General features: G+C 70.5%; 54 protein-coding genes and 1 tRNA gene (2 of these 55 cut by a window edge). 39 read left to right on the plus strand and 16 right to left on the minus strand.

What is annotated here, in order from left to right:
• The 15 genes in view from PSESU_RS05810 to PSESU_RS05880 are tightly spaced (at most 48 nt apart) and all read left to right on the plus strand, a layout consistent with a single transcriptional unit that may run on beyond the window.
• A protein-coding gene (locus PSESU_RS05810) for a hypothetical protein (protein WP_013534840.1) crosses the window boundary here: on the plus strand, positions 1-25 show its 3' end. Its footprint begins 356 nt before the window's first position; 25 of the gene's 381 nt are visible here — the last part of the coding sequence; the start codon falls outside the window, past its left edge; it ends in the stop codon at positions 23-25.
• The gene (locus PSESU_RS05815; protein WP_013534841.1) at positions 22-480 is read left to right on the plus strand and encodes a hypothetical protein; all 459 of its coding nucleotides are present in this window, start codon (positions 22-24) and stop codon (positions 478-480) included. Before PSESU_RS05810 ends, PSESU_RS05815 begins: the two co-directional genes overlap by 4 nt.
• Positions 477-1796 (plus strand): PBSX family phage terminase large subunit, encoded by a 1320-nt coding sequence (locus PSESU_RS05820; protein ID WP_013534842.1) that lies wholly within the window; start codon positions 477-479, stop codon positions 1794-1796. Before PSESU_RS05815 ends, PSESU_RS05820 begins: the two co-directional genes overlap by 4 nt.
• The gene (locus tag PSESU_RS05825) at positions 1796-3850 is read left to right on the plus strand and encodes a portal protein (protein ID WP_155942727.1); all 2055 of its coding nucleotides are present in this window, start codon (positions 1796-1798) and stop codon (positions 3848-3850) included. The genes PSESU_RS05820 and PSESU_RS05825 overlap by 1 nt, the downstream gene beginning before the upstream one ends.
• Positions 3851-3877: 27 nt before the next feature.
• Positions 3878-4834 (plus strand): hypothetical protein, encoded by a 957-nt coding sequence (locus tag PSESU_RS05830; RefSeq protein ID WP_013534844.1) that lies wholly within the window; start codon positions 3878-3880, stop codon positions 4832-4834.
• Between the two features lie 24 nt (positions 4835-4858).
• Complete coding sequence (locus PSESU_RS05835; RefSeq protein ID WP_013534845.1) at positions 4859-6076, plus strand: P22 phage major capsid protein family protein; 1218 nt, start codon at positions 4859-4861, stop codon at positions 6074-6076.
• Positions 6077-6088: 12 nt separating this feature from the next.
• The gene (locus PSESU_RS05840) at positions 6089-6289 is read left to right on the plus strand and encodes a hypothetical protein (protein ID WP_013534846.1); all 201 of its coding nucleotides are present in this window, start codon (positions 6089-6091) and stop codon (positions 6287-6289) included.
• A 9-nt stretch (positions 6290-6298) separates the two neighbouring features.
• Positions 6299-6568 (plus strand): hypothetical protein, encoded by a 270-nt coding sequence (locus PSESU_RS05845; protein ID WP_013534847.1) that lies wholly within the window; start codon positions 6299-6301, stop codon positions 6566-6568.
• Positions 6569-6616: 48 nt separating this feature from the next.
• Positions 6617-7015, plus strand: coding sequence for a packaged DNA stabilization gp4 family protein (locus PSESU_RS05850; RefSeq protein ID WP_013534848.1), 399 nt, complete (start codon positions 6617-6619; stop codon positions 7013-7015).
• Positions 7015-9420 carry a hypothetical protein gene (locus PSESU_RS15655; protein WP_013534849.1) on the plus strand — a complete coding sequence of 802 codons (2406 nt, stop codon included), beginning with the start codon at positions 7015-7017 and terminating at the stop codon, positions 9418-9420. Before PSESU_RS05850 ends, PSESU_RS15655 begins: the two co-directional genes overlap by 1 nt.
• Entirely contained in the window at positions 9413-9634 is a 222-nt protein-coding gene (locus tag PSESU_RS05860; protein ID WP_155942728.1) for a hypothetical protein, read from the plus strand. Before PSESU_RS15655 ends, PSESU_RS05860 begins: the two co-directional genes overlap by 8 nt.
• Positions 9631-10074 (plus strand): phage protein, encoded by a 444-nt coding sequence (locus tag PSESU_RS05865; RefSeq protein WP_013534850.1) that lies wholly within the window; start codon positions 9631-9633, stop codon positions 10072-10074. Before PSESU_RS05860 ends, PSESU_RS05865 begins: the two co-directional genes overlap by 4 nt.
• Positions 10071-10655 carry a hypothetical protein gene (locus tag PSESU_RS05870; RefSeq protein ID WP_013534851.1) on the plus strand — a complete coding sequence of 195 codons (585 nt, stop codon included), beginning with the start codon at positions 10071-10073 and terminating at the stop codon, positions 10653-10655. The genes PSESU_RS05865 and PSESU_RS05870 overlap by 4 nt, the downstream gene beginning before the upstream one ends.
• Positions 10655-12400, plus strand: a complete 1746-nt coding sequence (locus PSESU_RS05875; RefSeq protein WP_013534852.1) for a hypothetical protein — start codon at positions 10655-10657, stop codon at positions 12398-12400. Before PSESU_RS05870 ends, PSESU_RS05875 begins: the two co-directional genes overlap by 1 nt.
• On the plus strand, positions 12400-14460 hold the full coding sequence (locus PSESU_RS05880; RefSeq protein WP_013534853.1) for a hypothetical protein: 2061 nt from the start codon (positions 12400-12402) through the stop codon (positions 14458-14460). Before PSESU_RS05875 ends, PSESU_RS05880 begins: the two co-directional genes overlap by 1 nt.
• On the opposite strand, the gene PSESU_RS16115 is transcribed toward PSESU_RS05880, so the two are convergent.
• Positions 14401-14595, minus strand: a complete 195-nt coding sequence (locus PSESU_RS16115; protein WP_013534854.1) for a hypothetical protein — start codon at positions 14593-14595, stop codon at positions 14401-14403. The genes PSESU_RS05880 and PSESU_RS16115 overlap by 60 nt on opposite strands.
• A 56-nt stretch (positions 14596-14651) precedes the next feature.
• Between PSESU_RS16115 and PSESU_RS05885 the strand changes: the two genes are divergently transcribed.
• The 4 genes from PSESU_RS05885 to PSESU_RS05900 are packed head-to-tail and all read left to right on the plus strand — an operon-like array spanning position 14652 to position 17635.
• The gene (locus tag PSESU_RS05885; RefSeq protein ID WP_013534855.1) at positions 14652-15458 is read left to right on the plus strand and encodes a gp53-like domain-containing protein; all 807 of its coding nucleotides are present in this window, start codon (positions 14652-14654) and stop codon (positions 15456-15458) included.
• A complete protein-coding gene (locus PSESU_RS05890) occupies positions 15451-16266 on the plus strand; it encodes a hypothetical protein (protein ID WP_013534856.1) in 816 nt (271 codons plus the stop codon). The genes PSESU_RS05885 and PSESU_RS05890 overlap by 8 nt, the downstream gene beginning before the upstream one ends.
• A 2-nt stretch (positions 16267-16268) precedes the next feature.
• Complete coding sequence (locus PSESU_RS05895) at positions 16269-16871, plus strand: hypothetical protein (protein WP_013534857.1); 603 nt, start codon at positions 16269-16271, stop codon at positions 16869-16871.
• On the plus strand, positions 16868-17635 hold the full coding sequence (locus PSESU_RS05900; RefSeq protein WP_013534858.1) for a hypothetical protein: 768 nt from the start codon (positions 16868-16870) through the stop codon (positions 17633-17635). The genes PSESU_RS05895 and PSESU_RS05900 overlap by 4 nt, the downstream gene beginning before the upstream one ends.
• A gap of 758 nt (positions 17636-18393) precedes the next feature.
• Here the strand turns inward: PSESU_RS05900 and PSESU_RS05905 are convergent.
• On the minus strand, positions 18394-19128 hold the full coding sequence (locus PSESU_RS05905; protein WP_203415180.1) for a hypothetical protein: 735 nt from the start codon (positions 19126-19128) through the stop codon (positions 18394-18396).
• A gap of 176 nt (positions 19129-19304) precedes the next feature.
• Between PSESU_RS05905 and PSESU_RS05910 the strand changes: the two genes are divergently transcribed.
• Positions 19305-20399: a TraB/GumN family protein gene (locus PSESU_RS05910; RefSeq protein ID WP_013534859.1), complete on the plus strand. Its 1095-nt coding sequence runs from the start codon at positions 19305-19307 to the stop codon at positions 20397-20399.
• Positions 20400-20458: 59 nt separating this feature from the next.
• Here the strand turns inward: PSESU_RS05910 and dxs are convergent, their stop codons facing one another.
• From dxs to PSESU_RS05940, 6 genes are all read right to left on the minus strand, one after another.
• Complete coding sequence (dxs, locus tag PSESU_RS05915) at positions 20459-22372, minus strand: 1-deoxy-D-xylulose-5-phosphate synthase (protein WP_013534860.1); 1914 nt, start codon at positions 22370-22372, stop codon at positions 20459-20461.
• 186 nt (positions 22373-22558) lie between these two features.
• On the minus strand, positions 22559-23074 hold the full coding sequence (locus PSESU_RS05920; RefSeq protein WP_155942834.1) for an HNH endonuclease: 516 nt from the start codon (positions 23072-23074) through the stop codon (positions 22559-22561).
• A gap of 174 nt (positions 23075-23248) precedes the next feature.
• A complete protein-coding gene (locus PSESU_RS05925; RefSeq protein WP_013534862.1) occupies positions 23249-23731 on the minus strand; it encodes an LEA type 2 family protein in 483 nt (160 codons plus the stop codon).
• A gap of 29 nt (positions 23732-23760) precedes the next feature.
• Positions 23761-24363 (minus strand): lipocalin family protein, encoded by a 603-nt coding sequence (locus PSESU_RS05930; RefSeq protein WP_013534863.1) that lies wholly within the window; start codon positions 24361-24363, stop codon positions 23761-23763.
• A gap of 163 nt (positions 24364-24526) precedes the next feature.
• On the minus strand, positions 24527-24736 hold the full coding sequence (locus PSESU_RS05935; protein WP_013534864.1) for a hypothetical protein: 210 nt from the start codon (positions 24734-24736) through the stop codon (positions 24527-24529).
• Positions 24737-24856: 120 nt separating this feature from the next.
• Positions 24857-25318: a DUF6491 family protein gene (locus tag PSESU_RS05940; RefSeq protein ID WP_013534865.1), complete on the minus strand. Its 462-nt coding sequence runs from the start codon at positions 25316-25318 to the stop codon at positions 24857-24859.
• 156 nt (positions 25319-25474) lie between these two features.
• Here PSESU_RS05940 and PSESU_RS05945 point away from each other — a divergent pair.
• A tRNA-Phe gene (locus PSESU_RS05945) sits at positions 25475-25550 on the plus strand.
• Positions 25551-26504: 954 nt separating this feature from the next.
• Here the strand turns inward: PSESU_RS05945 and PSESU_RS05950 are convergent.
• The 3 genes from PSESU_RS05950 to ftsY all read right to left on the minus strand — a co-directional run bounded on the left by PSESU_RS05950 (position 26505) and on the right by ftsY (position 29285).
• The gene (locus PSESU_RS05950; RefSeq protein ID WP_013534866.1) at positions 26505-26783 is read right to left on the minus strand and encodes an oxidative damage protection protein; all 279 of its coding nucleotides are present in this window, start codon (positions 26781-26783) and stop codon (positions 26505-26507) included.
• 12 nt (positions 26784-26795) lie between these two features.
• Positions 26796-27857 carry an A/G-specific adenine glycosylase gene (gene mutY, locus PSESU_RS05955; protein ID WP_013534867.1) on the minus strand — a complete coding sequence of 354 codons (1062 nt, stop codon included), beginning with the start codon at positions 27855-27857 and terminating at the stop codon, positions 26796-26798.
• 84 nt (positions 27858-27941) lie between these two features.
• A complete protein-coding gene (gene ftsY, locus PSESU_RS05960; protein ID WP_013534868.1) occupies positions 27942-29285 on the minus strand; it encodes a signal recognition particle-docking protein FtsY in 1344 nt (447 codons plus the stop codon).
• 84 nt (positions 29286-29369) lie between these two features.
• Here ftsY and rsmD point away from each other — a divergent pair, with 84 nt between their 5' ends.
• The 7 genes from rsmD (at position 29370) to PSESU_RS05995 (ending at position 36078) form a co-directional block, all read left to right on the plus strand.
• Positions 29370-30020, plus strand: coding sequence for a 16S rRNA (guanine(966)-N(2))-methyltransferase RsmD (gene rsmD, locus PSESU_RS05965; protein ID WP_013534869.1), 651 nt, complete (start codon positions 29370-29372; stop codon positions 30018-30020).
• The gene (coaD, locus tag PSESU_RS05970) at positions 30017-30535 is read left to right on the plus strand and encodes a pantetheine-phosphate adenylyltransferase (RefSeq protein ID WP_041763920.1); all 519 of its coding nucleotides are present in this window, start codon (positions 30017-30019) and stop codon (positions 30533-30535) included. Before rsmD ends, coaD begins: the two co-directional genes overlap by 4 nt.
• A 26-nt stretch (positions 30536-30561) precedes the next feature.
• Positions 30562-31068 (plus strand): hypothetical protein, encoded by a 507-nt coding sequence (locus tag PSESU_RS05975; protein WP_013534871.1) that lies wholly within the window; start codon positions 30562-30564, stop codon positions 31066-31068.
• A gap of 108 nt (positions 31069-31176) precedes the next feature.
• Positions 31177-31458, plus strand: coding sequence for a YfhL family 4Fe-4S dicluster ferredoxin (locus tag PSESU_RS05980; RefSeq protein WP_013534872.1), 282 nt, complete (start codon positions 31177-31179; stop codon positions 31456-31458).
• Positions 31455-33227 carry a gamma-glutamyltransferase gene (gene ggt, locus PSESU_RS05985; protein ID WP_013534873.1) on the plus strand — a complete coding sequence of 591 codons (1773 nt, stop codon included), beginning with the start codon at positions 31455-31457 and terminating at the stop codon, positions 33225-33227. The genes PSESU_RS05980 and ggt overlap by 4 nt, the downstream gene beginning before the upstream one ends.
• Before the next feature lie 53 nt (positions 33228-33280).
• Positions 33281-34186 carry an MBL fold metallo-hydrolase gene (locus PSESU_RS05990; protein WP_013534874.1) on the plus strand — a complete coding sequence of 302 codons (906 nt, stop codon included), beginning with the start codon at positions 33281-33283 and terminating at the stop codon, positions 34184-34186.
• Positions 34187-34314: 128 nt separating this feature from the next.
• The gene (locus PSESU_RS05995) at positions 34315-36078 is read left to right on the plus strand and encodes a glycoside hydrolase family 9 protein (protein ID WP_013534875.1); all 1764 of its coding nucleotides are present in this window, start codon (positions 34315-34317) and stop codon (positions 36076-36078) included.
• Between the two features lie 96 nt (positions 36079-36174).
• Here the strand turns inward: PSESU_RS05995 and upp are convergent, their stop codons facing one another.
• Both upp and PSESU_RS06005 read right to left on the minus strand, forming a co-directional pair.
• On the minus strand, positions 36175-36807 hold the full coding sequence (upp, locus tag PSESU_RS06000; RefSeq protein WP_013534876.1) for a uracil phosphoribosyltransferase: 633 nt from the start codon (positions 36805-36807) through the stop codon (positions 36175-36177).
• A gap of 98 nt (positions 36808-36905) precedes the next feature.
• The gene (locus PSESU_RS06005) at positions 36906-39305 is read right to left on the minus strand and encodes a TonB-dependent receptor plug domain-containing protein (RefSeq protein WP_013534877.1); all 2400 of its coding nucleotides are present in this window, start codon (positions 39303-39305) and stop codon (positions 36906-36908) included.
• Positions 39306-39469: 164 nt separating this feature from the next.
• Between PSESU_RS06005 and PSESU_RS06010 the strand changes: the two genes are divergently transcribed.
• Genes PSESU_RS06010 through PSESU_RS06020 form a run of 3 tightly spaced genes read left to right on the plus strand, consistent with a single transcriptional unit; the run spans position 39470 to position 42640 of the window.
• Positions 39470-40606, plus strand: coding sequence for a phytase (locus tag PSESU_RS06010; RefSeq protein WP_013534878.1), 1137 nt, complete (start codon positions 39470-39472; stop codon positions 40604-40606).
• Complete coding sequence (locus tag PSESU_RS06015) at positions 40594-41967, plus strand: purple acid phosphatase family protein (RefSeq protein ID WP_013534879.1); 1374 nt, start codon at positions 40594-40596, stop codon at positions 41965-41967. The genes PSESU_RS06010 and PSESU_RS06015 overlap by 13 nt, the downstream gene beginning before the upstream one ends.
• 55 nt (positions 41968-42022) lie before the next feature.
• A complete protein-coding gene (locus tag PSESU_RS06020; protein WP_013534880.1) occupies positions 42023-42640 on the plus strand; it encodes an inorganic diphosphatase in 618 nt (205 codons plus the stop codon).
• 143 nt (positions 42641-42783) lie between these two features.
• Here the strand turns inward: PSESU_RS06020 and PSESU_RS06025 are convergent, their stop codons facing one another.
• Positions 42784-44280: an aminotransferase class III-fold pyridoxal phosphate-dependent enzyme gene (locus PSESU_RS06025; RefSeq protein WP_013534881.1), complete on the minus strand. Its 1497-nt coding sequence runs from the start codon at positions 44278-44280 to the stop codon at positions 42784-42786.
• Positions 44281-44474: 194 nt separating this feature from the next.
• Between PSESU_RS06025 and PSESU_RS06030 the strand changes: the two genes are divergently transcribed.
• Together PSESU_RS06030 and queA are read left to right on the plus strand one after the other, a co-directional pair.
• On the plus strand, positions 44475-44906 hold the full coding sequence (locus PSESU_RS06030) for an Lrp/AsnC family transcriptional regulator (RefSeq protein WP_013534882.1): 432 nt from the start codon (positions 44475-44477) through the stop codon (positions 44904-44906).
• Positions 44907-44976: 70 nt separating this feature from the next.
• Positions 44977-46008, plus strand: a complete 1032-nt coding sequence (gene queA / locus PSESU_RS06035; RefSeq protein ID WP_013534883.1) for a tRNA preQ1(34) S-adenosylmethionine ribosyltransferase-isomerase QueA — start codon at positions 44977-44979, stop codon at positions 46006-46008.
• Between the two features lie 11 nt (positions 46009-46019).
• Here queA and epmB read toward each other — a convergent pair whose 3' ends face one another.
• The gene (gene epmB / locus PSESU_RS06040; RefSeq protein WP_041763925.1) at positions 46020-47060 is read right to left on the minus strand and encodes an EF-P beta-lysylation protein EpmB; all 1041 of its coding nucleotides are present in this window, start codon (positions 47058-47060) and stop codon (positions 46020-46022) included.
• 113 nt (positions 47061-47173) lie between these two features.
• Here epmB and efp point away from each other — a divergent pair, with 113 nt between their 5' ends.
• From efp to folE2, 6 genes are all read left to right on the plus strand, one after another.
• Entirely contained in the window at positions 47174-47740 is a 567-nt protein-coding gene (gene efp / locus PSESU_RS06045) for an elongation factor P (RefSeq protein ID WP_013534885.1), read from the plus strand.
• 351 nt (positions 47741-48091) lie between these two features.
• Positions 48092-49429, plus strand: a complete 1338-nt coding sequence (locus PSESU_RS06050) for a TRZ/ATZ family hydrolase (RefSeq protein ID WP_013534886.1) — start codon at positions 48092-48094, stop codon at positions 49427-49429.
• Positions 49430-49502: 73 nt separating this feature from the next.
• Entirely contained in the window at positions 49503-50231 is a 729-nt protein-coding gene (gene ubiG, locus PSESU_RS06055) for a bifunctional 2-polyprenyl-6-hydroxyphenol methylase/3-demethylubiquinol 3-O-methyltransferase UbiG (protein WP_428992106.1), read from the plus strand.
• Positions 50228-50917 carry a phosphoglycolate phosphatase gene (gene gph / locus PSESU_RS06060; RefSeq protein WP_013534888.1) on the plus strand — a complete coding sequence of 230 codons (690 nt, stop codon included), beginning with the start codon at positions 50228-50230 and terminating at the stop codon, positions 50915-50917. The genes ubiG and gph overlap by 4 nt, the downstream gene beginning before the upstream one ends.
• Before the next feature lie 58 nt (positions 50918-50975).
• Complete coding sequence (locus PSESU_RS06065) at positions 50976-51692, plus strand: squalene/phytoene synthase family protein (RefSeq protein ID WP_013534889.1); 717 nt, start codon at positions 50976-50978, stop codon at positions 51690-51692.
• 161 nt (positions 51693-51853) lie between these two features.
• Positions 51854-52798 carry a GTP cyclohydrolase FolE2 gene (gene folE2, locus PSESU_RS06070; protein ID WP_013534890.1) on the plus strand — a complete coding sequence of 315 codons (945 nt, stop codon included), beginning with the start codon at positions 51854-51856 and terminating at the stop codon, positions 52796-52798.
• A gap of 97 nt (positions 52799-52895) precedes the next feature.
• On the opposite strand, the gene PSESU_RS06075 is transcribed toward folE2, so the two are convergent.
• A protein-coding gene (locus tag PSESU_RS06075) for an autotransporter domain-containing protein (protein ID WP_013534891.1) crosses the window boundary here: on the minus strand, positions 52896-55411 show its 3' portion. It continues 838 nt past the right edge of the window; the window shows 2516 of its 3354 coding nt (coding positions 839-3354); its start codon lies beyond the right edge, outside the window; the stop codon is at positions 52896-52898.

Consider the following 55411-nt stretch of genomic DNA (forward strand, 5'->3'; position numbering starts at 1 on the left):
GCAAGATCTGACGGTGACGGCATGAGCACCGGCCGTACGCCCGAGATCGCGGACGAGGTGCTGGCCCGGCTGTCCGAGGGCGAGCCGCTGCGCGCGATCCTGCGCAGTGACCCGGAGCGATTCCCAGGCAAGAGCCAGTGGTATGCGTGGATGGCCGAGGACGAGGACCTGGCCGCCCGCTTCCGCCAGGCACGGGAGGAGGGTGCTGACGCCATCGCCGAGGAATGCCTGGAGATCGCAGACGACGCCCGAAACGACTGGATGGAGCGTCAGGGCGAGGACGGGCAGGGCGAGGGCTTCCAGCTCAACGGAGAGCACGTCCAGCGTTCCAAGCTGCGCATCCACACGCGCATGCAGCTCCTGGCCAAGTGGTTCCCGCAGCGCTACGGCGACAAGGTGGCAATGGAGCACACCGGCCCCGGCGGCGGACCCGTCCAGACTGTGACCCGCATCGAGCGGCGCATCGTCAAGGCCGAATGAGCGCGCTGCAGATCGACACGGCGGCCGTATTCGAGCCGCTGCTGGCGCCTGCGCGCTACAAGGGCGCCCACGGCGGCCGCGGCTCCGGCAAGTCGCATTTCTTCGCCGGCCTGGCCGTCGAGGACGCGATCGCCTTCCCCGGCGACGCCGGCGAGGGCCTGCGGATGGTCTGCATCCGCGAGGTCCAGAAGTCGCTGAAGCACTCGGCCAAGTCGCTGATCGAGGCCAAGCTGGCCGAGTTCGGGATGCGCGAGGCCGACGGCTTCAAGGTGTTCAACGAGGTGATCAAGACCCCCGGCGACGGGGTGATCATCTTCCAGGGCATGCAGGACCACACGGCCGACTCGATCAAGTCGCTGGAGGGCTTCCACCGCGCCTGGGTCGAGGAGGCGCAGAGCCTGTCGAGCACCTCGCTCGGCCTGCTGCGCCCGACCATCCGCTGGGAGGACGCCGGCCGCGGGCTGACCTCGGAGATGTGGTTCGGCTGGAACCCGCGGCGCAAGACGGACCCCGTCGACGTGCTGCTGCGGGGGCCTGAGCCGCCGACCGGCGCCGCGGTGGTCCGGGCCAACTGGTCGGACAACCCGTGGTTCCCGTCGGTGCTCGAGCAGGAGCGGCTGGACTGCCTGCGCAGCATGCCGGACCAGTACGAGCACATCTGGGAGGGCGGGTACGCCACCGCGGCCACCGGCGCGTACTTCGCGCAGGCCCTGGTGACGGCCAAGAGCGAGGGGCGCATCGGTCGGGTCGCTGCCGATCCGCTGATGACCACCCGGGCGTACTGGGACATCGGCGGCACCGGCGCGAAGGCCGACGCCTGCGCTATCTGGATCGTGCAGTTCGTGGGCCGCGAGGTCCGGGTGCTGGACTACTACGAGGCACAGGGTCAGCCGCTGGCAACCCACGTGGCCTGGCTGCGGTCCCGGGGCTACGAGCGCGCCCAGTGCGTGCTGCCGCACGACGGCGCTGCGAACGACAAGGTTCACCAGGTCAGCTACCAGAGCGCGCTGCAGCAGGCCGGCTTCGATGTGCGGGTGATCCCGAACATGGGTGCCGGCGCCGCCAGCAAGCGCATTGAGGCGGTGCGCCGGCTGTTCCCGGCCATCTACTTCCACGAGACCACCACCGAGCCCGGGCGCGATGCGCTGGGCTTCTACCACGAGCGCAAGGACGACAAGCGCGGCATCGGGCTCGGCCCGGAGCACGACTGGTCTAGCCATGCGGCTGACGCCTTCGGCCTGATGGCCGTGGACCACGAACAGAACGGCCCGGACCGCAAGCCGGTCCGCCTCAACTTCACTTCCGAGTTCGCATGATGGCCGAGACCAAGCCCGACAGCCCCGGCTTCGCAACCGAGCGCCAGGGCGTGAGCAAGGAGGATCTGCACAAGGAGATGCTGCAGCGGCACAAGGAGTGCTGGGACTTCTGGAAGCCGCAGTACGACGCCGCGCGCGAGGACGTGGAGTTCGCGTTCACCCCGGACAGCCAGTGGGATAGCTGGATGACCGAAAGCCGCCGCGGCCGGCCGATGTACACGGTCAACCGCGTGCGCCAGGCGCTCAAGCAGATCACCAACGACCAGCGCCAGAACCGGCCGCAGGCGAAGGTGCGCGCGGCCGAAGGTGGCGATTCCGACCTGGCCGAGGTGCGGCAAGGCATCATCCGCGGCATCGACAGCCAGATCGACGCGCAGCGCGCCGTGGACACCGCGTTCCTGTTCGCGGTCGGCGGCGGCTACGGCGTGTGGCGGATCAGCACCCGGTACGCCGACGACGGCGGCTTCGATCAGGTCATCGAGCGCGAGGAGATCGCCGACCCGTTCACCGTGGTGTTCGACCCGGCGGCCAAGAAGAAGGACCGCCGCGACGCGCGCTACGCCTTCGTCGACACCAAGTTCGCCCGCTCCGAGTTCAAGGCCCGCTGGCCAAACGCCAAGGTGGTTCCGATCGACACGGTCACCGAGTCGAATCTGGACTGGTGGGGCGAGCACGAGGTCACCGTCGCCGAGTACTGGTACAAGAAGGCCGAGCAGGTCGAGATCGTGCTGCTGACCGATGGCAGCGTGCACGAGGCGGCCGACCTGGCGCTGATCGAGGACGAGCTCGCCAAGGCGGGCATCACCATCCAGCGGCGCCGGGTGATCGAGCGCGACAAGGTGTACCAGTGCATCGTATCCGGAGCCGAGATCCTCGAGGGCCCCAACGAGTGGGCCGGCAAGTACATCCCGCTGGTGCCGTGCTGGGGTGAGCTGATCAGCGTCAAGGGGAAGGACAAGTTCTTCGGCGCCACGCGCTTCGCCAAAGACGCGCAGCGCATGTACAACTACGAGCGCAGCACGTTCATCGAGACGCTGGCGGACCAGCCGTACAGCCCGTTCATGGCCGACGCGGCGTCGATCGAAGGCTACGAGTCCCAGTACCAGTCGCTGCGCACCAGGCGCCCGCCGGTGCTGCTGTACAAGGCCAACCCTGGTCTGCCGAACGGGGGCAAGCCGTCCCGCGAGGCGCCGCCGGCATTCCCGGCCGCACTGGCGCAGGCGGCGGCGATCAGCGGCGACGACATCAAGGCCGCCACCGGCATCCACGACGCCAGCCTGGGCGCACGCTCCAACGAGACCAGCGGCCGGGCGATCCTGGCGCGCCAGCGCGAGGGCGACGTCGCCAACTTCGACTACATCGACAACCTCAGCTACGCGCTCAAGTACGACTTCGAGATCCTCAACGACCTGATCAGCGCGGTCTACGACACCGAGCGGCAGATCCGGATCGTGGGTGACGACGGCGCCGAGAAGGTGGTCGCGGTGAATCGCACCGTGGTCGACGAGCAGACCGGCCAGGCCGTGACGCTCAACGATCTCACGCAAGGCCGCTACGACGTGTCGGTGACCGTGGGCCCGAGCTACACCACCCAGCGCATGGAGGCCGCCGAGGCCATGATGCAGCTGGCCAACGACCCATCGCCCATCGGCATGGTCGCCAAGTACGGCTTCATCAAGAACCTGGACGCGCCGATGCTCGAGGACGTGCGCGAGGCTGCCCGCAAGCTGCTGGTCAACCAGGGCCTGCTGGAGCCGGCCGAGGGCGAGCAGCCACCGCCGCCGCCGCAGCCCAACCCGAGGGACGTGGCCGCCGCGGAGAAGGACGGGGCCACCGCCCGCAAGGCCCTGGCCGAAGCCGAGGGCCAGGAGATCGAGAACCAAGTCGCCGCGTTCCAACTCGGCGCACAGATGGGCGCGCTCGGCATCGCCGCGCCGTCACAGCCACTTCCGCCGGCAATGGCACCGAATCAGCCCCCGCAAGGGGGCTTTTTTGTGGCCGACGCCGGCGCACCCGCAGGACCCGCACCGGGCGGTTTCCCGGGCCAGCCCTGAGCAGGGCCTTTCGCCGTGGAGGCGCACGTGACCGACAGCACCAATACCAGCAACACCGAGATCAAGCCGCGCGAGCCGGTGGACAACAGCCACCTGGACGCAGGCATCGCCGCGCGTGAGGCCCGCAAGGCCGCCGCCGAGCCGCAGAAGCAGGAGGCCGCGCAGCCGGCCGCTGCCGACGAAGGCGACGACGGGCAGGACCAGCGACCCAACACGCAGAACCAGCCCGAGGAATCGGCGGACTCGGATTCGGGCGATGCGCCCGCAAAGCCCCGGAAGAAGCCCGGTGTGCACCAACGCATCGATGAGCTGACCAAGGCGAGGTACGACGCAGAACGCGAGGCCCAGTACTGGCGTGAGCAGGCGATGCGGCAGCAACAGCAGCCGCCACAGCCCGCCCAGGCCGGCACCGAGCCCGCGCCCGCGGCGGCACATGCGGAGACCGACGAGCCCACGCTGGAGTCCTGCGACTTCGACGTGGCCGAGTTCAACCGCCGCCACTACCAGTGGCTGCGGGAGCAGGAGAGGAAGCAGGAGCAGGCGCAGCAGCGGCAGCGCACCCTGGCGGAGCGGGTGGAGGCCTTCCGGACCGAACACCCCGACTACGACCAGGTGGCGCTCAACCCGCAGGTCCCGATCACCAAAGCCATGGCCGAGGAGATCATCGAGACCGACAACCCGCCTGCGATCGCCTACTACCTGGGCCAGAACCCGCAGGAAGCCGCCGAGATCGCGCAGATGTCCGAGCGTGCGATGAGCCGAGCGATCGGCCGCATCGAGGCGAAGCTCAGCGCGCAGGCCGCGCCGCCACCGCCGCCCACGGCTCAGCCCAACCCCAAGACCGTGACCCGCGCCCCTGCGCCCGTCACGACGCTCTCCGGCGGCGCGCCGGCCGTCACCAAGTCCCCGGACCAGATGACCCAGCGCGAGTACGAGCAGTGGCGCCGGGAGCAGCGTGCGGCCAAGGGCCTCCCGAACCGTTAATCCCATTCCGAAGGAACCAGGCACATGGCCAACCAGTACCTCACCACCAGCCTGATCACGCGCGAGATCCTCAGCGCGCTGCGTCAGAAGTTCACCTTCCTCAACCGCATCAACATGGAGTACAGCGACGAGTTCGCTGTCACCGGCGCCAAGATCGGCAGCACCGTCAACATCCGCGTGCCGACCAACGCCAAGGTCCGCAAGGGCCGGATCATGGATGCCAGCAACATGGTCGACAAGACCGTGCCGCTGACCATCACCGACCAGGACGGCATCGACCTGGTGTACAGCTCGGCGGACTTGGCGCTGGACATCGACGACTTCCGCGCTCGCTACCTGGAGCAGCCGCTGGCCAACCTGGCCTCCAGCATCGAGTCGCAGGTGATCCAGCGGTCCCTGCCGTACGCGGCCAACTTCGTCGCCAACGCCGACGGCAAGCTGGACCTGCGTGAGGCCCTGCTGGCCAACAAGCTGCTGACCGATAACCTGGCCCCGTCCGAGCGATTCATGCTCACCAACACCAGCGGCACGGTGCAGGTGATCGACCAGCTCAAGGGCCTGTTCAACAGCCAGAGCCAGCTCAAGCGCCAGTACGAAGAGGGCCTGATGGGTCGCGCCGCCGGCTTCGACTGGTACGAGACCGCGATCATGCCGGCGCAGAGCCTGGGCACCGCCGCCGCGGGGACCGCTGCCGGCTACCTGATCAACGGCGTGCCGACCGACGGCTCCGCCACCATCGCCATCGACGGCGGCACTGGCACCCTCAAGGCCGGCCAGCACGTCACCTTCGCCAACGTGTACGCGGTCAACCCGGCGACCAAGGAGAGCACCGGAGCGCTGCGCACCTTCGTGGTCACCGACGACTACGCCGGCGGTTCCGGCGGCCTCAAGGTGTCCCCGGCGATGGTCCTGACGGGCCCGGAGAAGAATGTCACCGCGCTGCCGGCCGACAACTCCGCCGTGACCGTCCTGGGCGCCACCGGCCAGACCGGCATCAACCTGGGCTTCGCGCGCGACTTCGTCACCTTCGCCTCCGTCGACATGCCCCTGCCGGAGAACAAGGAGGCCAGTCGCGCCGCCATCGGTGGCCCCGGCGGCCTGAGCGTCCGGCTTATCCGCGACTACGACACCGCCAACGACCAGTTCCTGAACCGCGTGGACATCCTGTGGGGTTCGGCCGTGCTGCGTCCGGAGTTCGGCGTGGTCATCCCGAACGATCCCACCAACTTCACCAGCGAATAAGGAGGAACCCCCATGGCCCTTTCCAACGACACCCAGGCCGCCGCCGCGCAGGAAACCGCCGACGGCACCCTTGTCGGCCGCAACTCCACCAGCAAGGTCGGCTTCTACGGCACCACGCCGACGGTCCGTCCGCAGGTGGCCGCCTCCCCGAACGCGCAGGGCATCGTCGATGCCCTCAAGGCGCTGGGCCTGATCACCCAGGCCGCCAGCTAAGGAGCCGCCATGACCGCCGAGAAGAAGCACGCGCTGTACCTGGTCAAGGACGGCGAGAACGGCGGCACGCCGCGCCTGTTCGCCGCCGAGGACGTCGACGCGGCCAAGGCCAACGGCTGGGCCGAGCCGGACTTCCCGAAGTCCAACGGCGAGCCGTGGAACGCCGAGGGTGACCTCGACGCCCAGGACGCCGCGGCGGAGCTGGCCCAGGCCAAGCGCGACGGCGAGGAGAAGGCCGCGGCGAAGGAAGCCGCCAAGGCCGAGTCCAAGAAGAAGTAACCACCCAGGGGCCGGCGCAAGTCGGCCCCTTCTCTTTCTGAGGTCCGCATGGCCAAGGTGCAGGAAATCGTTGCCCGGGCGCTCCGCCTGATCCAGGTGCAGGACGCCCGGCAGCCGGTGAAGGCCGTGGACATGCAGACCGGCATCGCGGTGCTCAACGCGATGTGCGCGCGCTGGGAGGCCAACGGCCTGGCCATCGGCTGGCGGCCGGTCAGCAACCCGTCTGAGGACATGCCGTGCCCGCCGGAGGCCGAGGAAGCCATCGCGTTCAACCTCGCCCTGACCCTGGCGCCCGAGTACGGCACCGAGGCTCCGGGAATCGTGGTCGGTGCTGCTGCGCGCGGACTCTCCGACCTGCGGGCCGACGTGAAGGCGTCCAACCCCCTGCGCCCTGACCGCGGCGTGCTGCCGCACGGCTACGACACCCGCACGGATCGCTTCTACTGATGCGCAACCAGCCCGTCCCCCTGGTCACTGGCTTCTACGCTGACCAGGACCGTCCGTTCTCGCAGCAGGACGTGTGGAACTACCTGCCGTGCCGCGCGGAGAAGCAGAGCACGCGCTCGCCCCTGATGCTCAAGACGCCGCCGGGCCTGTTCCCCTGGCTCGAGCTGGAGGGCGCGCCGCCGGTGCGCGGGATCCACGACTGCGAGGGCCGGCTGTTCGCGGTGATCGGCTCGACGCTGTATCGGCTGTCGCCCAAGGGCGTGGCCATTCCGATTGGCTCGATCCCGGGCACCGGCCGCGTGTCGATGGACCACAACCAGCGCGCCAACGGGCAGCAGCTGACGGTGGTCAATGGCAGCGCCGGCTACGTCTTCGACACCCACACCGAGGTGTTCGAACGCATCACCGACAGCGGCTTCCCTGGCTCGCCCATCGTCCGGTTCATGGACGGCTACATGCTGGGACTGGATCCGGCGGGGCGGTTCGCGTTCAGCAGCGGAGCCGCCAACGCGCTGGACTACAACACCCTGGACCGCTGGACCTCCGAATATCGCCCGGACCGCCTGGTCAGCATGGCCCGGCTGGGCGGCGAGCTCCTGCTGCTGTCGGCAAACTCGGGCGAGTTCTTCGGCAACACCGGCGCCGCGCAGCAGCCGTTCCGCTCAAAGCGCATCTTCCTGGACAAGGGCTGCGCCGGCCCGCACACGGCGGTCGAGGCCGACAACACCGTCTTCTGGCTCGGCTCCGACGGCTACTTCTACCAGCTCGACGGCTACAACAGCCGTCGCATCTCCACGCGCCCGATCGAGCAGGCGATCCGCGGCCAGGACTGGTGGAACGCGTTCGGCTTCGTGTGGGAGTCCGAGGGACACACCGTCGTCTACTGGACCTTCCTCAACGGGCAGACCTGGGGCTGGGACACCTCGCAGCAGGAGTGGCACCGCCGCGAGTCCTACGGCCTGGACCGCTGGCGCCCCAGCTGCACCGCGCGCAGCGGCAGCGCCTGGTACGCCGGCGACTTCCAGAAGGGCCGAATCTGGCGCCTTGACTGGGGCTATCCGTGGGAGGGCGATACGGAGTTCGTGTCCGGCTTCACCCTGCCGGTCATCCACGACAACCAGAACGAGCTCGTGCACAGCCGGCTCGAGCTGGTCATGGACGTGGGGCAGGTCGCGGTGGCTCCGTCTCAGTTCCCGGAGCAGCCCGACCCGCCTTCCATCGAAGGGCACCCACCCGATGGCGTTGTCTCCATCCCTTACGCGGGCTTCCAGCCGACCGTAACGCAGGGAAGCGCTGGCATCGCCAAGGTCGCCATCGTCTCCGGGAGCCTTCCCCCCGGCATCGAAGTGAGCAATGGGGTACTCGGAACCGAGCCGCCGCAGAAGAGCGGCACGTACACGGCCACCTGGCGTGTTACCGACAGCAACGGACTCTGGGCCGAGATGGAGCGCACCTTCTCGGTCGCATGCTTCGTGGAGGAGCCGACGCAGTTCATGGTGCACGCCTACGGCCAGGTCCGATTTTCCGCCGATGGACTGGACTGGGGCGACTGGGAAGACGCAACCATTACCGGGAGCCTGATCACGGGGCTTAGCGACGGGTTCGTCATCTACGGAACCAATACGCCGTTTGTAAAGACCGTTGATGGCTCTGAGTTCACCCCTGCGACTGGCTCCAACTCGTCCCCTTCGTCAGGTGTCAGACAGTCGCAAGCGTCTATTGATGGCGAGAAGTTCGTAGCGGCAGGCGGCGTCCATGCCGTCAGGTACACCACGGATATTGCGGCGTCGTTCGATTCGGGAGAGGCGCCTAGTACCGCCATCTATTCCGTTGTCCCGCTCGGGGCTGGTTGGCTTGGCGTACAAACCCATCGACTTTACATGGCGCCCACTCCGGATGGCTCGTGGACAGAAACACTTGGCGCAGCTATTGGGCGTGACTTCTTATGCGCGTGGTCAGATGGAGGTCGTGCGCTCATTGGGGGGCTGACACCATCCGGGCCGGCCGCATGGTTTACGAGTAACGGAGCGTCGATTGGCGCACAGGCGCTGCCGTTCGTCTCAGCAACGAAGGTCACGGCCGTCTGCAAGGAGGCAGGTGGCGCGCGCTGGCTTCTCGGCACCGACAGCGGAGAGCTGGCCTATCTGGATGACGACGGGGAGGAGTGGGTGCTGTCCAGTACGGTCCTCCCGCATCCGGTCACCTGCATCGCGCATAACGGCATGCGTTTCGTGGCGACGTGCCAAGAGGAGGGCATCGTCGATCACCAGACCGAGGCCTGGTACAGCAACGACGGAGATAGCTTCACGCACGCGTGGACCGAGGTGGCAGCCAACGCAGGCGTAACCGTGGCTGCCACCACCTACCAAGGCGCAGCTCCCGTCTGCGATATCACAAATGGCTGACCACACCATCCGCATGAGCTACTCCGACGACGGCCAGCCGAACTGGTCCGAGTGGGATGAGGCCAGCATCGGCGAGACCGGCCAGTACGGTCTGCGCATCGAGTGGACGCGGCTCGGCCGCTCCCGCCAGCGCGTCTACCGGTTCGAGTGCAGCAGCCCGCGCCGCCGCGACGTCCTGGCCGTGGTCGGCGTCTTCCAAGGAGTGAACCGGTGAGCGATAGCGAGCTGGCCCAGGTCGATGGCGCGCTCGAAGCGCTGCCGCCCCGTCCGACATACGAACAGGTGCGCCGCCTGGAGGCCTGCATGGCGCAGATGCCGCAGGTGGAATGCCCGCTCGAGCACCACTTCGCGCATGGCGTCTACGGCCGGCTGATGCACGCCAAGGCCGGCACGGTGATCGTCGGCAAGATGCACCGCTTCTCGACCCTCAACGTGTTGCTGGCGGGCGTGATCCGGGTGACGGGCCCGGACGGGGCGGTGCGCGACCTGCGTGCGCCCTGCATGTTCGTCTCCCCGCCCGGCTGCAAGAAGGTGGGCGCGGTGATCGAGGACGTCCAGTGGTTGAACGTGTTCCCCACCAAGCTCACCGACGTGGCTGCCATCGAGACGCAGTTCACCATCCCCGAAACCCCATTGATTGAGGACCAGCCATGAGCATGGTTGCAGTAGCCGTCGTCGGCAGTGCCGCCGTCGGCGCCTATGCCGCAGACAAGTCGGCCGACGCGGCCAAGAGCGCTGGCCGCAATGCCACCGCCGAGTCGGCGCGGCAGTACAACCAGACCCGTGAGGACATGCTGCCGTGGCTGGACGCCGGCGGCTGGGCCCTGGACCGGCAGAAGCAGGTCCTGATGGGCGACTACTCCGGCTTCCTCAACAGTCCGGACTACCAGGCTGCGCTGCAGCTGGGCACCGAGGCGCTGGACGCCGGGGCCACGGCGCAGGGCAACCTGTGGGGCGGCGGTGCCGACGCCGACCGGATCCAGTTCGGCCAGCAGCTGGCCACCCAGAACCTGGGCAACTACTGGAGCAAGCTGGCGGGCCTGTCGCAGACCGGGCAGGGCACCGCAAACCAGCTCGGCGGCTTCGGCCAGGCCCACGCCAACAACGTGGCGCAGAACCAGTGGGGCGTGGCCAACGCACGCGCGTCCGCCTACGGACAGATGGCCGACTCGGTCAACAGCGGCATCAACGCCGGCATGGGTTACTACGGCTACAAGAAGGGGTATGGAACCTGATGGCCACCAACGCATTCGCTGCATTCGTCCAGGGGCAGCAGGCCGGCCAGCAGGCCCGCGCCTACCAGCAGCAGCAGGAAGACCGCAACGCTCTGCGCACGCTGGCGCCGCAGATCCTTGCCGGGGATGTGGGCGCGTTCACCCAGGCCGCGGCCATCGATCCGAAGGCGGCGACCGCGGTCCAGGATGCGGGCGACGGCCAGCTGCGGCGCCTTCGCGGCGCGCTGGACTACTTCGGCCAGGCGCTGGAGTCTGGCGACGACCGCGTGATCCAGGCGCGCTTCAAGGAGATCAGCCCGTTCCTGAGCCGCGTCACCGGCAACCCGGCGCCGCCGGCGTGGACCGAGGAGATGCGCCCGGCCTTCGAACAGGCGCGCCAGCGCGTGTCGATGGCACCGGCCGGCGCGGGCGAGGCAGAGCCCACCCAGTTCCGCGCGCTGCACATGCAGGCCCTGGCCGCTGGCCACAAGCCCGGCACGGACGGCTACCGCGACTTCTTCCGCCGCGCCAACGGCGAGATCGCGCGCCAGTCCAGTGCCGCCATCCAGTACAAGGAGATCACCGGCCCGGACGGCCGCACTTACCTGGTGGCCACGGACCCGCGCGAGATCGGCGCCACCACCATCGGCGGCGGGCCGTCGTTCGGCTCCTTCGCTGGGCCGGTGCAGGGCCAGCCGTCGGCGCCGGCCCCGGCTGCGGGCACCCCGGCCCAACCGTCCGGCGGCGATCCGTTCGCCACGCTGCACGCCGCGGTGCCCGGCCTGCGCGTCACCAGCCAGACGCGCACCCCGGAGGAGAACGCGCGTCTGCCCAACGCCGCGCCGAACAGCCACCACCTCACCGGGAACGCGCTGGACATCGGCACGCCAACGCCCGAGCAGCAGGCCGGCATCCGCCAGTGGGCCGCGCAGAACGGCTACGAGGTGATCAACAACTACCAGGACGGCCACTGGCACCTGGAGCCGGCGAGGCAGGGTCGCGCGCCGGCGCCGGCAGCCCCGGACCGCCTGCTGGTCTCCGACCCGGTCAACGGCGGGCTGGTGGGCGGCGGCAACCCCTTCGCCAGCCGCAGGCCGGAGGACCAGGCTGCAGCGACCGAGGCAGCCAAGCTGGGTGTGCAGCTGGAGTACGCCCCGCAGGTGGCCGCGGCCGAGGCCGAAGCCGCCCGCGCCAAGAAGCTGGCCGAGGCGGGTGCCGAGCGCGAGGCCCAGGCGCCCAAGCGCATCGCCAGCTACCGCCAGGCGCTGCAGGCCGCGGGCAACGTCGAAACCTCACTGAAACGGGCTCTGGAGATGATCGGCCCGACCAGCACCGGCTTCGTCGGCGCCCGCCTGCGCGGCGTGGAGGGCTCGCCGTCCTACAACCTGGCCGCCGAGATCGAGACGGTGAAGGCCAATCTCGGCTTCGACCGCCTGCAGCAGATGCGCGACAACTCGCCCACCGGCGGCGCCCTTGGTGCCATCGCCATCCAGGAGCTGATCGCTCTCCAGTCCACTATCGCCAACCTGGACCCGAACCAGAGCGCCGAGCAGCTCCGGACGAACCTGGGCCGCGTGCAGCAGCACTACGCCAACTGGCGGTCTGCGGTGGAACAGGCGCTGGCCGAGGAGGAGCGGGGGGGCGCCGGCCAGCAGCAGGCGTCGGCCGCCAACCTCACCCGCGTGCAGAGCGCGGCCGACTACCAGGCCCTGGCCCCGGGCGCCGAGTACATCGCCCCTGATGGCAGCCTGCGGAGGAAGCGCTGATGGCCGAGAACTTCTGGGAGCAGGACGAGGTGATCCAGCCCGCGCCTGCCCAGGCGATGGCCGGCAGTGCGCCCGGCGGCAACCCTTGGGACGACGACCCGATCATCGACGAAGGCCCGGGCCTGGAGATCGACATCATCGGCGGAACGCCGGTGAGCACGGCCGCGGCCACGAGCGCTAACGACCCGGTCGCGGGCGGCTTCGTGCGGGATCTCGGTATGGGCCTGCGCTCGACGATCCAGGGCACTGGCGCCCTGATCGGGGCCATTGGTGGCGACGCCTTCAACCACTATCTGGTTCCCGGCGACCAACCCAGCTACCGTGACGCCGCGGCGGGCTTGGCTGACCGGCTGGGCCTTCCGACGCCAGAGACGGGCCGCGAGCGCGTCATGGGCGACATCGGTGAGGCGCTGACCGGCACGGCGCTGACCATGGGCCTCGGCGGCGCGCTGAACGCCGGGCGGTCCGCTGTGGCTGCGCCGTCCGTGCGCACCGCCGCCGCCGACCTGCTGACCGCCCAGCCGAAGCTGCAAGCCGTCAGCACCGCCACCGGCGCCGGCGCGGCGGGTGTGGCGCGCGAGACTGGCGCAGGCGAGGGCGCGCAGCTGGCTGCCGGCCTGGTCGGCGGGTTGGCTCCGGGCGTGGGCTCCGCTGGCAGCGCGGCGGCCCTGCGCGGCGCCGTGCGCGGTCGCAGTGGCGAGCAGATGCGCCGCACCATCGACGACTTCGCCCAGGTCGGAGCCACGCCGTCCGTCGGGCAGGCCTCGGGCAACTGGTTCGCGCAGGGCATGGAAAACCTGCTGGCCGGCGGACCGACCTCGGCGGGGGTGATGAACCGGTTCGCCGAGCGGCAGGCGGATGACATCGGCGCCGGCCTCGGCGAGATGGCCGAGAGCCTCACCCGCAACGCCAGCGGCGAGCGGGCCGGCCGGGCGATCGAGCGCGGCGTGGAGACGTTCAGCCGCAACGCCAACGCTGTGAAGCGCGCGCTGTACTGGGACGCCGACCGCAAGATCCCGCAGACGACCCCGGTGCCGCTGGCGAACACCTGGCAGACTGTCGTGGACCTGACCACGCCGACGCAGGGCGCCGCGGCCACCACCGCCGCGCTGGTGAACCCGCGCATCGCGCAGCTTCGGCAGACGCTGGAGCAGGACTTGGCCGCCGGCGGCGGGGCGATCAGCTACGAGGCGCTCAAGCGCATCCGGACAGACATCGGCGAGGCCATCTCCGACTATTCGCTGTCGCCGGACACCCCGACGCGTGAGCTCAAGCGCATCTACGCCTCGCTGTCGCGGGACATGGAGGCCGCCGCCCAGGCCCAGGGGCCGGAGGCTGTGGCTGCTGCGCGCCGGGCCAACAACTACACCCGCGCCGTCGCCGACAGGCTCGAGCAGGTGCAGCGCGTCATCGATCGCAATGGCGGCCCGGAGAGGGTGTTCCAAGCGGCCATGTCCGGCACGAAGGACGGCGGCACCACGCTGCGCGCGGTCATGCAGTCGCTGCCGAAGGACGGCCAGCGCGCCGTCACCGCCGCGGTGATCAAGCGCATGGGTATGCCGACGCCCGGCCAGGCCGGTGCCGATGCCGCGGAGGAGTTCAGCGCCAGCACCTTCCTGACGAACTGGAACCGCGTCAGCCCGGAGGCGCGGCGTGCGCTGTTCGACCGGCACGGGCCGGGCTTCACGAAGCAGATGGATCGGATCGCGCGGGTGGCCCAGAACCTGCGGGAGGGCTCGCGTGTCTACGCAAACCCTTCCGGCACTGCGAACCGAGCCGCGGCGATGACCTATGGGGCGTCGCTGGTCGGCAGCCTGTTCACCGGCGGCACTACGGGGCTGGTGGCTGCTGGCGTCGGCGCCAACGCCCTGGCCCGCTGGATGACCAATCCCACGGTGGTGAAGCGACTCGCGGACACGACCGTCCTGCCGAAGGGCGCGATCCCGGGGATGATCCAGTCGATGCGAGTGGCCGCCGAGCGTGACGGCGACCAGGACCTGTCAGAGGTGGCCGCTGTACTGCAGCAGCTTGAACAGGAAGAATCCGGCGCCGCCCAGTAGAAGTAGGCCCGCGCCAACGATCTTCACGACCATGCCGGCGTCGCCCAGCCAGCCCTCGTCCGAGCCGTCTTGATCCAGCCACGTCTTCGGCCGGCCACCGGGGTTCGACAGATCGAAGTCGGGCTTCTTGGTCATGCCGCGAACCCTATCACAGCCCCGCCTAGCGGGGCTTCTTCATTTCCGGAGCCCGAATGTCCACCTTCCGCATCCTTGACCAAGCGCCCCAGTACCTGCTGCCCGACGGCAGGGTCAACGCCGGCGGCAGCCTGACCTTCTACGAGACCGACCTGACGACGCCGAAGCTCACCTGGTCCGATCCGGACCAGACCACGCCCAACCCCAACCCGATGCCGCTGGATGCGGCGGGGCGCACGCTCTACGACGTGTGGGGCGAGGGGGAGTACGGAGCGGTCATGCGCGACGCCGCCGGCGTGGCCATCTGGACCCGCAACAACGTGCGCCTGGGCGGTGACGCCGGGCAGGAGATCCCGGCGCTGGTGGCGGGGCAGTTCCTGACCAACGACGGCTCGAACCTGCAGTGGGCGCCGATCCGCGAGGTTCCGGACCCGACGGGCTCCAACGGCCAGGTTCTGTCCACGGACGGCACCAACTTCAACTGGATTCCGCTGCCCGAACCGCCGGAGAGCGACATCGGCGTGCAGGTCGGCGCCGCCGGCTACCAGTGGACGAACGGCCTGCTGATCCAGTGGGGCGCCGGCCAGGCCCCGGCGAGCGGCGACAAGTCGACCTCCGAGGCGGTCGAGTTCCCGATCCTGTTCGACGACACCCCTTACTTCGTGGGCCTGACCCCGCGTCTTGGCACCATCACCAGCAACGGCTCGTTGGTCTGCGCCACCTACACCAACCCCGGCAGCAGCGGGTTCAACGCCAACTTCAGCCTCGCCGACGACGACAACAAGTCGTGGAAGGCGATCAACGTGGCTGTGCCGTTCACCTGGATGGCGATCGGCAAGAAGGCGACCCGCCCCGATGCCTGACCTCGGCATGCTGAGGGCGCAGGCGCCCATCGTCCTGCAGGACGGCCGGCCGACGCCGGAGTTCTACGGCTACCTCCTGGGCCTGGACGCTGCACGCGGCACCGACTACGCCGCGCAGTTCCAGGCGCTGGCCGCGCGCGTCGCGGCCCTGGAGGAGGGCGGGACGCTCGCCCTGCGCGGCATCGGCTCGGTCAGCGTGCGCAACGGCGTGGTGCAGCTGCTGGCCGACGAGGACAACCTGGCCGGCAACAGCTACTACGGCGCCAACGCCGCCGGGGAGCGCGGGTTCTGGCCGGTGGTGGACGCACTGGCCGCCGGCATCGGCCTGACGAAGGTCGCGCAGGTGCCGTGGAACGTGCTGGGCGAGCTGGACGACACCAGCCAGCTGCCGGCCTCGGCCGCCGCCGGCGACGCCTACCTGATCGACGGCGACTACTGGGTCTGGGGCAGCGGCGAGTGGAGCAACGAAGGCCCGCCACCCAACGCCGCAACTCTGGGCCTGTACCCCGGCACCGCCGAGGACGACGCCCTGCTGTGGGACCCGGTCGCAGGCGACTACGTGCCCGCGCCGGCGCTGCGCAACCCGCTGGAGGCCCCGGGCGATCTGGTGCGCGCGGACGGCAGCGCCAAGCCTGAGCGATTGCCGGTGGGCACGGACGGCCAGGTGCTGACCGTGGTGGCGGGGATGCCGGCGTGGGCGCCGCCCCCGGCCGCTCCTGCCGGCGGCGAAATCCTCGTGGCTGACGGCGTCTCGCCTCCCGTCATGCTCACCGACGACGGCGAGACCGACTTCCTCTACCAGGGGTAACGATGAAGGCCTCCGACAACGAATTTCCCAAGCTGATCCTCACCGAGGGCGCGCCCCCGGCCACGCCGGACGCTGGCACGGTGAAGGTGTATGCGAAGACCGATGGCGCCGTGTACGCGATGGACGACACGGGTGCGGAAACGCCGCTGGGCGGTGGGGGCGGGGGCTCCGGCGACGTGGTCGGGCCTTCCAGCGCCGTCGACGCGCGGGTGGCCGTATTCGACGGCACCAGCGGCAAGCTGATCAAGGACGGCGGCGTGACCGTCGACGAGCTGGTGGCACAGGCGCGCACCTCGCCAGAGAACGTGCAAACGGGCACGGCCTACACGCTGGTCCTGGCGGACGCCTTCAAGCTGGTGGCGATGAACAACGCCAGCCCCAACACCCTGACCGTGCCGCCCAACAGCGCCGTCGCGTTCCCGGTTGGGACCCGCATCGACCTGAGCCAGGACGGCGCCGGCCAGACCACCATCGCGGCCGGCGCAGGGGTGACCATCCGCACGCCGGAGACGCTCAAGATCCGCAAGCAATACGGCAAGGCCACGCTCATCAAGCGGGCGACCGACACCTGGGACCTGGAGGGCAACCTGGAGGCGACGCCGTGATTCCGCTTGGCATCCTCGCCGCGGCGTCGCCGCGAATCGCGCCGGCGCCTGTCCCCGAGGTGCCGGCGGATATATTCGCCGTCCCGGATACGCCGGGCTTTTGGTTTGACCCCTACGACCTAAGCACGCTGTTCCAGGATGCCGATTGCGAGGTCCCCGTAGAAAACGATGGCGATTGGCTGTGGGTGGCGCGAGACAAGTCTGGCAATGGCCTGGATGCTGTCGCGGAGTCCTCGGGAACGCGCATCAAGTGGCGCACCGATGGGTCGCGGTGCTGGTTTGAGGGCAACCCGTCCGGCGGCGGGCGGCTGCGAATCGGCGGCTCCTACGCGGACACCAACTTTAGCGCCCTGCATCTAATCGCGCGTGCGCGCTCGGCCGCGGACACCAAGGGCCTGGTGGGCAAGCCGAACGCATCCCCTGCGGCCAGCCCATGGCTTCGCTGGGCGCTTGTCCACCAAACAGGTGCCCGCCTGCAGACGTGGTTCCAGGGGGCGCAGTACGCGACGGCGAACGGCTCCTGGAATATTGGGAGCGACGTGACGGCGAGCCTTGATTCCGTGGTTGGCCAGCTCCGAGTCGGAAGCACCACCGCCTCCTTCACCCCTGCCACAATCACCTACCCCAACAACCTGCCGGCGTACTTCTTCGACGACGGCAATGGCAACTATTTCAACGGCAGGTGCTATGGCCTTGTCGGCGTGGGTCGCGCGATGGTGGGCAGCGAGGCATCGGACCTGCGCGACTACATGGACACCCGATAGCCGCGGCCCCGTTCCAGGGATGGGCGGGGCGGCTGGTCTCGGCTCCTGCGACGCATGCCGCAGAGAATCGACCTCACGGCGCGCCACTCCCCCCGGTCGCGTCGTGCCGGCCGCGCTACTCACCATGGCGCGCGAGACGCCCGCGAGGCTCGTCGTGATCCGGCTTTCCCTTCGTGCGCGGCGGGCTGGGTGATCGCCGCGAACGTCGAGCCGGGGCTGGTGGCTGCGGGGCGGTGCTGTAGGAGTTCCCCGACACGCCCCTCAGGCGCCGGCCGACTGCCGGCGGCTCGCGGTCGCGGCATGATCGCCACCGGCCGGCCCGCGCGGTGCCGCCCCTCCGGGGTCTGCCGTTCCCACGCGCGGGCCGGTCTCACTCGACTTGTGGCGCCGCCGTCGCGGCCGGCGAGACGGCCGGGCGGTGCGCGGCGGGCGAGGCCGCCAGAAGGGGCAGGCTGCAACCCTATCGCCCTGTAACTCATTGATCGCATTAGCCCGCATGGGCCTGTTTTTCTCGGGTTGATTCCGGGCATTTCTCCTGTCCCAGCGGGCACTTGCGCCGCTGACGCCCCAAGTCTGGGGGACAAGTGGTCGTCGGTTCGAATCCGGCTACCCCGACCAAATCAGTACGAGAGCGGCTGCCGGAAACGGCAGCCGCTTTTCGTTTGGGCCCGCGCGGGCGATCCGGTCGACAGGGATCCGCCTGCACTGCGCGGGCAGCTTCCGCGCAGTGCGCGCCGCAATGGCGCCCCGGGGGTGGTTCAGCCCTTGGCGGGAAGCCCTGCAGGACCTCGCACCGTCCTCGCCCAGGAACTGCAGCGAGGCGTGCCGTCGGGTTCGACCGGCATCATGATCCGCGGCCGGCCCTGCTTGTCGGCCATGACCACGGCCGGGCGGATTGGCGCGGGTGCGGCCGACGAACAGGCGCTGGGTCTGCGCGCCACCGGTCCCGCGCCACCTCGCCGCCAGGGCGTCGCGCTCCGGGCCCGCCGGCAACTTGCTGAAGGCCTCGTACAGCGGACGTATTCCTTCTCCTGGCCGCGGTCGTAGATCGACAGGCCGGTCTCCATGCGGCCGCTGCTCTCGTAGTGGTGCAGGGCCAGCTGCTGGTCGCCGCCGTAGCGGTCCATGGACAGGTGCACGCCGCCGCTGCCCTTGCCCTCCTTGCCCGCCTTGCCGGCGTAGATCAGGCCGCCGGCCTCGTTGCCCTCCTCGTTGAAGAACGGCATGCCCGGCTTACCCTTGCGGTCGCTGTCCAGCTCGCGGCCGTTGACCACCGGGCCGGCAGGAGCTTGCCGTTGGCGAGGGCCAGGGCGCGCGAGCCATCGGCGTTGACCACGTTGATCCGTTCGACGGTGATCCCGCTGAACTCGGTCTTGTCGTTGTGGTCTGAGGCACCGGTAAGCACGGACGCCGGCGAACACGCCGGTGGCGAGCAGGCAGAGCTTGAGCAGGCGGTGCTCGGCGCGCAGCCGCGCGACGGCATCCTGTTGCATCGATGCCCCATGTCGCTGGTCGGGAGCTGGCCGCGGCGGTCGCCGCGAGCACCCACCGGGCACGAGGGCGCCGGTGCGTGGCTGAAGTGCCGCGGGTGGGCGTTGCGGACGGCACATCGGCATGGCGCATGGCCGCCGCCGGCGGATTTTCGAAGTTCAACCATGGAGGGATTCGGATGCGACGCATGCTGGGCTGGTGGATGACATTCCTGCTGGGCGCGGCGCCCATCGCGGCGATGGCGCAGGCGGATGCACCCGTGCCGGTGGATGGCGACGGGGATGTGGTGGACATGGCTCCGGTGCTGGTCGCCGGTGTCCAGCCCGGACCAGGGCTGTGGCGGGTCAGCAAGGACGACCATGTGCTCTACATCCTCGGTACCCAGTCGCCGCTGCCGCGCGACATCGACTGGGACGCGCGCGAGGTGCGCGAGGTGCTGGACGAGGCGGGCGCGGTGCTCGGCTCGCCGGGCCTGTCGGTCGACGCCGACGTCGGATTCTTCCGCGGCCTCACCCTGGTGCCATCGGCGATGAAGGCGATGCGCAATCCCGGCGGAGCGACGCTCGCCGAGGTGCTGCCGCCGGAGCTGTACGCACGCTGGTCGCCACTGAAGCAGCAGTACATGGGCCGCGACCGCGGGGTGGAGAAGAAGCGCCCGCTGATCGCCGTGTATGAGCTCTACAAGGCCGCGCTGGACCACAGCCGGCTGCGCCAGGGGGGAGTGGTCGGGCCGGTACTGGCAAAGGAATTGAAGGCGCGTGGCCTGGAGTCCACCTCGACCGTACTCAAGCTGAAAATCGAGGACCCGCGCCAGGCCCTGGCCGATTTCCGCGGCGAGGCGCTCAAGCCGCAGGACCTGGAGTGCTTCGTCGCCACGCTCGACGTGATCGAGCAGGACCTGCCGCGGATCGCCGCACGCGCCAACGCCTGGGCGGTAGGCGACGTGGCCGCGATGCGGTCGATGCCGCGCAACCGCCGGCAGCTGGCCGACTGCATGGATGCCTGGGTGCAGACCGAAGCCGCGCGCAAGCGCGGCTTCACCGACATCGAAGCGCGGATCCGCGACCGCTGGGTGGCCGCGGTGGAGAAGGCGCTGGCCGCGCACAGTGTCTCGTTCGCGACGATGAGCATCGACACCCTGCTGTACGACCGCGAGGGTTATCTGGCCGCGCTTTCCGCGAAGGGCTACCGCATCCAGGCGCCGGACGAGCTGGAGGAGGCGGACGAAGAGTTGCCGGCGGAAGATGCGCCGGACGCTGCAGCCACCGGCTGATACGGCAACGGCCGCTTTCGCGGCCGGGAAGGCAGGAGGCCCAAGGCCCCCTTCCAGGATCAGCCGCCCGCTGCCAGCGGCAGGGCGCCTTCGCCGGAGGCCAGCTGCGGCCAGCGGCGCAGCAGCGAGGCGCGGATGCCCGCGGCGTCGATGCCGGCCTCGGCCAGCAGGTCCTCGCGGCTGGCGTGGTGCTGGAAGGCGTCCGGCAGGCCCAGCTGCAGCACGGCCATGGCGATGCCTTCGGCGTTGAGCAGCTCGGACACCGCCGAGCCGGCGCCACCGGCGACGACGTTGTCCTCGATCGTGACCAGGCCGTCGTGCGTGCGCGCCAGCTCGAGAACCAGTGCGCGGTCCAGCGGCTTGATGAAGCGCATGTTGACCACGGTCAGGCCCAGCTCCGCGCCGACCTGCTCGGCGGCCGTCACGGTCGCGCCAAAGGCCAGCAGGGCCACGCGCGAACCGTTGCGGCGCAGCTGTGCCTTGCCGATCGGCAGGGTGTCCAGGGCCGGCTCGATCGCTACCCCGGGGCCGGTGCCGCGCGGGTAGCGCACCGCGGCCGGGCCCGCATGCTGGAGGCCGGTGGTCAGCATCTGCCGGCACTCGTTCTCGTCGGCCGGCGCCATGACGACCATGTTCGGCACGCAGCGCAGGAAGCTCAGGTCGAGGTTGCCGGCATGGGTGGCGCCGTCGGGACCTACCACGCCGCCGCGGTCGATCGCGAACAGCACGTCCAGGTTCTGGGTGGCCACGTCGTGGACCAGCTGGTCGTAGCCGCGCTGCAGGAAGGTCGAGTAGATCGCGACCACCGGCTTGGCGCCCTGGGTGGCCATGCCGGCGGCCAGGGTCACTGCGTGCTGCTCGGCGATGGCCACGTCGAAATAGCGCTGCGGGTACTCCTTCGAGAACCGCACCAGCCCCGAGCCCTCGCGCATGGCCGGGGTGATGCCCAGCAGGCGCGGCTCGGCGGCAGCCATGTCGCACAGCCAGTCGCCGAAGACGTCGGTGTAGGTCGGCTTCTTCGGCCCCGTCTTGGGGGCCAGGCCCTTGGCCGGGTCGAACGGACCCACGGCGTGGTAGCCGATCTGGTCGCCCTCGGCCAGCTCGTAGCCCTTGCCCTTGGTGGTCATCACGTGCAGCAGCTGCGGGCCCTTGAGCGACTTGGCGGTGCGCAGCGCGGCGACCAGCGCGGGCAGGTCGTGGCCGTCGATCGGGCCGGTGTAGTGGAAGCCCATCTGTTCGAACAGGGTGGAGGGCACGAACATGCCCTTCCAGTGGCCTTCCCAGCGCTTGACGAAGCGCGCCGGCGGGCTGTGCTTGTCGCCCAGCAGCTTCTTGCCGCCCTCGCGGATCCTGTTGAGGGTGGCGCTGCCGGTGAGCCGGCCCAGCATCTTGGTCAGGCCGCCGACCGCCTCGGAGATCGACATCCGGTTGTCGTTGAGGATGACCAGGACGTTGGGCTCCTCGTCCATGCCGCCGGCATGGTTGAGCGCCTCGTAGGCCATGCCCGCGGTCATCGCGCCGTCGCCGATCACCGCCACCACCTGGCGCTCGTCGCCGGCCTGCTTGCGGGCGATGGCCATGCCCAGCGCGGCGGAGATCGAGGTGGAGGAGTGGCCGACGCCGAAGGTGTCGTACTCGCTTTCCTCGCGCTTGGGGAAGGGGGCCACGCCGTCCTTCTGCTTGACGGTGTGGATGCGGTCTCGGCGTCCGGTGAGGATCTTGTGCGGGTAGGTCTGGTGGCCGACGTCCCAGACCAGCAGTTCCCCGGGCGTGTCGTAGAGGTAATGCAGGGCGACGGTCAGCTCGACTACGCCCAGGCCGGCGCCGAAGTGGCCACCGCTGCGACCGACCGACTCGATCAGGTAGCCACGCAGCTCCTGCGCGACCGCGGGCAGCTCGGCCTCGTCGAAGCGGCGCAGGTCCACGGGCGAATCGATGCTGGCAAGGCGCGGATAGCGTTGGGAGTCGATCATCGGGGCCGGAAAACCATACGGTGGCCCATTTTCCTCCCCCGGCAGGTGACGGGGCAAGCAAGGCTTCCCTGGACGCCCAGGGACTGGTGCTCCTGTGCGCCCGCGTCGGCGGGGATCCGTTGCAGCGCAAGGGATGCGCGTGTTGCTGCGTGGTCGGGGGAGGCGGCTTGCGCCGCGCCGGAAGTTTCAGATCCTGGAGCGGCGCGGCAGCTGTGCGCGCAGGAATGCCATCTGGTCGGCCAGGATGTTGCGGTTGGACAGGATCAGGTGCTCGATCCAGCTTGGCCGGTAGGGCACCGCCAGCAGCGGCATGTTGGCCTGGTGCGGGGTGCGGTTGCTCTTGCGCGAGTTGCAGTGGAAGCAGGCGCTGACCACGTTCTCCCAGATGTCCAGGCCGCCGCGCGAGAGCGGGATGACGTGGTCGCGGGTCAGCTGTGGGCGCGGGAACTGCTGGCCGCAGTAGAGGCACAGGTAGGAGTCGCGCGCGAACAGCGCGGGGTTGGACAGGGCAGGGGTCGGGTCCAGCGCGCGGGCGCGGGCATGGCCGCGGGTGGCGATGATCGGATGCAGCTCGATGATGCTGCGGCTGCCGGTATCGCGGTTCACGCCGCCATGCACGCGCATGCAGGGCGTGCCCAGGGTCCAGGCGACGGCGTCGCGGGCGTAGAGGCAGGTCGCGTCCTGCCAGTGGATCCAGTCCATCGCCCGGCCATGGGCGTCGAGCGACAGCACCCGCGGGGCATTGGCCAGGCCGCGGAGCGAAGGCGGGTCGTCCGCCGGTACCTGGGTACCGGCGAAGATCGGATCAAGCGTCGCCGTATCCGTCTCCATCGGGATCCAAGCTTATACCCGATGGATGACGTTTTGCGGAACCCTTCAGCGCAGCACGCCTTCCAGGCCCGGCGCCGGGCTCAGGGTGCCGTTGGCATCCAGCGTGAAGCTGCGCCTCTTGGCTTCCTCCGGAGTGGCGGCGACTTCGCCCTCGAGCTTGTAGGAAAGCTCGCGGCGGCCGGCCAGGGCATCGGCCACGGCGAGGCGGGCCATCGGCTGCGGGCGCAGGGTGGCGCGCACCGTATCGGCCGCCGAGGGGCCGATGGAGATCGCCGGGCTGGCCTCCAGGGTGCCGGCCGGGTGCTCGTCCACGGTCACCGCCAGCGAGACCTGTTCGAAGCGCATCGACATGCTGCTGTAGTTGTGCAGCCGCAGCTCCACGGTCCAGCTGCCGTCGCGTTCGACCGACAACTGCTGGATCGATGCCGCCGGCGGCGACACGCGCTTGACCTTGCCGCTGCAGGCGGCGAGCAACACCAGGCCCATGCCCAGGGCGATGAGCGGGAGAATCCGTCGCGGAAGTGCCATGCCGCCTCCTTCGTGTGCGCGGCAGGATACTACGGCGTGGCTTCGTGGCCGCCAGCCTCGGCCGCCGGTTCCGATTCGGAATCGGGTTCGCCGAGCAGCTGCGCATCCACCACCAGGTCGGACAGGTCGTAGCCCATCTCCTCGGCGCGCTGCTTCAGGCTGGCGAACAGGGCAGCGTCCATCGAGGGCGAGCGGGCGAGGATCCACAGGTACTTGCGGTCGGGCTCGCCGACCAGCGACCACTGGTAGTCCGGATCCAGCGCCAATACCCAGTAGTCGGCCCATACCAGCGGCAGCCAGCCCAGCCAGTCGGGTGCGAAGCGTACCTGCAGGCGGGCGGGGTGGCCTTCGACCTGGCGGGCCACGCCATCGACCGCGGCCGTTTCGCCATCCTTCGTCCGGCAGGCGTTGCGCACGCCGATCGTGCCGTCGCTGCGCAGGGTGTAGTGGGCGGTGATGTCGCTGGCGCAGCGGCGCTGGTAGGACACGGGCAGGCGGGCGATCTCGTGCCAGTGTCCCGCATAGCGGCTCAGGTCCAGCTGCTCGACCGAGGTCACCGGCTGTGCCGCCCGTGCGCCCGCGGCCACCAGGCCGGCACAGCAGAGCAGCAGGGTCAGGATCGTCGTGCGCATGCGGTCTCCTCTGGGGCGCGGCGAGCCGGATGCTAGCACCGGCCCGTGCAGGGACCGTTCGGGGGCGGCATGCGGGCGAGGACAGGAGCGCGCGCCGTGCGGCCGTCTGCCACAACGGGCCATGCGGGGGTGCCGGGCCGGAGGAGCCCGGCACCCGGCTGCGCTAGTCGATGCGGACCGGCCGCGGGCGTTGGCCGTAATGGCGCAGTTCCACCATCACCGGTGGTCCCCGGCGCAGCGAATGGACCGCGGCCAGGGTGCGCGCCAGCTCCAGCGCCTTGCTGACCGAGCGGCAGGAGGCGAGGTAACGCTCGCCATCCAGCAGCACGCAACCGCGGTGATCCTTGTGGACGGTAAGACGTCGGCAGTCCATGGGCCAACCCCCGCTATCCAGTGTCCTCCCTGCGTTCACGGCAAATCTGCCGCGTCCGCCCGGGACATGCAATCGGGAATCTGCCGTGATGGCTATAGGATTAAGCCGAGGGGGGCGCCCTCAGTCCTGCGGGGTGCCGGGCCGCTCTTCGACCTCGGCCTGCCGCAGTTCCTGCTCCGCCTGGCGGAGGGCGGTCGTGTCCAGCGGGCGGATCTCGTGGATCCGGCAGGGCATGCGACCGACGGGGGAAACCATCGGGCCCACCGGCTGCACCGAATCGAACTTCGACTGCACCCGCGATCCGGTGCTGGTGATCATGATCGACAGCGCATAGGGCAGGTCCTGGCAGGAGCCGGACAGGTCCAGCAGCCAGGCTTGGCGGGGGCGGGTCCAGACCACCAGGGCGTCATCGCCCAGCGCGGTCCAGCCGTGCGGCTTGCCGAAGAGGCTGAAGCTGGATACCGGCTCGCCGGCATGTGCGCGGTACAGCGCGCGCTCTTCGGCGTCGCTGAGCCGCGGCGAGCTGGCGCAGGCGGCGAGGAGGGCCACGGTGAGCATGGCGGGAATGGGTAGCCACTTCATGGCGTTGATCTCCAGCTAGGTTTGCAGCCATCTTCGCGCACGCCTCCGGAGTGGCATAGACGCGTCGCCGCCAACATTCATGCATCAGACGCTTGTCGGATCGTCAAAGGCTCGTTATGATGCCGCCCCTCGCAACGGCCAAGCCGAAGCGAAGATGGCCGGGTAGCTCAGTTGGTAGAGCAGGGGATTGAAAATCCCCGTGTCGGGGGTTCGATTCCCTCCCCGGCCACCATCTTTGGAAGCCTGCTTGCAGTGCTTCGCGGAAACGGACCTTCGGGTCCGTTTTTCGTTTCCGGCTTCCGGATCCGCCACGGACCTGCTGCGTGTGACACGGGCGTGGCGCTGGCCGCGACGGTGCCAGGTCCGCAGCGATCGCTGGGCCAGCGTGTGTGCGCCCGACCCCATCTAACCGCTTGTCGGGTACGGCTGGCGGGCCGGGCCTGGCTGGGTAGTATCGGGACGAACCCGCCGGTCGGCGCCGCTCCCTCTAGCGGCCCGCATGTCCAGCAGCACAGCCAGCGCGCGGTGACGCGGCCTTCATGGCCCAGCGGCGAGGATGGCCCGGCCGCATGTCATTGGAAGACCTTCAGCTTCCCGGAGGGGTAGGGCGGCTTGTAGGGTTTTTCCTACAAAAGAAACCTGTCTTTCCTGACATACAAGTTATGCAGGATTGGGCATTCTGGCTTCGCCCCGGCAGGACGGCATGCACTGGAAAAGGACACCGCTCTGCCAAGGACCAAGCCGCCGGAAGGATTCCGGGCCGGGGCAAATTGAATACCCGAATCCGCGCCCAAGTGGCGCGGATTTTCTTTGTTAGTCAGTAACTTGACTGTCTGCGCCATTGGCGAGGGGCGAGCGGAGCCGGGCGGTCGGCTAGGCTGGCTCATGGCCGCGCCCTGAGCGAAAGGCCAAGTCAGTGTCGTGCCGGGATGGGCTCCCCGCGCACTCGCAACCAGCTAATACGCAGCAGCCGGCCGGGCAGGAGTTTTTCCCGGTCGCCGCCCGATGGTGTCAACGCCGGGTATCAAATCCACGGATGTATACGCCCGGCGATTCGGGTGTCTGCGCTCGCCGGGAGGCGCAGAGCGCCGCTCGGCGGCTTGCCGGACCCGGTGCTTTCGCCGGCCGTGTCCGGCGAAGTCCGCCTTGCGCCAGGTGCAGTGCAGCCCCCGATGGCCGCGTGGGCTCAGCCCTGGTCCGCGGGCGGGACGTAGCCGGCCGGCTGCTCGGCGTCGCCGCCGAACAGGAACTTCTCCATTTGCTCCTCGAGAAAGGCGCGGTGCTGCGGGTCGCGGGGCGACAGCCGGTTCTCGTTGATCAGCATGGTCTGGTGCGCCAGCCAGGCGGCCCATGCGGGCTTGCCGATGTTGGCGTGGATGCGCTTGCCCAGTTCGCCGGGCCAGGGAATGAAATCCAGGCCCTCGGCCTCGCGCTTTTCGTACTGGCAGAAGATGGTGCGGGTCATGGGCGGGTCGCTTCAGAGTGAGTCGAGCAGCTTGCGGATGGGCGCGGGCAGGCCCAGCGAGGCCAGTTCGGCGCGCGACACCCAGCGCTGGGCCTCATTGTCGCCCACGCGGGCGCGGGGGGCGACCTTGCGCAGGCGCAGCGGCTGCAGGTGCAGGCGGTAGTGGCTGAAGGTGTGGACGATGGTTGGCAGCGCCTCGGCGGCGTCGAGGTCGCCATCGACCTCCCGCTCGAACCATGTACGCAGGCCGGATTCGGTCTCGTCCTGCGGCAGGGTCCACAGCGAGGCCCAGATCCCGGTCGGCGGGCGCCGCTGCAGCAGCAGGCGGCCCCCGGCGTCCTCCAGCAACAGGGCGATCGCTTCGCGCTCGGGCAGGGTCTTGCCCGGGCGCGGCGTGGGCAGGGCATCGACCAGGCCTTCGCGCAGGGCGACGCAGCCATCGGCCAGGGGGCAGGTCAGGCAGGCCGGCGCGGCGCGGGTGCACTGGGTGGCGCCGAAATCCATCTGCGCCTGGGTGTAGTCCGCCAGGCGGCCGGCCGGGACGTGCCGGACGTGTTGGTTGGCCAGCCCCCACATCTGCTTCTCCACCGCGGGCGTGCCCGGCCAGCCGTGGATGCCATGCCAGCGGGCGAACACGCGCTTCACGTTGCCATCCAGGATCGGGAACGGATCGCCCCAGGCCTGGGACAGGATGGCTCCGGCGGTGCTGCGGCCGATCCCGGGCAGCGCCAGCAATGCATCGAGATCGCGCGGCAGGTCGCCACCATGCTGCTCGACGCAGCGCCTGGCCGCAGCGTGCAGGTTGCGGGCGCGGGCGTAGTAGCCGAGGCCGGCCCAGTGCGCCATCACCTGGTCGGTGCTGGCGGCGGCCAGGTCGGGCAAGGTGGGGAAGCTTTCGACGAAACGCAGGAAGTACGGGATGACCGTGGCGACCTGGGTCTGCTGCAGCATGATTTCCGACAGCCAGACCCGGTACGGGGTGCGCGGATGCTGCCAGGGCAGGTCGTGGCGGCCGTGGCGGTCGAACCAGTCCAGCAGCGGTGCGACGAAGCGATCGGCGGTATCAGCGGCCACGGCACGGCTCCGGCGCGACGTCGCGCGGGACGGGGCAGGCAGGCGCCAGCCCCGCGCTCGCGGTCAGGGGATGCATGGCGGGGCTCAGGCGCCCAGCGCCTCGGGCAGCAGCGCGTCGACGAAGGCTTCCGGATCGAACACGCGCAGGTCCTCCGGGCGCTCGCCGATGCCGGCGAAGCGGATCGGGATGCCGAACTCGCGCGCCAGCGCGAACACCACGCCACCCTTGGCGGTGCCATCGAGCTTGGTCACCACCAGGCCGGTCACGCCGACGGCGGCATTGAACTGGCGCAGCTGGTTGAGCGCGTTCTGGCCGGTGGTGCCGTCGATCACCATCAGCACCTCGTGCGGCGCGGCCGGGTCGAGCTTTTGCAGTACGCGCTTGATCTTGCCCAGCTCGTTCATCAGCCCGACCTGGGTGTGCAGGCGGCCGGCGGTGTCGGCGATCAGCACCTCGGTGCCGCGGGCCTTGGCGGCCTGCAGCGCGTCGAAGGCGACTGAAGCGGCATCGGCGTTCTGGCCCTGGGCGATCACGGTCACGCCGTTGCGCTCGCCCCAGGCCTGCAGCTGCGCCACCGCCGCGGCACGGAAGGTGTCGCCGGCGGCCAGCATCAGGCTGCGGCCCTCGTCCTTGAACCGACGCGCGAGCTTGCCGATGGTCGTGGTCTTGCCCACGCCGTTGACGCCGACGGTCAGCAGCACGAAGGGGCGGGTGGCCGGATCGATCTGCAGCGGCCTGGCGACCGGCTGCAGCATGGCGATCAGTTCCGCACGCAGGGCGGTGAGCAGGGCGCGGGCGTCGGCGAACTCGCGCGCCTTCATGCGCTTGCGCAGGCCTTCGACCAGGGCGGTGGTGGCGGTGACCCCGACGTCGGCGGTCAGCAGCGCGGTCTCGATCTCGTCCAGCAGGTCGTCGTCGAGCTTGGGATTGCGCGAGAACAGGCCGCCGAAGCTGCGGGCGAAGGCGCTGTTGCGCAGGCGTTCGCGCCAGCCCGTGCGGCCGGGCGCGGCGGCGGGGGCTTCGGTTGGCGCCGGGACGTCGGCAACAGCCGGGGCCGCCACGGGCTCGATGGCCGGGGCCGGTTCCAGCGCCGCCGGCGCGATCGGCTCGACCGGGGCGGATTCGGCGACCGGTGTGGCGACCGGCTCGCTGGCAGGCGCCGGCGGTGCTTCGGCCACTTCTGGAGCGGCGGGCAGGGAAGCGGCGGGCAGGGGAGCGGGGGGCAGGGGAGCGGGGGGCAGGGGAGCGGGGGGCAGGGGAGCCGGCGCGGCCGGGACTTCGGCCGCCGGCGCGTCAGCTGCAGGCGCGGGCGTGGCGGCGTTCGGGGCCTGCGGGAACGCGGCGGCGAGCTCTTCGGCGCTGAAGCGGCTTCCGGATGACGAGGAGGGGGCGCTTTCGGGCTTCTTGCGGCGGAAGAAACTGACCATTTCGCAGGGATATCGGAGAATGGTGCACATGCTAGCACCGCGCCCATCCACGACTTCTGAAGCCGGCCGCCCCTGGAGTGCCCGGTGAGCCGCCGCCTGCCACCGGCTCCATCCGGCCGTGCGCCGGTCCGCGGCGCTGCGCCAGGCGTGGTGCGGATCATCGGTGGGCGCTGGCGTGGCACCCGCCTGCCGGTAGCCGATGTGGCCGGGCTGCGGCCAACCTCGGACCGCGTACGCGAGACCCTGTTCAACTGGCTGATGCCGGCATTGCCGGGCGCGCGGGTGCTGGACCTGTTCGCAGGCAGCGGCGCGCTGGGCCTGGAGGCGCTGTCGCGCGGCGCGGCCGAGGCGGTGCTGGTCGAGCGCGACCCCGGGGCGGCGACGGCCCTGCGCGGGAACGTGGCCAGGCTCGGCGCACCGGCCCGGGTGGTCGAGGCCGACGCGCTGCGCTGGCTGGGCTCGGCCGAGTCCGCGTCCATGCCCGCCGCCGATATCGTGTTCATCGACCCGCCGTTCGCGGCCGGCCTGTGGGACGGCGTGTTGCAGGCGCTGCCGGCGCGGATGGCCGCCGACGCCTGGCTCTACGTCGAAAGCCCCGCCGGCAGCGAGCCCGCGCCGCCGCCGGGCTGGCAGCTGCATCGCGAGCTGCGCACCGCGCAGGCGCGCGCGGCCCTGTATCGTGGCCGGGGCACCGGGGGCGCTGATACACTCGGCGCGGCCAATCCGGCCCCCTGACAACGACCCCGACCGTGGCCCATCGCCGCATTGCCGTCTATCCCGGCACCTTCGATCCGATCACCAACGGCCACATCGACCTGGTCGACCGTGCCGCGCCGCTGTTCGAGAAGGTGATCGTCGGCGTGGCCGCGAGCCAGGCCAAGGGCCCGACGCTGTCGCTGGAGCTGCGCGTGAAGCTGGCGCGCGAGGCGCTGGCCGGGCATCCGAACGTGGAGGTGCGCGGCTTCGACTCGCTGCTGGCGCACTTCGTGCGCGATGTCGGCGCCGGCGTCCTGCTGCGCGGCCTGCGCGCGGTGTCGGATTTCGAATACGAGTTCCAGATGGCGAGCATGAACCGCCACCTTATTCCCGAGGTCGAGACCCTGTTCCTGACCCCGGCCGAGCAGTACAGCTTCATCTCCTCGTCGCTGGTGCGCGAGATCGCACGCCTCGGTGGCGACGTCTCGGGCTTCGTCACCCCGGCGGTTGCCGCGGCGCTGAAGGCGGCACGGCGGGGCGATGGTTCCGAGTGACTTCTAGAGAGAGGGAGGATCCAACAATGAACAAGACGATGCGCGTGCTCCTGCTCGCCGGCCTGGCGGCCTCGCCGCTGCTGCTGGCAGCCTGCGGTGGCAAGGAACAGCCGGTGGCCAACGAGGCCGCCGAGGCGAAGAGGCTGGCCGCCCCGGCCCGCGACGACGACGCCGGCTGGAAGGCCTACCTGCCGCAGGTCGTGCAGCAGAACATGGGCAACATCACCAACAACCCGTTCCTGTACTACCTCCCGCCGGAGACCGACCCGGAGTTCGAGGCCAAGTACGAGCGCCAGGTCGAGGCCGCCAGCACCGCGATGAAGCGCGGCGTGCAGAAGGGCAACCTGCTGGCCTTCGGCTCTCCGGCGTCCTCGCGCATGGCCGGCCTGATCGAGACCGCCTTCGAGACCGTCCCGGACGGCTCGCTGAAGGACGTCCGCATCGTCTTCATCGGCGACGCCTCGGACAACGCCCGCGTGATGACCGTGGTCAAGCCGACCGGCGCCGACTACGTCTTCGTCGAAGCCAAGTGACCTTCCCGGGCCCGGTCGCGGTGACGCGGCCGGGCGCCGGCGGGAGGGTCCCCCCGCCCCCGCGGGGCCGGTGCCGGCTGGCACCCCCATGACCCGGACCGCTGTGCGATGTCACTGAAGATCAACGAACTCTGCGTCAATTGCGATGTCTGCGAGCCGGCCTGCCCCAACCAGGCCATCTCGATGGGCGAGACGATCTACGTGATCGATCCCGCGCGCTGCACCGAATGCGTCGGCCACTTCGACGAACCGCAGTGCGTGGTGGTATGCCCGGTCGAATGCATCGACCCCGATCCCGAACATCCGGAAAGCCAGGAGGCGCTGCTGGACAAGCTGCGGCGCCTGCAGCACGAGCATCCGGAACTCTACGTCCCGGAGGCCGCCCCATGAGGCTCACCACGCGCCTGTTCGCGCTCGTATTCCTGTTCCTGCCGGTCGTCCCGCTCACGGCCTTCGCCGCCGATGGCGGCGAGCCCCCGCGCCAGTCGCTCGTCGCCGCGCAGCCGCCGGGTGCGGCCATCGCCAGCGCCCACGACCTGGCCACCGCGGCCGGTTTCGAGGTGCTGGAGCAGGGCGGCAATGCCTTCGATGCCGCGGTCGCGGTGTCCGCCGCGCTGTCGGTGGTCGAGCCGATCAGCTCCGGCCTCGGCGGCGGCGGCTTCTTCCTGCTGCACGACGCGGCCAGCGGCCGCGATGTGTTCATCGACGCGCGCGAGACCGCGCCGGCGGCGGCCACGCCGGACCGCTACCGCGATGCCGACGGCAAGCTCGACCGCGACCGTGCCCAGAACGGGCCGTGGTCGGCGGCCATCCCCGGCCTGCCCGCGGGCCTGGTCCACGTGGCGGAGAAGTACGGCCGCCTGCCGCTTGGCAGGAGCCTGGCCCCGGCGATCCGCCTGGCGCGCGACGGCTTCCCGGTCTATGAGCGGCTGGAGCGTGGCTATGCGGCGCGGCGCGAGGTGATGGAGCGCTACCGCGGCACCCGCGGCGTGTTCCTGGCCGGGGGCAAGCCGCCGGTCACGGGCCAGCTGCTGCGCCAGCCCGACCTGGCCCGGACCCTCGAGGCGCTTGCCGCGCGCGGCTTCGACGGTTTCTACCGCGGGCCGGTGGCGAAGAAGCTGCTGGATGGCGTGCGCGCCGAAGGCGGCCGCTGGACCGCCGGAGAACTGGCCGGCTACCAGGTCCACGAGCGCGAACCGCTGCGCTTCGACTACCGCGGCTGGGAGATCGTCACCGCGCCGCCTCCGTCCTCCGGTGGCGTGGCGCTGGCGCAGATGCTGCAGGTGCTGGGCGGCTGGAACCTGTCGAAGCTGGATCCGGCGCAGCGTGCGCACCTGACCATCGAGTCCATGCGCCGCGCCTTCCGCGACCGCACCTTCTACCTCGGCGATCCCGGTTTCGTGCACGTGCCGGTGGAGATGCTTGCCAGCCGCGAATACGCGGCCGGCCTGCGCGCCACGATCAATCCGGAGAAGGCGACGCCTTCGGACATGTTCTCCGGCCTGCCGACCCCGCTGGAGGACGAGGAGACCACCCACTTCTCGATCATCGACGGCGAGGGCAACCGCGCCGCGGTGACCCAGACGGTGAACCTGCTGTTCGGCTCCGGCCTGGTGCCGCCGGGCACCGGCGTCCTGCTCAACAACGAGATGGACGATTTCGCCCTGCTGCCGGGCCAGCCCAATGCCTTCGGGGTGATGGGCTACGAGGCCAACGCGCCGGAACCGGGCAAGCGCCCGCTCAGCTCGATGACCCCGACCTTCATGGTCTCGCCGGATCGCGTGGCGGTGCTGGGCACGCCGGGCGGCAGCCGCATCATCACCATGGTCCTGCTGGGCGTGCTGGGCTATGCCGACGGCCTGGATGCGCAGGACGTGGCCGCGCTGCCGCGCTACCACCACCAGTGGCAGCCGGACGTGGTCGATGCCGAGAGCGGTGCCTTCAGCGACGAGGTGGCCGCGCGCCTGCGCGCGCTGGGACACACCGTGAAACAGCCCGGCGACCGCGTTTCGGGCAATGCCTCCAGCCACTTCTGGGGCAATTTCCAGACCGTGCTGTGGGACCGCCGCGCCGGCGAACTGCAGGGCGGAACCGACCCGCGCAACCCGGTCGGCAAGGCCGAGGTGCGGCTGCGGCAAGGGGAGCCGGCCGCGCCCTGAGCGGGGCGGCCGGGTTCCGGATTCTTAACCGTCGCGGCGCTAGCATTCGCACCATGAAACTATGGTCGATACGCGGCAACTCGCAGAAGCTCGATGGCGGCTCCATGTTCGGCAACGCGCCGAAGGCCATGTGGGAGAAGTGGGCGCCGCCTGACGAACACAACCGCATCGACCTGGCATGCAGGGCGTTGCTGGCCAGCCCGCTCAACGGCAAGACCGTGCTGTTCGAAACCGGCATCGGTGCCTTCTTCGAGCCGAAGATGCGCGAACGCTACGGCGTGCAGGAGGACCGCCACGTGCTGGTGGAGTCGCTGCGCGCGGCCGGCTTCGAGCACGAGGACATCGACGTGGTGGTGCTGAGCCACCTGCATTTCGACCACGCCGGCGGCCTGCTGGCGCCGTGGACCGAAGGTCGCGGCCCGGAACTGCTGTTCCCCAACGCGACCTACGTGGTCGGCGCGGCCCACTGGGAGCGCGCGCGCAACCCGCATCCGCGGGATCGCGCCAGCTTCATCCCGGAGCTCCCATCGCTGCTGGAAGCCAGTGGGCGGCTGGAAGTGGTCGATGGCACGCATTCCAGGGCGCTGGGCGAAGCGGTGCGCTTCACCTTCAGCGATGGCCACACGCCGGGGCTGATGCTGGCGGAGATCACCGGCCCCGAGCGGGTGGACGGGCAGCCCCATGGCGGGGTCGTGTTCTGCGCCGACCTCATTCCCGGCCGCTCCTGGGTCCATCTGCCCATCACCATGGGCTACGACCGCAACGCCGAATTGCTGATCGACGAGAAGCGGCGGTTCCTCGAGGACAAGCTGGCGCGCAACGTGCACCTGTTCTTTACGCATGATCCGCAGTGCGCGCTGGCGCAGCTGGTGCGCGATGACAAGGGCCGTTACACCACCACGCACGAGGTGGCCGAGCTGGTCGCCCGCCCGCTGGGTGGGCACAGCCTCGCCGCCTGAGCGCGGGTTCCTCTGCACGGCTCGCGCATCCCGCGGCGCAGGATGGCGCGGGCTATCGTCACGCTGCGCCGGCGGGTTAAGTTCCGGCATGGGAACGCCACGGTGCGGCAGTAGAAGGGAGCAGCGGAATGAGTGGTCACCGATCGCCTCGCGCGATGCAGGCCGTGCTGGCAATGGTGCTGGCGCCGATGGGAGTGGTCGGTTGCCATGCCGGCACGCCCGACGCCCAGGCGCAGCCCCGTCAGGTCCGGATCAACCAGCTGGGATTCGCGCCCGGCGCGCAGAAGCTGGTGGTGGTGGAATCCCCGGCACAGGCGGGCTTCCAGGTGCTGGCCGAAGGCCGCCGCAAGCCGGTGCTCGAAGGGCGCCTGGGTGAGGCCGCCACCTGGGAGCCCGCTGGTCGCCAGGCCGCTGTCGCCGACCTGAGCGCCCTGCGTGCACCGGGACGTTACCGCGTGCAGGTGGACGGCCTGCCGCCTTCGGATCCGTTCGAGGTCAGGCCCGACGCCTACGAGGGCGTGGCCGTGGCCGCGCTGAAGGCGTTCTACTTCAACCGCGCCGGTACCGCGCTGGACCCGGCACAGGCAGGGCAGTGGGCGCGCCCGGCCGGGCACCCGGACGACAGTGTGCTGGTGCATGCCTCGGCCGCCTCGGCGGCACGGCCCGCCGGCACCCGGATCTCCGCGCCGCGCGGCTGGTATGACGCCGGCGACTACGGCAAGTACATCGTCAATTCCGGCATCACCATGTGGACGCTGCTCGCGGCCTGGGAGCATTACCCGGAGTTCTTCCGCAACCGCGACGCCGGCATCCCCGAAAGCGGCAACGCGGTGCCCGACATCCTCGACGAGTCGATGTGGAACCTGCAGTGGATGCTGGACATGCAGGATCCGGCCGATGGCGGCGTGTACCACAAGCTGACCACGCTGCAGTTCTCCGGCGCGGTCATGCCGCACGAGGACACCGCGGACCGCTACGTGGTGGCCAAGAGCACGGCGGCCACGCTGGATTTCGCCGCGGTGATGGCGATGGCCAGCCGGGTGTACGCGCCCTACGAGGCGCAGTTCCCGGGCCTGCCGGCGCGCATGGCAGCGGCGGCGCGATCGGCGTGGGCGTGGGCCAAGTCCAATCCGGAGGCGGTGTACCGCCAGCCGGAGGACGTGGGCACCGGCGCCTATGGCGATTCGATGCTGGAGGACGAGTTCGCGTGGGCCGCCGCCGAGCTGTTCCTGCTCACCGGCGAGGCCGCCTACTGGGATGCGTTCGTCGACAACGCCGGGACCCCCGACGTGCCGAGCTGGTCGGGCGTGCGCACCCTGGGCTGGAGCTCGCTGGCGCACCACCTGCAGCGCCTTCCCGACGAGGAGGCGCGCGGATTCGTGTCTGCCGGCGTGCTGGGGCTGGCGCGCGAACTGCAGCAGCGCCAGGCTGGCTCGCCCTGGAAGGTGGCAACGCGTGCCGAGGATTTCCGCTGGGGCAGCAGCTCGACGGTGCTCAACCAGGCACTGGTCCTGCTGCAGGGCTACCGGCTGGAAGGCACGCGCGCGATGCTGGACGCGGCGCAGTCGCAGCTGGACTGGGTGCTGGGGCGCAATCCGCTGGGCGTTTCGCTGGTGACCGGGCATGGCCTGCGCACGCCGATGCACGTGCACCACCGTCCCTCGCAGGCCGACGGCATCGATGCGCCGGTGCCGGGCTGGCTCAGCGGCGGGCCCAACCCGGGCCAGCAGGATGCCAAGGAGTGCCCGGTGCCGTACCCGTCATCGCTGCCGGCGCTGTCCTGGCTGGACCATGACTGCAGCTACGCCAGCAACGAAGTGGCGATCAACTGGAATGCCCCGCTGGTGTACGTGGCCGCGGCGGTGCAGGCGCTGACGCCCGGCCCGCACTGAGGCCCGCGCGGGGTCGCGCCAGCTGGAACCGGACGGCGGCCGCAGGCCGCCGTCCTCGCATGGACGTCGTGGAGCCGGTACTCCGCGCGTCGGGCCCTACTCGACCCGGGTGCCGAAGATGCGGTCACCGGCATCGCCCAGGCCGGGCAGGATGTAACCCTTCTCGTTGAGCCGCTGGTCGATGGCCGCGGTGTAGACCTGCACGTCCGGATGGGCGGCCTCGACCGTGGCCAGGCCCTCGGGTGCGGCCACCAGGAATATCCCGCGGATGCGGCGGGCACCGGCGCGCTTGAGCATGTCGATGGTGGCGATGAGCGAACCGCCGGTGGCCAGCATCGGGTCCAGGATCAGCACGTCGCGCTCGTCCAGCCGGCCGGTCAGGCGTTCGAAGTAGGGGACCGGTTGCAGGGTTTCCTCGTCGCGCTGCAGCCCGACCACGCTCACGCGCGCGGCAGGAATCAGGGCGAGAACCCCAGGCAGCATGCCCAGCCCGGCCCGCAGGATCGGCACCAGGCTGATCTTGGCGCCGGCGATGCGTCGCACCTGCACCGGGCCGGCCCAGCCCTGGAGCGTCGCCTCCTCGGTGGCCAGGTCCGCCGTGGCCTCGTATGCCAGCAGGGTTGCCAGTTCGGTGACCAGTTCGCGGAAGCCCTTGGTACTCAGTTCGGCCGAGCGCAGCAGTCCGATCTTGTGCTGGACCAGCGGATGGTGGACTTCGACGGCTTTCATGGCGGGCCTGCAGGTATGGGGGCCTGGAAAGTCTGCAGCAAACGCGTCGATGCGGAAAGGCGAAGCCGGCGCTGCGCCGGCTCCACCCGGTGCGCGGCTCAGAACGCCATGCGCATCACCAGCTGGTAGCTGGGCCCGGCTTCCTCGGTCTCCAGCTCGTACTCGTCGTAGTCGCGGTCGAGCTGGTCCTCGAGGGTGTTGAACTTGTCGAAGAACTCGTCCTTGCTCGCGTCGAGCAGGTTGTTGGCCGACAGCCGCACCGAGAAGTTCCGGCCGAAGCGCTTCTCGACGAAGGCGTCCAGTTCCCCGCCGTACCGGATGATGGCTTCCTCGCCGAGGAACCGGGCGTAGGCGTCGCCCTGCTTGTGGTAGGTCAGGCCGAAGCTGGCGGCCAGGGCCGGCAGGTCCTGGATGAAGCCGATGTTGAAGGTGCTCTTGGCCTGGTCGTTGAAGCGCCGCCGGCCCATGAAGTCATCGACCCCGGAGTCGACCCATGAGTAGTTCAGGAACACGCCGGTGTCGTCCATGCCGAACGCGGACAGCGGGGTGGAGAGGTCGAACTCGAAGCCGTAGACCTTGCCGTCGCCGACATTGGCCGAGGTGAACAACCAGCTCTCGGCCTCGAACGGGTTGGCGGCGATGGCTTCGGCCTCGCTGGCGTAGTCGCCGTCGTCGACCATGTCGGCGATGTCGTCCTCGTAGTCCTCGACCGCCGCCTCGCTGGGCGCGCCGGTGTTGACCAGCTCGATCAGGTCCTTGACGTCGCGGTAGAAGAAGTTCAGGCCCACCACGCCGCGCCGGCCCAGGCGGTGCTCGAAGCCCAGGTCGATGCCATTGGCGGTCTCCGGCTCCAGTTCCGGGTTGCCGATGTAGTCGTTGTCGCCGAACTCGCCGTCCAGCAGGGCCGGGATCAGCTCGTTGAAGTTCGGGCGCTTGACCGTCTTGGCCAGCGACAGGCTGATGCGGTCGGCATCGGTCACGTCCCAGCGCAGGTTCACCGAGGGCAGCAACTGGTCGTAGTCCTTGTCGATGCGGCCCTCGCTTTCCTCGTCCTCGATGTACTCGACCTGGCCCCGGGTGGTCTCGTAGCGCAGGCCGGCTTCCCAGGCGAAGACCTCGCCGCGGCCGCTGAGCATGACGTACGGGTCCACGCGCTTCTCCTCGATCACCGAGGCCACGCTGCCGTCCAGGGCGTAGTCGGCCGGGAAGGCCGGCGCGGCCTGGCCTTCCTCGTCGGCCTCCCATTCGTAGCTGGTGACCAGGCTTTCGCGCTTCTTGTTGCGCACGTCGATGCCGAACTGCAGCTCGGCCCGGCCGAGCGGACGGGTATGCGCCAGGGTGAAGCCGGTCTCGCTGTCCTTGGCGTCGATGGCCTCGGCCTCGTAGACGGTCTCGTCCCACTCGGCGCCGTCGATGCTCCAGGTCTCGTCCCAGCCGGCCGCATCGCCGACGTAGACGTGCTCGCCCTCGGTGGTGCCTTCGTAATCCTCGAAACGGGCGTGGTCCAGGCTCAGCCGGGTGGTGCCGCCAGCCATGTCGAAGCGGTAGTCCAGGCCGATGCCGTAGTTCTTCTGGTCGTAGGGATTCAGGCCCGGCACCCGCTTGTTCTCGACCTCGTCGTCGTCCACTTCCTCCTCGAACGACACCTCGGTCACGTCGCGGTCGGTCTTGACGTAGAAGGCGTCGACGCCGAAGCGGCCGGTCTCGCCGACCTCGGCGGTGTAGCTCAGGTTGGCCGAGTAGTCGCGGCCGTCCTTGACCTCGGTCTGGTCCTCCCAGCTGACCTTCTCCTCCATCGTGTCGTCGGTGAAGCGGTCGGAGCGCTTGAACTTGGAGCGGTAGCGGTCCTGGACGTTGACCCCGGCCAGCAGCCGCCCGCCGAGCGCCTCGAACGAGGTCACCGCGCCGAAGGTCGGGTTCACCTCGCCGTCGTCCCAGCGGTTGGCGCCGATCCGCACGTAGCTGCCGTCGAACACGTAGGCGTCGCGCAGGACGATGTTGATCGCGCCGGCCATCGCGTCGCCGCTGCGGTTGGCGCTGGCGCTGCGCTTGATCTCGATGTGGTCGACCATCTCCGCCGGGATGCGGTCGACGTAGAACGAGCGGTCGTCGCCGGCGCCGGGCACCTTCTTGCCGTTGATCAGCACCTGGGTGTAGCCGCCGCCCAGGCCGCGCAGCTGGGCGCCGTCGTACTCCATGATGTCGCTGCCGACGAAGCCCACGCCGGGCACCCGCTTGAGCATGTCGCCGACGGTGTTGGGCTCGAAGCGCTGGAAGTATTCCAGGTCGTAGACCAGGGTCGGCTCGATGTCGGCGGCGCGGTTGCGGTAGGCGATCTCGCCCTGGACCACGACCGCGTCCAGCTGCTTGGGCTCGCCCGCGGCGGCGGCGTCCGGCCCCGGTGCCGGTGCCGGGGCGGCGAGCGCGGCGCACGGGGGCAGCAGGACGGCGCAGGCGAGGGCGCGCGAAAGGCAGATGGCGAGCGTGTTGCGTTTCATCGAAAGGAAGTTCCGTGGGGTGGTAAATGAACGGAACTTTCACCGCCGGATATGGCACCGGTGTGACACGTGGGCGGGCGATGACAGCGGCGTGTCGGTTCTCCGGATTGTCACAATCGCTTCATACGATGCGGCACCTGCCTTGGAACCATGCTGGGGAAACCATGAAGTTGCGCCTGTCTTCCTGCCTTTGGCTGGCTGCCATGCTGCCGCTGGCCGCCTGCTCGACTACGCCGACCGCCGCCGTGCCGGACCGCGAACCCGACCAGTACGATGCCGACGACGTCCTGCTGCGCGACCACCAGGTACCGCATGTGGTGGTGAAGGAAGCCTTCCTGACCCCGCCCACGCCGGAGGACAACATCGATTCGCCGGCCAGCTGGATCCAGGACGGCAAGCGGATGCTGGTCGCCAGCGCCAAGGCCACCGACCGGCTGGTGGTCTACGACGGCGACAACGGCCGGCGCCTGCGTACCGTCGGTGGTCCGGGCACGGGCCCGGGCCAGCTGCGCAGGCCCAACGGCGTGGCCACGATCGACGACCGCTACCTGTTCGTGGTCGAGCGCGACAACCGCCGGGTGCAGATGTTCTCCCTGCCGGACTTCGTTCCCCTGCTGAGCTTCGGCCAGGACGGGCTGCAGCAGCCCTACGGCCTATGGGTGCGCCACCGCGGCCAGGGCTACGAGGTACTGGTCAGCGACGCCTACATGGCCGGCGAGGACGCGCAGGGCGACGACATCGTGCCGCCGCTGGACCAGCTGGACCGGCGCTTCCGCCGCTACGAGGTGGTCCAGGCCGCGGACGGCTGGAGCGCGCGCGCCGCCGGGACCTTCGGCGACACCAGCGCCGCCGGCGCGATCCGGGTGCCGGAGTCGCTGTTCGGCGACGAAGCCCACGACCGCCTGCTGGTGGCCGAGGAGGACGTGCCCACCGGCACCCGCCTGCGCGAGTACGACCTGCAGGGCCGCTACCGCGGCCGCGATGTCGGTGCCGGCCAGTACGTGGCCCAGGCCGAGGGCATCGCCCTGATGGCCTGCGCCGACGGCAGCGGCTGGTGGGTGGCCAGTGACCAGTTCGCCGACCGCACCGTGTTCCACCTGTTCGACCGCACCCGCCTGGAGCACGTCGGATCGTTCGCCGGACAGGCCACCGGCCTGACCGATGGCGTGTGGCTGGATCCGCGCGGCGACGCGCGCTTCCCGCAGGGCGTGTTCTACGCCTCGCACCTGGACCTGGGGGTGGCCGCGTTCGACTGGCGCGACATCGCCGCCGCGCTGAAGCTGCCGGCATGCGCGCGCTGATCCGTCGCGCCGCCGCCGGGCTGCTGCTGGCCGCCTGCGCGTCGCTGCAGGCCCGCGACGCCGCGCCCGAGCCGAACACCCAGGTCCCGAAAGGCGCCGCCTGGCACGCACCGAGCGGCGCGCCGGACCGGATCGTCGCCTCGCCCCTGCAGCAGGCGGCTACCGGCTTTGCGGTGGCCTGGCGTACCGACGCCGCGGTGCGCTCGCCCGCGCTGGAGATCGTGGTCGCCGGCGATTCGCCGGACATGGGCAGCCCGCGCCGGCTGCAGGCGGCCAGTACGCCCTTGCGGACCGAGAACGGGCCTGCGCACCAGCACCGGGTCGAGGTCGACGGCCTGCAGCCCGACACCCTGTATGCCTGGCGGGTGCAGGGCGACCGCAGCTGGAGCGCCTGGTTCCACACCCGCACCGCCGCGGCCGCGGATGCGCCGCTGACCCTGTTGTACTTCGGCGACACCCAGAACAAGAACCTGAGCCTGGGCACGCGGGTGCTGCGCGAGGCCATGCGCCACGCCCCCGACGCGCGCCTGGCGCTGTTCGCCGGCGACCTGGTCAGCGGCGGCGACGGCGAGGACGACAACGAATGGGGCGAATGGTTCGCCTCCCTCGGCGCGCTGCCGACTTCGATGGTGGTCGCTCCGGCGCCGGGCAACCACGAGTACTTCGAGGAGTTCGAGGACACGCCGCAGGAACGTCGCGTGCTCGGCGCGCACTGGCCGGTCGTGTTCGCCCTGCCCGGCAACGGCGCGCCGGGTGCGCGCGGCACCAGCTACTGGTTCGACTACCAGGACGTGCGAGTGGCGGTGCTCGACGGCACCTCCGCCCTCGACCTGGGCACGGCCCGGGACCAGGCGCGCTGGCTGGACGCGGTGCTGGCCGACAGCCCGCGACGCTGGAGCATCGTCATGGTCCATCAGCCGATGTTCTCGCCGCGCCAGGACCGCGACAACGCCTTGCTGCGCGAACACGTGCTGCCGGTGCTGGAGCGGCGCCGGGTCGACCTGGTGCTGCAGGGCCACGACCACGTCTACGGCCGTCGCGGCGGGCTGCGGGCCGGCCAGGCGACGCCGCAGTACCTGGTTTCGGTGGCCGGCGCCAAGCAGTACCGGCTCTCGCCCGAGGCGCGCGCGACGATGGCGCCGGTGGCCGAGGACACCCAGCTGTTCCAGGTGATCCGGATCGACGGCGCACGCCTGCGCTACGAGTCGCGCACCGCGACCGGTCGCCTGTACGACGCCTTCGAACTGGTGCGCGAGGGCCGGGCGACCCGGCTGGTCGAGCAGGCCGACGGCCGCATAGGGGAGCGCGCCTGCGGCCGCGCGCGGACCCTCAAGGGGCGTGCCGACCGGTGCTGGGAGTGATGCGCCGCCGCTTCGCCGCCGGTCGAATCCACCCGTTTCCCCAGGAGCCGAACCCATGCACGTGCTGATCCGTCGCGTCGCCGCGGTGGCGCTGCTTTCCTGCCTGTCCTGGCCGGCTCTCGCCGGGCAGGAGCAGGCGCCCGTCCGTCATCCGTTGCAGGCGTCCCAGCCCAGGCAGGCACCGGAGGAGGTGTTGCTGGCGGTGGAGATCCCGGCCGGGAGCTTCACCAAGTACGAGATCAATGAGGAGGGCCTGCTGTTCGTCGACCGTTTCCAGTCGATGCCGGTGGTCTACCCGGCCAACTACGGCTCCATGCCGCGGACCCTGGCCGGCGACGGCGATCCGCTGGACGCGCTGGTGCTGACCCGCGAGCCCCTGCATCCGGGCGTGCTGCTCCGCTTCCGCCCGATCGGAGTGCTGCGCATGCTCGACAAGGGCGAGCACGACGAGAAGATCGTCGGCGTGCCGGTCGACAAGGTGGATCCGACCTATGCGCGGATCCGCGACCTGGCCGACCTGCCGGAGATCGAGCGGCAAAGGATCGAGGCGTTCTTCCGGATCTACAAAGACCTGCCGGAAGGCAGCAACCCGGTGCAGCTGTCGGGCTGGGGCGATGCGGCCGAGGCCAGGGCGCTGATCGGCCGGGCGCTGGAGCGGTACCGAGGGGAGTGAGGCGGCAACGGCAGGGCTTCCGGTTGCATGACTTCGGAGGGAGTCCGCCGTCCCGAGGGGCGCGCCGCATGCCCAAGGCACGGCGGCCCCTGCCCGAAGTCAGCGCTTGAGCCTCGTTTTAGCCCTTCAAGCGACTCGCGCCCTCAGGCGGCCGCCACCTGCTCCCGACGCGGCCCTTCGCGCAGGGCGCGGCCGACCATGGACACCAGCAGGTCCAGCTCGTCCTCGTCCATCGCGAAGTGCGGGGTGAAGCGCAGCGAGTTCTCGCCACCGTGGATCACGTTGACCCCGTGCATGCGCAGCCATTCCTCCGTGGATCCGGCGCCGTAGCACTTGAACTGCGGGGCCAGCTCGCAGGAGAACAGCAGGCCGGTGCCCTGGACCTTGGTGATCAGTCCGCCCAGCTCGGCCTTGAGCGCTTCCAGCTTCTGCACTGCCTGGGCGCCACGCTCGCGGATGTTGCGGCGGACCTGCGGCGTGAGCATGCCGAGGGTGGCGCAGGCCACGTCCAGCGCGCGCGGATTGGTGGTCATGGTGTTGCCGTACACGCCCTTGCGGTACAGCGCGGCGGTATCGGCGGTCACCGCCAGCACCGACAGCGGGAACTGGGCGGCGTTGAGCGCCTTGGAGTAGGTCTCCATGTCCGGCGGCTCCACGCCCTCGAACCCGGGGTAGTCCACCAGCGACAGCACGCCGTGCGCGCGCAGGCCGGCCTGGATCGAGTCCACCAGCAGCAGGCTGCCGTGGGCGCGAGTCAGTTCGCGCGCGGCCTTGTAGAAGTCCACCGGCACGGCGCGGCCCGGATCGCCTTCGCCCATCACCGGCTCCAGGAACACCGCCTCGATGAACCAGCCGTTGGCCTCTGCATCGGCGAAGGCCTTGCGCAGGGCGGCGATGTCGTACGGCGGCACCACCAGCACCGAATCCTCGTTGCGGTAGCTGGCCAGGTGCTGGCGGTAGGTGCGGCGGGTGGAATCCGAGTACAGCGCCGGGCGGTCGGTGCGGCCGTGGAAGCTGCCCTTGACCACCAGGCGCTTGATGGTGGCGCCGGCATGGCGCGCACCCGGGTCGGTCTGCAGCTTGGCGTTGATGTCGACGATGCGGCAGGCCAGGCCGACGGCCTCGGAGCCGGAGTTGAGGCACATGAAGCGATCGAACGGGCAGGCGCCGCGGCTGTGGCCGATCTCGGCGCGCAGGGCCTTCACGAAACGGCGCTGCGAGGGACTGGGGGTCATGATGTTGGCCATGACCTGCGGCTTGCCGGCCGCTTCCAGCGCCTCGGCCGGGGCGTGGCCGAAGCCGAGCATGCCGTAGCCGCCGGCGTCGTACAGGACCGCGCCCTTGAGCGTCACCACCCACGGGCCGCGCGCGGCCAGGGCGACGTACGGGGTCACGCAGTCGTCGGCGTAGAAGTTGACGAAGCCTTCCTGCAGCGCGGCGATCTGGGCTTCCTCGTCCAGGTCCAACAGGTCGGCGAGGTCCTCGCGCTGGCGGGTGTATTCGGCGCCGGCGGCGGCGATGGCCGCGACCAGGTCCGGGTGCCCGGCGGCGAGGCGCTCCAGCGCGGCGTCATCCAGGCCGGTGGTCAGGCGGGTGCCAGCGTGGGCGCGCAGCGGGGCGAGGGGAGCGAGAACGGACATGGCAGGCCTCCGGTTCGGGCCGGTCCGGGCGCGGCGACGGGGTCGGGGCGGGTGCGGACTGGCGGGGCGGTGGTCGCCCGGCGTGGTCGCGGGCGGTTCACCCCCATCTTAAGTGGGCCGTATCGTCACTTGGCAGCTGTATTCAGGCGAATCCGATGTAACATTTCGTCGATTCGACGAAAAATGGCGTCGCCATGAAACTATCTGCCTCGGACGAGGCCCTGCTGTCCCTGCTGCGCGAGAACGCGCGCCAGTCCACCGCCGAGCTGGCACGCCGGCTGGGGCTGTCGCGGACCACGGTGCAAAGCCGGATCGACCGGCTGGAGAAGCAGGGGGTGATCCGCGGCTACTCGGTGCGGCTGGACGACGGCTACGAACGCGACCGCATCCGCGCCCACATCCTGGTCACCGTCTCGCCCAAGCGTATGCCCGCGGTGGTGAAGGCGCTGGCGGAGATGCCGGAGGTGCGCAGCCTGCATTCGGTCAGCGGTGCGCACGACCTGGTGGCCCTGGGCGTGGCCGCCGACGTCGGTGCGATGGACGAGCTGACCGACCGCATCGGCGCGGTGGACGGGGTCGAGCGCACCTCGTCCTCGATCATCCTCTCGACCAAGTTCGAGCGCTGAGCCCCGGCGCGGCGGCGGGCCGGGCGGCGCGCGGCCGTACAATACCGGCCCCCCACGCGCCGCCACCGCCTTGAAGAAGTCCGATTTCCACTACGACCTGCCCGAGGAACTGATCGCGCAGGCGCCCCTGGCCGAGCGTTCGGCCAGCCGGATGCTGGTGGTGCCGCCCGGCGAGGGCGAGTTCGCCGACATGCACGTGCGCGACCTGCCCGAGCTGCTCCAGCCGGGCGACCTGCTGGTGTTCAACGACACCCGGGTGATCCCGGCGCGCCTGTTCGGGCAGAAGGAGAGTGGTGGCCGGGTCGAGATCCTGATCGAGCGCCTGCTGCCGGACGCGCAGGCGCGGGTGCAGATGCGCGCCAGCAAGTCGCCCAGGCCCGGCTCGCGGATCGTGCTCGATGGCGGCGGGCAGGCCGAGGTGGTGGGACGCGACGACGCCTTCTTCGTCGTGCGCTTCGAGCTCGACGAGCCGCTGGAGCAGTGGCTGGCGCGGGTCGGGCGCCTGCCGCTGCCGCCCTACATCCAGCGCCAGCCCGACGCGGCCGACGCCGAGCGCTACCAGACCGTGTTCGCGCGCGAAGTCGGCGCGGTGGCGGCGCCGACCGCCGGCCTGCATTTCGACCACGCCCTGCTGCAGCGCCTGCGCGAGCGCGGCGTGGAGTTCGGCCACGTCACCCTGCACGTGGGCGCGGGCACCTTCCAGCCGGTGCGGGTGGAGGACGTGCGCGAGCACACCATGCACAGCGAGTGGCTCAACGTCGGCGCCGAGCTGGTGGCGCAGATCCGCCGCACCCGTGCCGCCGGTGGCCGGGTCATCGCGGTGGGCACGACCGTGGTCCGCGCGCTGGAGAGCGCCATGCGCGATGGCCAGCTGCAGCCGTTCGCCGGTGAGACCCGGATCTTCATCTTCCCCGGCTACAGGATCCGCAGCGTGGACGCGCTGGTGACCAACTTCCACCTGCCGGAAAGCACCCTGCTGATGCTGGTCTCGGCCTTCGCCGGGCAGGAGCGGATCTTCGCCGCCTACCGCCATGCGGTGGAGCAGCGCTACCGCTTCTTCTCCTACGGCGACGCGATGCTGTTGTGGGGGCTGGAGGACTGAGGTCCCGCGGTTCAGAGCGGGCGCTTGCCCGGGTCGCCCTGGACCTCGCGCACCAGCTTCGGCACCAGGTAGCCGGACAGGCGCGCCGCCAGCTGCCGGTGCAGTTCGCGGGCGCGCTCGTCCCCGACCTCGAAATGCGCCGCGCCCTGGATCCGGTCCAGCTGGTGCAGGTAGTACGGCAGCACGCCGGCGGCGTAGCTGCGCTCGGACAGGTCGGCCAGCGCATCGACCGAATCGTTGACCCCGCGCAGCAGCACGGCCTGGTTGAGCAACTGCGCGCCGGCCTGGCGCAGGCGGCCCAGGGCCTGGTCCACGGAAGCGTCGAACTCGTTGGCGTGGTTGGCGTGGATCACGAACGCCACCGGCCAGGGCAGGGCCGACATCCACTCCACGAAGGCGTCGTCGATACGCTCCGGCAGCACCACCGGCAGGCGGCTGTGGATGCGCAGGCGGCGGATGTGCGGGATTGTCGCCAGCTGCGCGGTCAGTTCGGCCAGCTTGGACGTAGCCAGCGACAGCGGATCGCCGCCGGACAGGATCACCTCGTCGATGCCCGGATCGGCCGCGATCGCGGCCACCGCGCCGGCCCAGCCGTCGCGCGCGGCGGTCTCCTCGGCGTAGGGGAAATGGCGGCGGAAGCAGTAACGGCAGTTGATCGCGCAGCTGCCGGTGGCCACCAGCAGGGCACGGCCGTGGTACTTCTGGATCACGCCGTCGGCCTTCTTGGCCAGGCCGTCGCCGACCGCGTCCAGGCCGAAGCCGGGCACGATCCGCTCCTCGTCCACCACCGGCAGCACCTGGCGCAGCAGCGGGTCGTGCAGGTCGCCATGGCGCATGCGGGCGATGAAGCCGCGCGGCACGCGCATGGCGAACTGGCCGGCGGCCGCACCGGAGATCCGGGCTGCCGCCTCGTCCAGGCCGAGCAGGGCCAGCAGCTCGCGCGGGTCGCGCACTGCCTCGCGCCACAGGCGCTGCCAGCGCGGGGTGGCGGGAACGGGGGCGGGCGCCAGCACGGGTTCTGGCTGCATGGGCGTGGGGGCTGCAGGTATCATGTGCGGTCTGGAGGACGGCCCGGCCGAGACGGCGGGGCGCCTGCACATTCTAACCGCCGCCACCAACTTGCCGGCCGCCGCCTGGCGGCCACGCCATACCCCAAGGAGTTCCCATGGCCTCTTACGGCATGAACGACGTCAAGAACGGGATGAAGATCCTGGTCAACAACGAGCCCGCGATCATCACCGATACCGAGTACGTCAAGCCGGGCAAGGGCCAGGCCTTCACCCGCGTGAAGTACCGCCAGATCCGCACCGGCCGCGTGCAGGAAATCACCATGAAGTCGACCGACTCGGTGGAAGCCGCCGACGTGGTCGATACCGACATGCAGTACCTGTACACCGACGGCGAGTACTGGCACTTCATGCAGCAGGAGACCTTCGAGCAGGTCCAGGCGGACAAGGCCGGCGTCGGCGACGCCGCGAAGTGGCTGAAGGGCGAGGAGGACTGCGTGGTCACCCTGTGGAACGGCAACCCGATCCAGGTCACCCCGCCGAACTTCGTCGAGCTGAAGATCGTCGAGACCGATCCGGGCGTGAAGGGCGACACCGCCGGCACCGGCGGCAAGCCGGCCACCCTGGAAACCGGCGCCGTGGTCCGCGTGCCGCTGTTCGTGGCCCAGGACGAAGTGATCAAGGTCGACACCCGCTCGGGCGAGTACGTCTCCCGCGTGAAGTGATGATCCGGCCCGTGGCCGCTGCGGCGACCACGGGCCAGTTGCACCGGCCCTCCGCGCAGGCGGTGGCCGCCGGACTCCTGGCAGGCATGCCAGTGATGCTGGGACCGCAGGTTCCAGTCTTCCCCGCACACCTGCGGCCCCCGGCGCATCGAGCGCCCGTCGTCCGCCAGGGCAGTGGTGGCCAGTGGCCTTTCGCCCGGTCCGCGCACCGGCGTTTGGCCACCTTCCCGCGACCAGTGCCAGCAGGTCCCCGCCCGCGCAGGGACGACGGCGGATGGCATCGCACGTGACGCATCCGTCCCACGCTGGGATGATGTCCTCCAATAACAACAACGAACCAAGTAGGAGCGCATGACCGACATTTCCCCCCAGGCCTGCGACCTCCTCATCGAAGCCGGCTGGGTCGTGCCGGTCGAACCGCATGCCGTGGTGCTGGAAGACCACGCCGTCGCCGTTTCCGGCGGCCGCATCGTCGCCGTGCTGCCGACCGCCGAGGCCCGAGCGCGGTTCTCCGCGACCGAGGTCGTGCAGCGTCCCGACGCGGCGCTGATCCCGGGCCTGGTCAACGCCCATACCCACAACCCGATGACCCTGCTGCGCGGCGTCGCCGACGACCTGCCGCTGATGACCTGGCTGCAGCAGCACATCTGGCCGGTCGAGGCCGCGGTGATCGGCCCGGAGTTCGTCGCCGACGGCATGGCCCTGGCCATCGCCGAGATGCTGCGCGGCGGCACCACCTGCGCCAACGAGAACTACTTCTTCCCGGACGTGCAGGCCGCCGTCTACAAGAAGCACGGCTTCCGTGCCCTGGTCGGCCTGCCGGTGATCAATTTCCCCACCGCCTGGGCGCGCAGCGACGACGAGTACTTCGACAAGGCCGGCGAGGTCCACGACCAGTGGCGCGATGATCCGCTCATCGCCACCGCGTTCGCGCCGCACGCGCCGTACACCGTCAGCGACGCCAACTTCGAGCGGGTGCGGATGCTGTCCGACCAGCTCGATACCCAGGTCCACCTGCACACCCACGAGACCGCGCAGGAAATCGCCGACTCGCTGAAGGAGTACGGCCAGCGTCCGCTCGCGCGGCTGGACCGCCTGGGCCTGGTCAACGACCGCCTGATCGCGGTGCACATGACCCAGCTGACCGAGGCCGAAATCCACCTGTGCGCCGAGCGTGGCGTGCACGTAGCGCACTGCCCGGAGTCCAACCTCAAGCTGGCCTCCGGCTTCTGCCCGGCCTGCGCCCTGCAGCGCGCCGGCGTGAACCTGGCCATCGGCACCGACGGCTGCGCCAGCAACAACGACCTGGACATGCTCGGCGAGCTGCGCACCGCGGCGCTGCTGGCCAAGGCCGTGGCCAACGACGCCACCGCCCTGGACGCGGCAACCACGCTGCGCGCGGCCACCCTCGGCGGCGCCCGCGCGCTGGGCTTTGGCGAGCGCATCGGCTCGATCGAGCCGGGCAAGGAGGCCGACCTGGTCTGCGTGGACCTGTCGGCGCTGGAGACCCAGCCGCTGCACCACGTGCTGTCGCAGCTGGTCTACGCCACCGGCCGCCAGCAGGTGACCGACGTCTGGATCGCCGGCCGCCGCAAGCTGGACGCGCGCGGGCTGGTGGACATCGATACCGCGGCGCTGGTCGCCAACGCCCGCCAGTGGCGCCAGCGCATCGCCGCGCTCGGTCGCTGAACCCTGCAATCCCCGGCCGCGCCTCGCGCGGCCATCGCGGGGCGCTGGCCTACAATGGCCGCCTCGCGGAGGAATGACGATGACGACCCACGCCGAAGCCGCCACCAGCGCCAACTACCACCAGGCCGAACTGGACAAGTTCGCCGCCCTGGCCAACCGCTGGTGGGATCCCGACGGCCCGCAGCGTGCCCTGCACGTGCTCAACCCGGTGCGCCTGGACTACGTGGCCACGCGCGTGCCGCTGGCCGGCAGCGCGGTGCTGGACGTGGGCTGCGGCGCCGGCCTGCTCAGCGAGGCCCTGGCCCGCGGCGGCGCGCGCGTCACCGCCGCCGACCTGGCTCCCGAGCTGGTCAAGGTCGCGCGCCTGCATTCGCTGGAATCCGGCGTGCAGGTCGAGTACCTGGTGCAGTCGGTGGAGTCGCTGGCCGAAGAGCGTCCCGGCAGCTTCGACGCCATCACCTGCATGGAGATGCTCGAGCACGTGCCCGACCCGGGTTCGATCATCGCCGCCTGCGCCAAGCTGCTGCGTCCCGGCGGCCGCCTGTTCCTGTCCACGCTCAACCGCACCCCGGCCGCGTTCGCGCTGGCCATCGTCGGTGCCGAGTACGTGGCGCGGCTGCTGCCCAAGGGCACGCACCGCTATGCCGATTTCATCAAGCCCTCCGAGATGGCGGCCTGGCTGCGCGACGCCGGCCTGCAGCTGGAGGACGTCAGCGGCCTGTTCTACGACCCGCTGCGCAATCGCGCCAGCCTCTCGCGCCAGACCTCGGTCAACTACCTGGCCTGCGCGGTGAAGCCGTGACGTCCGGGGTGGGGAAGGGCGGGCGGTTCCCGCAGGTGGCCCTGTTCGACCTGGACGGCACCCTGCTGGACAGCGCCCCGGACATGGTCGCCACCGCCAACCGCATGCTGGCCGCCCGTGGCCTCGGCCAGGTGGATGCGGACGCGCTGCGCAAGCACGTGTCCAAGGGCGCGCGGGCGATGGTGTCCTTCGTGTTCGCCGAGGCCGAGGGCGAGGCTCATGCCGCGCTGGTGGCCGAGTTCCTCGAGGTCTACCAGCAGGAGCTGGGCCGGCACAGCCGCCTGTTCGACGGCATCGCCGCGATGCTGGAGGCGCTGGAAGCCGCTGGCTCGCGCTGGGGCATCATCACCAACAAGGCCGAATACCTGGCCCGCGACGTGGTCGCCGGACTGGGGTGGCAGGAACGCTGCGCGGTGCTGGTCGGCGGCGACACCTATGCCGAGCGCAAGCCGCATCCGCTGCCGCTGCTGGAGGCCGCGCGCACCCTCGGTGTCGATCCGTCCGACTGCGTCTACGTCGGCGACGACGAACGCGACGTGCTGGCTGCCAAGGGAGCCGGCATGCCCTCGATCGCGGTGTTGTGGGGCTACCGCCTCGACGGCGACGACCCGCTCACCTGGCAGGCCGACCGTGTCGCCGCCCGTCCGCACGAGCTGGTCGAACCGACCGCCTGGCCGCGCCGCTGATTCCCGTCTCCTGCCGGCACCACCGGCTTGCGGGCCACGCGCCCGCCGAAGAATTTCCATGAGCACACCCACGGCCCTCGACAGTTTCCTGGACAAATGGCGGCAGCGCTGGCCGGAGTGGGCGGTGGCCGAGGTGTTCGTGCCGCAGGAGGGCCGTGACCGGGTCGTGGCCTGGTTCGCCCTGCTGCAGGAGTTCGACGACATCCTCAACATCGCCGGCGACCCGCTGCCGGCGGATGCCAAGCTGGGCTGGTGGGCGACCGAGCTCTCGGACTGGGCCGGGCAGCGCTCGCGCCATCCGCTGGGCCGGATCCTGCAGCCGGTGCCGGCGCCGTGGGAGCGCCTCGCCGCGGCCCTGCCTGACCTGGTGGCGGCCCGCGCGCGTGCCGCCGACCCGCAGGCCGCCGTCGTCGCGCTGGAGCGCTATGCCACGGCCGTGGCCGAGGTCGAGGCGGTGGTGCTGGATGGCCGCGCCGCGCAGCCGCGCCAGCTGGCGACCCAGGTACTGGCGCAGCGCCTGTCCGAGGTCGGCCAGGCCGCGGTTCCCCTGAGCCTGCTCGACGGGGACGGCGGCACCGCCGCCGCCGAGCGTGCGCAGCGTGACTGGGCCAAGGCATTGCTCGACGGCTGGCCGGCGCGGATCGCCGGGCCCCGGCCGCGCCGGATCTGGGCCGCCCTGGCCCGGGGCCGGCTGCGTCCGCAGGCGGCAGGCAAGCGCGTCGCCGCGTCTCCAGTGGGCATCCTCTGGACCGCCTGGCGGGCCGCCCGCGGCTGAACCGGGGCCGCCCGCCGGCACACTCCGTCCCGCCCCCGCGGCCGGGGTCGCCGGCCCCAGCCGCTACAATGGCGCGGCAATGGTCCGGCGCCCCTGCCTGCAGCGCGGCGGCCGCCCCAGCCGCCCGGCCGGACGCCTCCCCGAACTTCCCAGTCTTCCCCATGTCCCTTCCCGCACCCGATCTTTCCCGCGCCGCCGCGCTGTTGCCGGACGTCGCCCACCAGCCGGCCGCGCTGGCCCGTCCGCTGGACTGGGTCGGCATGGAGGGCATCGCCATTCCCGTGCGAGTGCCCGACGGGGCCGGCGGCCAGGTCCAGGTCGCCGCCCAGGCCGACCTGTCGGTGAACCTGCACCGTGCCGGCGAGCGCGGCATCCACATGTCGCGCCTGTACATGCGCCTGCAGGAGGAGCTGGCCCGCCACGAGGTCACCCCGGCCGGCCTGCGCCACATCCTGCAGGCCAGCATCGAATCCCAGGCCGGCCTGGCCACCCGCGCGCGCCTGCGCCTGCGCTACGAGGCGCTGCTGCTGCGCCGCGCGCTGCGCAGCGACAACGCCGGCTGGAAGCGCTATCCGGTGGAGATCGAGGCCCTGCTCGAGGACGGCCACCTGAAGCTGGTGCTGGGCTTCGGCCTGGAATACTCCAGCACCTGCCCGTGCTCGGCGGCGCTGTCGCGCCAGTCCAATGCGGCGCGCCTGCGCGCCGACTTCGGCGATACCGAGGTGCTGCGGGTCGAGGAGATCGCGCAGTGGCTGTCGTCCGAGCGCGGCATGGCCGCCACCCCGCACGCGCAGCGCAGCGAGGCCAAGGTGCGCGTTGAGCTGCGTCCGCAGTTCGACGAACTGCCGCTGGTGGCGCTGATCGATTCACTGGAGGCCTCGCTGGGTACCCCGGTGCAGACCGCGGTCAAGCGCGAGGACGAGCAGGCCTTTGCCGAGCTCAACGCCGCCAACCTGATGTTCTGCGAGGACGCCGCGCGGCGCGTGGCCTCGGTGCTGGCGGCCGATCCGCGGATCGAGCACTACCAGGCCACGGTGTCGCACTTCGAGAGCCTGCACCCGCACGACGCGGTGGCCAGCGTGAGCGGCAGCGGCCCGGCCGCCTGATCCAGCGGTTGTACGTCCCTGCCGGCGCAGTCGCGCCGCGATGGCGGGCATGAAAAAGGGCGCGGCCGAGGCCGCGCCCTTTTCCGTTCCACGGCGGTCAGAAGTTGATGGTGAACCGGGCGTTGACGCCGGTGTCGACCGCGTCGTCCGACTCCAGGTGGCTCACACCCAGCTCCAGCAGGCTGTTGGCCGAGGTGCGCGCGGCCACGCCGAACTCGGCGAGCAGGGCGTTGTCGCGGATGGCCGGGCTGGACACCTCGAACGACTGGCCGCCGGCGAAGGCGAGCTGCGCACGCTGGACTTGGTCGTCGGCATGGCGGTAACCCAGGTTGCCGCGCAGGCTCAGCCAGCTCTGCTCCTGGTTCTCCGCCGACAGGTCGGCGCCGAAGCGCAGGCCCACCGTGGTCATGTCCACGGTGGCGTCGCCGCCCCGGCCCGCCAGCGCCGCGGCGCCGCCGCTCTCGCTGAAGCCGTCGGTGCTGACTTCGACGCGGGCGTACTGCAGGTACGGCTCGATGCCGATGGAACCGGCATCGAAGCGGTAGCCCAGGTCGGCGAACAGCTGGCTGGTGTCGGCGTCGTAACGGCTGGACAGCGCGTCGCTGAAGCCGCGGTAGCCGGCCTTGCGATCGATCTCCACGCGGTTCCAGCTCTGGCTGTAGCCGGCGGTCAGGCCCAGCGCACCCCATGCGTGGCCGACGTAGATGCCGGCGTGGCGGTTGCTGGACTCGCCGCGGGAACCACGCTCGCCCACGTTGAAGTCGCTGTCGCCGGCGCCGCCGAAGACACCGACGCGCCAGCCGCCGAACACGTGGTCGATACCGACCAGGACCGCGTCGCTGTTGTAGCGGACCTCGGCGGCGTTGCCGTCACCACCGAAGTCACCGCCCTGGTGCTGGACCTGGATCCAGGCGCCGGTCGCACCCTCGGCCTGGCGGCCGAACGCGCCGCCGCCGGCGGCACGATCCAGGGCCGCGTCGCGGACCAGGCGGCTGCCTTCCAGCAGCACCTGGCGGGCGCTGGCGTGGACTTCGCCGCTCAGGCTGTCGAACGCGGCCGGGGCTTCGGCCAGCGACAGCTGGGTGGCGGTCAGGACCAGGGTGTTGGTGTCCGCCAGGCCATCCACGGCCGCGGCGGCGGCGCGCTGGTTGGCGGTGGTGCCGGCGCTGGCCAGGGACGCACCGCGGGCCACGTCGATGCTGACCGTGTTGGCGGCCTGCAGCAGCGACAGCGACAGGAACGGCGAGATCGCCGAGCCGTCGATGGCGGCGAAGCCGCCGGTGATGCCGCCCTCGGCCGACAGGACCTGGTAGGTCTGGCCCAGCACGTAGTCGTTGCCCGACAGGTTGCTGGCCACCAGGGTGCCGCCGTTGAGGGTGGCGGTGCCGGTGACGCGCAGCAGGTCGGCCTGGTCCGGCGGCAGCAGTTCGGCGATGAAACGTGCGTTGGCTTCCTGCACGTAGTTGCCGTCGATGGTCAGGGTGCCGATCGAGTTGCCCGGGGCGATGGTGCCTTCCACGCGGGTGTCGCCGAGGACGCCGCTGCCACCGATGGTGCCGTTGGCGCCGACGAAGGTCGGGGCGCCGCCGAAGCTGCCGTTGATCACGGCCACGCCGCCCAGCACGTCCAGCGGGCTGCCGGTGAAGCTGCCGTTGACCACCAGGGTGCCGCCTTCGACGCGGACGTCGCCGGTGAGGCTGTTGTCGCCGTCGAACTCGAGGATGCCGGAGGTGACGGTCGCGCCTGCGAAGCTGTTGTCGCCGGACAGGCGCAGCCAGCCGGCGCCGGACTTGGTCAGGCGGCCCGGGCCACCGATGTCGTTGGTCCAGTCGTCCCAGGCGCCGCCCTGCCAGACCTTGTTGCCGCCGGCGGCCACGTCCATGACCACGTTGGTGTCGACGCGCAGCAGGCCGTAGCCCTCGATCGCCTTCTCCAGGTTCAGCAGGCCCCAGCCGTAGATCTCGTCGACGCCTTCCTCGCCCAGGTCGGTGGCGGTGGTCAGCATGACGTCGCGCACCTGGGCGCCGGTCAGGTAGGGGAAGCGCTCGAACAGCAGGCCCAGCGCGCCGGTGACGTGCGGGGCCGCCATCGAGGTGCCGGAGTTCAGTGCATAGGCCGGGTCGCCGGTGCGGTCGCCGGTGACCAGGTGCAGGTTGCCAGCCTCGTCGAACTCCCAGTCGCCGAGCCAGTCGCCGTCATCGTTGACGCGTTCGGCGAGCACGGTGGAGAGGATGTTCGTGCCGGGCGCCGCGATGCACCACTGCGCGGAGATACCGCACTTCATCGAGCGGTTGCTGAGGGTGAGGTTCTCGTTGAGGTTCACCACGCTGACCCAGTACTGCTCCAGCTCCGGGAAGACCGACGGCAGGGTGGCGGGCAGGGTGGGCTGCGGGCTCTGGGCCGGGGTCGGGATGACGACGTTGGTGTTGCCGGCGGAGAACACCTGGATCATGCCCGACTGCAGCGAGGCGTCGGCGATGGCCTGGTGGATCGCGCCGATGCGCGGGTCGGCCATCAGCATGTCGTGGTAGGCCTCCGCCACTTCCGGGGTGTAGGCGTAGTAGGTGTAGCCCCAGCTGTGGTTCATCGCGCGCACGCCCTGCGCGATCGCCT

Origin of the sequence: Pseudoxanthomonas suwonensis 11-1 (assembly GCF_000185965.1) — a bacterium.
GTDB lineage: Bacteria > Pseudomonadota > Gammaproteobacteria > Xanthomonadales > Xanthomonadaceae > Pseudoxanthomonas > Pseudoxanthomonas suwonensis_A.

What these genes read in the sequence shown, in the direction of transcription:
- PSESU_RS06065 (WP_013534889.1), top strand. Translation starts at nt 50,976, where the DNA reads ATGAGCACACCCACGGCCCTCGACAGTTTCCTGGACAAATGGCGGCAG.
- PSESU_RS05980 (WP_013534872.1), top strand. Translation starts at nt 31,177, where the DNA reads ATGTCACTGAAGATCAACGAACTCTGCGTCAATTGCGATGTCTGCGAG.
- upp (WP_013534876.1), bottom strand. Translation starts at nt 36,807, where the DNA reads ATGAAAGCCGTCGAAGTCCACCATCCGCTGGTCCAGCACAAGATCGGA.
- PSESU_RS05885 (WP_013534855.1), top strand. Translation starts at nt 14,652, where the DNA reads ATGTCCACCTTCCGCATCCTTGACCAAGCGCCCCAGTACCTGCTGCCC.
- PSESU_RS06025 (WP_013534881.1), bottom strand. Translation starts at nt 44,280, where the DNA reads ATGTCCGTTCTCGCTCCCCTCGCCCCGCTGCGCGCCCACGCTGGCACC.
- PSESU_RS05820 (WP_013534842.1), top strand. Translation starts at nt 477, where the DNA reads ATGAGCGCGCTGCAGATCGACACGGCGGCCGTATTCGAGCCGCTGCTG.
- epmB (WP_041763925.1), bottom strand. Translation starts at nt 47,060, where the DNA reads ATGATACCTGCAGCCCCCACGCCCATGCAGCCAGAACCCGTGCTGGCG.
- PSESU_RS05860 (WP_155942728.1), top strand. Translation starts at nt 9,413, where the DNA reads ATGGCTGACCACACCATCCGCATGAGCTACTCCGACGACGGCCAGCCG.
- PSESU_RS05845 (WP_013534847.1), top strand. Translation starts at nt 6,299, where the DNA reads ATGACCGCCGAGAAGAAGCACGCGCTGTACCTGGTCAAGGACGGCGAG.
- PSESU_RS05995 (WP_013534875.1), top strand. Translation starts at nt 34,315, where the DNA reads ATGAGTGGTCACCGATCGCCTCGCGCGATGCAGGCCGTGCTGGCAATG.
- PSESU_RS05835 (WP_013534845.1), top strand. Translation starts at nt 4,859, where the DNA reads ATGGCCAACCAGTACCTCACCACCAGCCTGATCACGCGCGAGATCCTC.
- PSESU_RS06010 (WP_013534878.1), top strand. Translation starts at nt 39,470, where the DNA reads ATGAAGTTGCGCCTGTCTTCCTGCCTTTGGCTGGCTGCCATGCTGCCG.
- PSESU_RS05925 (WP_013534862.1), bottom strand. Translation starts at nt 23,731, where the DNA reads ATGGCACTTCCGCGACGGATTCTCCCGCTCATCGCCCTGGGCATGGGC.
- PSESU_RS06005 (WP_013534877.1), bottom strand. Translation starts at nt 39,305, where the DNA reads ATGAAACGCAACACGCTCGCCATCTGCCTTTCGCGCGCCCTCGCCTGC.
- PSESU_RS05930 (WP_013534863.1), bottom strand. Translation starts at nt 24,363, where the DNA reads ATGCGCACGACGATCCTGACCCTGCTGCTCTGCTGTGCCGGCCTGGTG.
- PSESU_RS05870 (WP_013534851.1), top strand. Translation starts at nt 10,071, where the DNA reads ATGAGCATGGTTGCAGTAGCCGTCGTCGGCAGTGCCGCCGTCGGCGCC.
- PSESU_RS05905 (WP_203415180.1), bottom strand. Translation starts at nt 19,128, where the DNA reads ATGCAACAGGATGCCGTCGCGCGGCTGCGCGCCGAGCACCGCCTGCTC.
- PSESU_RS15655 (WP_013534849.1), top strand. Translation starts at nt 7,015, where the DNA reads ATGCGCAACCAGCCCGTCCCCCTGGTCACTGGCTTCTACGCTGACCAG.
- PSESU_RS05825 (WP_155942727.1), top strand. Translation starts at nt 1,796, where the DNA reads ATGGCCGAGACCAAGCCCGACAGCCCCGGCTTCGCAACCGAGCGCCAG.
- PSESU_RS06015 (WP_013534879.1), top strand. Translation starts at nt 40,594, where the DNA reads ATGCGCGCGCTGATCCGTCGCGCCGCCGCCGGGCTGCTGCTGGCCGCC.
- PSESU_RS05935 (WP_013534864.1), bottom strand. Translation starts at nt 24,736, where the DNA reads ATGGACTGCCGACGTCTTACCGTCCACAAGGATCACCGCGGTTGCGTG.
- ubiG (WP_428992106.1), top strand. Translation starts at nt 49,503, where the DNA reads ATGACGATGACGACCCACGCCGAAGCCGCCACCAGCGCCAACTACCAC.
- PSESU_RS05920 (WP_155942834.1), bottom strand. Translation starts at nt 23,074, where the DNA reads ATGGACTGGATCCACTGGCAGGACGCGACCTGCCTCTACGCCCGCGAC.
- PSESU_RS05850 (WP_013534848.1), top strand. Translation starts at nt 6,617, where the DNA reads ATGGCCAAGGTGCAGGAAATCGTTGCCCGGGCGCTCCGCCTGATCCAG.
- PSESU_RS16115 (WP_013534854.1), bottom strand. Translation starts at nt 14,595, where the DNA reads ATGACCAAGAAGCCCGACTTCGATCTGTCGAACCCCGGTGGCCGGCCG.
- PSESU_RS06030 (WP_013534882.1), top strand. Translation starts at nt 44,475, where the DNA reads ATGAAACTATCTGCCTCGGACGAGGCCCTGCTGTCCCTGCTGCGCGAG.
- PSESU_RS05895 (WP_013534857.1), top strand. Translation starts at nt 16,269, where the DNA reads ATGAAGGCCTCCGACAACGAATTTCCCAAGCTGATCCTCACCGAGGGC.
- dxs (WP_013534860.1), bottom strand. Translation starts at nt 22,372, where the DNA reads ATGATCGACTCCCAACGCTATCCGCGCCTTGCCAGCATCGATTCGCCC.
- PSESU_RS05815 (WP_013534841.1), top strand. Translation starts at nt 22, where the DNA reads ATGAGCACCGGCCGTACGCCCGAGATCGCGGACGAGGTGCTGGCCCGG.
- ftsY (WP_013534868.1), bottom strand. Translation starts at nt 29,285, where the DNA reads ATGGTCAGTTTCTTCCGCCGCAAGAAGCCCGAAAGCGCCCCCTCCTCG.
- ggt (WP_013534873.1), top strand. Translation starts at nt 31,455, where the DNA reads ATGAGGCTCACCACGCGCCTGTTCGCGCTCGTATTCCTGTTCCTGCCG.
- PSESU_RS06020 (WP_013534880.1), top strand. Translation starts at nt 42,023, where the DNA reads ATGCACGTGCTGATCCGTCGCGTCGCCGCGGTGGCGCTGCTTTCCTGC.
- PSESU_RS05990 (WP_013534874.1), top strand. Translation starts at nt 33,281, where the DNA reads ATGAAACTATGGTCGATACGCGGCAACTCGCAGAAGCTCGATGGCGGC.
- PSESU_RS05910 (WP_013534859.1), top strand. Translation starts at nt 19,305, where the DNA reads ATGCGACGCATGCTGGGCTGGTGGATGACATTCCTGCTGGGCGCGGCG.
- PSESU_RS05880 (WP_013534853.1), top strand. Translation starts at nt 12,400, where the DNA reads ATGGCCGAGAACTTCTGGGAGCAGGACGAGGTGATCCAGCCCGCGCCT.
- PSESU_RS06050 (WP_013534886.1), top strand. Translation starts at nt 48,092, where the DNA reads ATGACCGACATTTCCCCCCAGGCCTGCGACCTCCTCATCGAAGCCGGC.
- PSESU_RS05890 (WP_013534856.1), top strand. Translation starts at nt 15,451, where the DNA reads ATGCCTGACCTCGGCATGCTGAGGGCGCAGGCGCCCATCGTCCTGCAG.
- PSESU_RS05950 (WP_013534866.1), bottom strand. Translation starts at nt 26,783, where the DNA reads ATGACCCGCACCATCTTCTGCCAGTACGAAAAGCGCGAGGCCGAGGGC.
- PSESU_RS05940 (WP_013534865.1), bottom strand. Translation starts at nt 25,318, where the DNA reads ATGAAGTGGCTACCCATTCCCGCCATGCTCACCGTGGCCCTCCTCGCC.
- PSESU_RS05875 (WP_013534852.1), top strand. Translation starts at nt 10,655, where the DNA reads ATGGCCACCAACGCATTCGCTGCATTCGTCCAGGGGCAGCAGGCCGGC.
- folE2 (WP_013534890.1), top strand. Translation starts at nt 51,854, where the DNA reads ATGTCCCTTCCCGCACCCGATCTTTCCCGCGCCGCCGCGCTGTTGCCG.
- efp (WP_013534885.1), top strand. Translation starts at nt 47,174, where the DNA reads ATGGCCTCTTACGGCATGAACGACGTCAAGAACGGGATGAAGATCCTG.
- PSESU_RS05975 (WP_013534871.1), top strand. Translation starts at nt 30,562, where the DNA reads ATGAACAAGACGATGCGCGTGCTCCTGCTCGCCGGCCTGGCGGCCTCG.
- PSESU_RS05840 (WP_013534846.1), top strand. Translation starts at nt 6,089, where the DNA reads ATGGCCCTTTCCAACGACACCCAGGCCGCCGCCGCGCAGGAAACCGCC.